At 73.2% G+C, this 54,990-nt stretch carries 54 protein-coding genes and 1 tRNA gene (1 of these 55 running past the window's edge); 26 read left to right on the top strand and 29 right to left on the bottom strand.

The window, feature by feature from the left end; translation table 11 throughout:
• The 7 genes from AC07VC_RS02220 to AC07VC_RS02190 all read left to right on the top strand — a co-directional run.
• Positions 1-850, top strand: the 3' portion of a protein-coding gene (locus AC07VC_RS02220; RefSeq protein ID WP_494676533.1) for a DMT family transporter. 119 nt of this gene lie to the left of the window's left edge; the window shows 850 of its 969 coding nt (coding positions 120-969); the start codon falls outside the window, past its left edge; the stop codon is at positions 848-850.
• Positions 851-859: 9 nt separating this feature from the next.
• The gene (gene nucS / locus AC07VC_RS02215) at positions 860-1,555 is read left to right on the top strand and encodes an endonuclease NucS (protein ID WP_317230282.1); all 696 of its coding nucleotides are present in this window, start codon (positions 860-862) and stop codon (positions 1,553-1,555) included.
• Positions 1,556-1,628: 73 nt separating this feature from the next.
• The gene (locus tag AC07VC_RS02210; protein WP_494674586.1) at positions 1,629-2,345 is read left to right on the top strand and encodes an HAD family hydrolase; all 717 of its coding nucleotides are present in this window, start codon (positions 1,629-1,631) and stop codon (positions 2,343-2,345) included.
• 113 nt (positions 2,346-2,458) lie between these two features.
• Positions 2,459-2,920 (top strand): MarR family winged helix-turn-helix transcriptional regulator, encoded by a 462-nt coding sequence (locus AC07VC_RS02205; protein ID WP_094116756.1) that lies wholly within the window; start codon positions 2,459-2,461, stop codon positions 2,918-2,920.
• A gap of 78 nt (positions 2,921-2,998) precedes the next feature.
• A complete protein-coding gene (locus AC07VC_RS02200; protein WP_494674587.1) occupies positions 2,999-3,907 on the top strand; it encodes a M56 family metallopeptidase in 909 nt (302 codons plus the stop codon).
• Positions 3,908-4,187: 280 nt separating this feature from the next.
• A complete protein-coding gene (locus AC07VC_RS02195) occupies positions 4,188-5,294 on the top strand; it encodes a VIT1/CCC1 transporter family protein (protein WP_494674588.1) in 1,107 nt (368 codons plus the stop codon).
• 52 nt (positions 5,295-5,346) lie between these two features.
• Complete coding sequence (locus AC07VC_RS02190; RefSeq protein ID WP_494674589.1) at positions 5,347-6,000, top strand: HEAT repeat domain-containing protein; 654 nt, start codon at positions 5,347-5,349, stop codon at positions 5,998-6,000.
• 27 nt (positions 6,001-6,027) lie between these two features.
• Here the strand turns inward: AC07VC_RS02190 and AC07VC_RS02185 are convergent, their stop codons facing one another.
• The gene (locus AC07VC_RS02185) at positions 6,028-7,554 is read right to left on the bottom strand and encodes a glycoside hydrolase family 28 protein (RefSeq protein ID WP_494674590.1); all 1,527 of its coding nucleotides are present in this window, start codon (positions 7,552-7,554) and stop codon (positions 6,028-6,030) included.
• A 98-nt stretch (positions 7,555-7,652) separates the two neighbouring features.
• Positions 7,653-8,540 carry an alpha/beta fold hydrolase gene (locus AC07VC_RS02180; RefSeq protein WP_317230886.1) on the bottom strand — a complete coding sequence of 296 codons (888 nt, stop codon included), beginning with the start codon at positions 8,538-8,540 and terminating at the stop codon, positions 7,653-7,655.
• A gap of 162 nt (positions 8,541-8,702) precedes the next feature.
• On the opposite strand from AC07VC_RS02180, the gene ectB reads away from it, so the two are divergent.
• Positions 8,703-10,037, top strand: a complete 1,335-nt coding sequence (ectB, locus tag AC07VC_RS02175; protein ID WP_494674591.1) for a diaminobutyrate--2-oxoglutarate transaminase — start codon at positions 8,703-8,705, stop codon at positions 10,035-10,037.
• 112 nt (positions 10,038-10,149) lie between these two features.
• On the opposite strand, the gene AC07VC_RS02170 is transcribed toward ectB, so the two are convergent.
• Positions 10,150-10,812 carry a response regulator gene (locus tag AC07VC_RS02170; RefSeq protein ID WP_317230884.1) on the bottom strand — a complete coding sequence of 221 codons (663 nt, stop codon included), beginning with the start codon at positions 10,810-10,812 and terminating at the stop codon, positions 10,150-10,152.
• Complete coding sequence (locus tag AC07VC_RS02165) at positions 10,809-12,716, bottom strand: sensor histidine kinase (protein WP_494674592.1); 1,908 nt, start codon at positions 12,714-12,716, stop codon at positions 10,809-10,811. The genes AC07VC_RS02170 and AC07VC_RS02165 overlap by 4 nt, the downstream gene beginning before the upstream one ends.
• Before the next feature lie 159 nt (positions 12,717-12,875).
• Between AC07VC_RS02165 and AC07VC_RS02160 the strand changes: the two genes are divergently transcribed.
• Entirely contained in the window at positions 12,876-14,291 is a 1,416-nt protein-coding gene (locus tag AC07VC_RS02160; RefSeq protein WP_317230898.1) for a CitMHS family transporter, read from the top strand.
• Positions 14,292-14,433: 142 nt separating this feature from the next.
• On the opposite strand, the gene AC07VC_RS02155 is transcribed toward AC07VC_RS02160, so the two are convergent.
• Positions 14,434-15,894 (bottom strand): DUF2079 domain-containing protein, encoded by a 1,461-nt coding sequence (locus AC07VC_RS02155; protein ID WP_494674593.1) that lies wholly within the window; start codon positions 15,892-15,894, stop codon positions 14,434-14,436.
• 151 nt (positions 15,895-16,045) lie between these two features.
• Between AC07VC_RS02155 and AC07VC_RS02150 the strand changes: the two genes are divergently transcribed.
• Positions 16,046-17,269 carry a glycosyltransferase gene (locus AC07VC_RS02150; RefSeq protein WP_494674594.1) on the top strand — a complete coding sequence of 408 codons (1,224 nt, stop codon included), beginning with the start codon at positions 16,046-16,048 and terminating at the stop codon, positions 17,267-17,269.
• 50 nt (positions 17,270-17,319) lie between these two features.
• Here the strand turns inward: AC07VC_RS02150 and AC07VC_RS02145 are convergent, their stop codons facing one another.
• Positions 17,320-17,730, bottom strand: a complete 411-nt coding sequence (locus AC07VC_RS02145; protein WP_494674595.1) for a DUF5997 family protein — start codon at positions 17,728-17,730, stop codon at positions 17,320-17,322.
• A gap of 101 nt (positions 17,731-17,831) precedes the next feature.
• On the opposite strand from AC07VC_RS02145, the gene AC07VC_RS02140 reads away from it, so the two are divergent.
• A complete protein-coding gene (locus AC07VC_RS02140) occupies positions 17,832-18,866 on the top strand; it encodes a LysR family transcriptional regulator (protein ID WP_494674596.1) in 1,035 nt (344 codons plus the stop codon).
• A 36-nt stretch (positions 18,867-18,902) separates the two neighbouring features.
• On the opposite strand, the gene AC07VC_RS02135 is transcribed toward AC07VC_RS02140, so the two are convergent.
• Positions 18,903-19,634, bottom strand: a complete 732-nt coding sequence (locus AC07VC_RS02135) for an SGNH/GDSL hydrolase family protein (RefSeq protein WP_494674597.1) — start codon at positions 19,632-19,634, stop codon at positions 18,903-18,905.
• A gap of 127 nt (positions 19,635-19,761) precedes the next feature.
• Between AC07VC_RS02135 and AC07VC_RS02130 the strand changes: the two genes are divergently transcribed.
• Positions 19,762-20,082, top strand: a complete 321-nt coding sequence (locus AC07VC_RS02130; RefSeq protein WP_317230825.1) for a hypothetical protein — start codon at positions 19,762-19,764, stop codon at positions 20,080-20,082.
• A gap of 12 nt (positions 20,083-20,094) precedes the next feature.
• On the opposite strand, the gene AC07VC_RS02125 is transcribed toward AC07VC_RS02130, so the two are convergent.
• Genes AC07VC_RS02125 through AC07VC_RS02105 form a run of 5 tightly spaced genes read right to left on the bottom strand, consistent with a single transcriptional unit; the run spans position 20,095 to position 25,357 of the window.
• On the bottom strand, positions 20,095-20,991 hold the full coding sequence (locus AC07VC_RS02125; RefSeq protein WP_317230826.1) for a prenyltransferase: 897 nt from the start codon (positions 20,989-20,991) through the stop codon (positions 20,095-20,097).
• Positions 20,984-21,352 carry a lycopene cyclase domain-containing protein gene (locus tag AC07VC_RS02120; RefSeq protein WP_317230827.1) on the bottom strand — a complete coding sequence of 123 codons (369 nt, stop codon included), beginning with the start codon at positions 21,350-21,352 and terminating at the stop codon, positions 20,984-20,986. The genes AC07VC_RS02125 and AC07VC_RS02120 overlap by 8 nt, the downstream gene beginning before the upstream one ends.
• Positions 21,349-21,693: a lycopene cyclase domain-containing protein gene (locus AC07VC_RS02115; RefSeq protein WP_094116772.1), complete on the bottom strand. Its 345-nt coding sequence runs from the start codon at positions 21,691-21,693 to the stop codon at positions 21,349-21,351. The genes AC07VC_RS02120 and AC07VC_RS02115 overlap by 4 nt, the downstream gene beginning before the upstream one ends.
• Positions 21,693-24,290, bottom strand: coding sequence for a phytoene desaturase family protein (gene crtI, locus AC07VC_RS02110; RefSeq protein WP_494674598.1), 2,598 nt, complete (start codon positions 24,288-24,290; stop codon positions 21,693-21,695). The genes AC07VC_RS02115 and crtI overlap by 1 nt, the downstream gene beginning before the upstream one ends.
• Positions 24,287-25,357, bottom strand: a complete 1,071-nt coding sequence (locus tag AC07VC_RS02105) for a polyprenyl synthetase family protein (RefSeq protein WP_258070248.1) — start codon at positions 25,355-25,357, stop codon at positions 24,287-24,289. Before AC07VC_RS02105 ends, crtI begins: the two co-directional genes overlap by 4 nt.
• Before the next feature lie 44 nt (positions 25,358-25,401).
• Here AC07VC_RS02105 and idi point away from each other — a divergent pair, with 44 nt between their 5' ends.
• Positions 25,402-25,971: an isopentenyl-diphosphate Delta-isomerase gene (gene idi / locus AC07VC_RS02100; RefSeq protein WP_317230574.1), complete on the top strand. Its 570-nt coding sequence runs from the start codon at positions 25,402-25,404 to the stop codon at positions 25,969-25,971.
• An 84-nt stretch (positions 25,972-26,055) separates the two neighbouring features.
• Here the strand turns inward: idi and AC07VC_RS02095 are convergent, their stop codons facing one another.
• On the bottom strand, positions 26,056-26,934 hold the full coding sequence (locus AC07VC_RS02095) for a patatin-like phospholipase family protein (RefSeq protein WP_494674599.1): 879 nt from the start codon (positions 26,932-26,934) through the stop codon (positions 26,056-26,058).
• 134 nt (positions 26,935-27,068) lie between these two features.
• A complete protein-coding gene (locus tag AC07VC_RS02090) occupies positions 27,069-27,590 on the bottom strand; it encodes a MarR family transcriptional regulator (protein WP_494674600.1) in 522 nt (173 codons plus the stop codon).
• 78 nt (positions 27,591-27,668) lie between these two features.
• On the opposite strand from AC07VC_RS02090, the gene AC07VC_RS02085 reads away from it, so the two are divergent.
• Both AC07VC_RS02085 and AC07VC_RS02080 read left to right on the top strand, forming a co-directional pair.
• Positions 27,669-29,771, top strand: coding sequence for an MMPL family transporter (locus tag AC07VC_RS02085; RefSeq protein ID WP_494674601.1), 2,103 nt, complete (start codon positions 27,669-27,671; stop codon positions 29,769-29,771).
• Between the two features lie 91 nt (positions 29,772-29,862).
• Positions 29,863-30,615: an SDR family NAD(P)-dependent oxidoreductase gene (locus tag AC07VC_RS02080; RefSeq protein WP_494674602.1), complete on the top strand. Its 753-nt coding sequence runs from the start codon at positions 29,863-29,865 to the stop codon at positions 30,613-30,615.
• A 77-nt stretch (positions 30,616-30,692) separates the two neighbouring features.
• On the opposite strand, the gene AC07VC_RS02075 is transcribed toward AC07VC_RS02080, so the two are convergent.
• A complete protein-coding gene (locus AC07VC_RS02075) occupies positions 30,693-31,316 on the bottom strand; it encodes a TetR family transcriptional regulator (protein ID WP_494674603.1) in 624 nt (207 codons plus the stop codon).
• A gap of 38 nt (positions 31,317-31,354) precedes the next feature.
• On the bottom strand, positions 31,355-32,203 hold the full coding sequence (locus AC07VC_RS02070) for an NmrA family NAD(P)-binding protein (RefSeq protein ID WP_494674604.1): 849 nt from the start codon (positions 32,201-32,203) through the stop codon (positions 31,355-31,357).
• A gap of 65 nt (positions 32,204-32,268) precedes the next feature.
• Between AC07VC_RS02070 and AC07VC_RS02065 the strand changes: the two genes are divergently transcribed.
• From AC07VC_RS02065 to AC07VC_RS02055, 3 genes are all read left to right on the top strand, one after another.
• On the top strand, positions 32,269-32,742 hold the full coding sequence (locus tag AC07VC_RS02065) for a winged helix-turn-helix transcriptional regulator (RefSeq protein ID WP_494674605.1): 474 nt from the start codon (positions 32,269-32,271) through the stop codon (positions 32,740-32,742).
• Between the two features lie 35 nt (positions 32,743-32,777).
• A complete protein-coding gene (locus AC07VC_RS02060; RefSeq protein WP_317231125.1) occupies positions 32,778-33,263 on the top strand; it encodes a GNAT family N-acetyltransferase in 486 nt (161 codons plus the stop codon).
• A gap of 161 nt (positions 33,264-33,424) precedes the next feature.
• Positions 33,425-33,829 carry a hypothetical protein gene (locus tag AC07VC_RS02055; RefSeq protein ID WP_317229408.1) on the top strand — a complete coding sequence of 135 codons (405 nt, stop codon included), beginning with the start codon at positions 33,425-33,427 and terminating at the stop codon, positions 33,827-33,829.
• Positions 33,830-33,975: 146 nt separating this feature from the next.
• Here the strand turns inward: AC07VC_RS02055 and AC07VC_RS02050 are convergent, their stop codons facing one another.
• On the bottom strand, positions 33,976-34,944 hold the full coding sequence (locus AC07VC_RS02050; RefSeq protein ID WP_494674606.1) for a GlxA family transcriptional regulator: 969 nt from the start codon (positions 34,942-34,944) through the stop codon (positions 33,976-33,978).
• Positions 34,945-35,056: 112 nt separating this feature from the next.
• On the opposite strand from AC07VC_RS02050, the gene AC07VC_RS02045 reads away from it, so the two are divergent.
• Positions 35,057-35,692 (top strand): isochorismatase family protein, encoded by a 636-nt coding sequence (locus AC07VC_RS02045; RefSeq protein WP_494674607.1) that lies wholly within the window; start codon positions 35,057-35,059, stop codon positions 35,690-35,692.
• A 30-nt stretch (positions 35,693-35,722) separates the two neighbouring features.
• On the opposite strand, the gene AC07VC_RS02040 is transcribed toward AC07VC_RS02045, so the two are convergent.
• The 3 genes from AC07VC_RS02040 to ald form a co-directional block, all read right to left on the bottom strand.
• A complete protein-coding gene (locus AC07VC_RS02040) occupies positions 35,723-36,385 on the bottom strand; it encodes a DUF4190 domain-containing protein (protein ID WP_494674608.1) in 663 nt (220 codons plus the stop codon).
• A gap of 110 nt (positions 36,386-36,495) precedes the next feature.
• On the bottom strand, positions 36,496-37,191 hold the full coding sequence (locus AC07VC_RS02035) for a DUF4190 domain-containing protein (RefSeq protein ID WP_494674609.1): 696 nt from the start codon (positions 37,189-37,191) through the stop codon (positions 36,496-36,498).
• A gap of 99 nt (positions 37,192-37,290) precedes the next feature.
• Positions 37,291-38,409, bottom strand: coding sequence for an alanine dehydrogenase (ald, locus tag AC07VC_RS02030; protein ID WP_494674610.1), 1,119 nt, complete (start codon positions 38,407-38,409; stop codon positions 37,291-37,293).
• 165 nt (positions 38,410-38,574) lie between these two features.
• On the opposite strand from ald, the gene AC07VC_RS02025 reads away from it, so the two are divergent.
• Positions 38,575-39,069, top strand: coding sequence for an Lrp/AsnC family transcriptional regulator (locus AC07VC_RS02025; RefSeq protein ID WP_317229402.1), 495 nt, complete (start codon positions 38,575-38,577; stop codon positions 39,067-39,069).
• Positions 39,070-39,203: 134 nt separating this feature from the next.
• Complete coding sequence (locus AC07VC_RS02020) at positions 39,204-39,905, top strand: hypothetical protein (RefSeq protein WP_494674611.1); 702 nt, start codon at positions 39,204-39,206, stop codon at positions 39,903-39,905.
• A gap of 100 nt (positions 39,906-40,005) precedes the next feature.
• Here AC07VC_RS02020 and dcd read toward each other — a convergent pair whose 3' ends face one another.
• The gene (dcd, locus tag AC07VC_RS02015) at positions 40,006-40,611 is read right to left on the bottom strand and encodes a dCTP deaminase (protein WP_494674612.1); all 606 of its coding nucleotides are present in this window, start codon (positions 40,609-40,611) and stop codon (positions 40,006-40,008) included.
• A gap of 82 nt (positions 40,612-40,693) precedes the next feature.
• On the opposite strand from dcd, the gene AC07VC_RS02010 reads away from it, so the two are divergent.
• Positions 40,694-40,767 (top strand) — tRNA-Gly (locus tag AC07VC_RS02010).
• Positions 40,768-40,872: 105 nt separating this feature from the next.
• Here the strand turns inward: AC07VC_RS02010 and AC07VC_RS02005 are convergent.
• Both AC07VC_RS02005 and AC07VC_RS02000 read right to left on the bottom strand, forming a co-directional pair.
• A complete protein-coding gene (locus AC07VC_RS02005) occupies positions 40,873-43,830 on the bottom strand; it encodes an NACHT domain-containing protein (protein ID WP_494674613.1) in 2,958 nt (985 codons plus the stop codon).
• 603 nt (positions 43,831-44,433) lie between these two features.
• The gene (locus AC07VC_RS02000) at positions 44,434-45,216 is read right to left on the bottom strand and encodes a FadR/GntR family transcriptional regulator (RefSeq protein WP_494674614.1); all 783 of its coding nucleotides are present in this window, start codon (positions 45,214-45,216) and stop codon (positions 44,434-44,436) included.
• A 162-nt stretch (positions 45,217-45,378) separates the two neighbouring features.
• Between AC07VC_RS02000 and AC07VC_RS01995 the strand changes: the two genes are divergently transcribed.
• The 3 genes from AC07VC_RS01995 (at position 45,379) to AC07VC_RS01985 (ending at position 47,992) form a co-directional block, all read left to right on the top strand.
• A complete protein-coding gene (locus AC07VC_RS01995; protein ID WP_494674615.1) occupies positions 45,379-45,903 on the top strand; it encodes a gluconokinase in 525 nt (174 codons plus the stop codon).
• Positions 45,904-46,029: 126 nt separating this feature from the next.
• Positions 46,030-47,430: a GntP family permease gene (locus tag AC07VC_RS01990; protein ID WP_494674616.1), complete on the top strand. Its 1,401-nt coding sequence runs from the start codon at positions 46,030-46,032 to the stop codon at positions 47,428-47,430.
• Between the two features lie 190 nt (positions 47,431-47,620).
• A complete protein-coding gene (locus AC07VC_RS01985; protein ID WP_494674617.1) occupies positions 47,621-47,992 on the top strand; it encodes a hypothetical protein in 372 nt (123 codons plus the stop codon).
• Between the two features lie 75 nt (positions 47,993-48,067).
• Here the strand turns inward: AC07VC_RS01985 and AC07VC_RS01980 are convergent, their stop codons facing one another.
• The 3 genes from AC07VC_RS01980 to AC07VC_RS01970 all read right to left on the bottom strand — a co-directional run bounded on the left by AC07VC_RS01980 (position 48,068) and on the right by AC07VC_RS01970 (position 50,851).
• Positions 48,068-48,817 (bottom strand): hypothetical protein, encoded by a 750-nt coding sequence (locus tag AC07VC_RS01980; RefSeq protein WP_494674618.1) that lies wholly within the window; start codon positions 48,815-48,817, stop codon positions 48,068-48,070.
• A gap of 102 nt (positions 48,818-48,919) precedes the next feature.
• The gene (locus AC07VC_RS01975) at positions 48,920-49,720 is read right to left on the bottom strand and encodes a DNA-formamidopyrimidine glycosylase family protein (RefSeq protein WP_494674619.1); all 801 of its coding nucleotides are present in this window, start codon (positions 49,718-49,720) and stop codon (positions 48,920-48,922) included.
• Between the two features lie 9 nt (positions 49,721-49,729).
• Positions 49,730-50,851, bottom strand: coding sequence for a hypothetical protein (locus tag AC07VC_RS01970; RefSeq protein ID WP_494674620.1), 1,122 nt, complete (start codon positions 50,849-50,851; stop codon positions 49,730-49,732).
• Between the two features lie 152 nt (positions 50,852-51,003).
• On the opposite strand from AC07VC_RS01970, the gene AC07VC_RS01965 reads away from it, so the two are divergent.
• Positions 51,004-51,750 carry an SDR family oxidoreductase gene (locus tag AC07VC_RS01965; protein ID WP_317229393.1) on the top strand — a complete coding sequence of 249 codons (747 nt, stop codon included), beginning with the start codon at positions 51,004-51,006 and terminating at the stop codon, positions 51,748-51,750.
• A 31-nt stretch (positions 51,751-51,781) separates the two neighbouring features.
• Here the strand turns inward: AC07VC_RS01965 and AC07VC_RS01960 are convergent, their stop codons facing one another.
• The 3 genes from AC07VC_RS01960 to AC07VC_RS01950 all read right to left on the bottom strand — a co-directional run bounded on the left by AC07VC_RS01960 (position 51,782) and on the right by AC07VC_RS01950 (position 54,921).
• Positions 51,782-52,759 carry a LacI family DNA-binding transcriptional regulator gene (locus AC07VC_RS01960; protein WP_317229409.1) on the bottom strand — a complete coding sequence of 326 codons (978 nt, stop codon included), beginning with the start codon at positions 52,757-52,759 and terminating at the stop codon, positions 51,782-51,784.
• 105 nt (positions 52,760-52,864) lie between these two features.
• Positions 52,865-53,794, bottom strand: coding sequence for a carbohydrate ABC transporter permease (locus AC07VC_RS01955; protein WP_317229392.1), 930 nt, complete (start codon positions 53,792-53,794; stop codon positions 52,865-52,867).
• The gene (locus AC07VC_RS01950; protein WP_494674621.1) at positions 53,791-54,921 is read right to left on the bottom strand and encodes a carbohydrate ABC transporter permease; all 1,131 of its coding nucleotides are present in this window, start codon (positions 54,919-54,921) and stop codon (positions 53,791-53,793) included. Before AC07VC_RS01950 ends, AC07VC_RS01955 begins: the two co-directional genes overlap by 4 nt.
• Between the last annotated feature and the right edge of the window lie 69 nt (positions 54,922-54,990).

Here is a 54,990-nt window from a genome sequence, read left to right as displayed (position 1 = left end):
CGCCGGGCGCCGCCTGCCGCTGCCGCGGGAGCGCGTCGTCTGGCTGCACTTCGCGGTCGTCGGCGTCGTCGGGTCGGCCATCCCGTTCTCGCTGTTCGCCTGGGCCGAGCAGCACGTCACCTCGGGGGTCGCGAGCATCTACAACGCGACCACGCCGATCATGACGGCGCTCCTCGCGACCCTGGCCTTCCGCGTCGAGCGGCTCGGCCGTCGGCAGCTCGCGGGCATCGCCCTCGGCATCGCGGGCGTCGTCGTGATCATCGGGCCGTGGCGGCTGACCCCGTCGGCGGAGGCCGCCGCGTCCGGTCAGCCGCTGCTCGAGCTCGCGGGCCAGCTCGCGTGCCTGGGCGCGGCCCTCTGCTACGGGATCACGTTCGGCTACCTCCGCCGCTTCCTCACGCACCGCGGCATCCCCGGCGTGGTCACGGCCTTCATGCAGATCGGCATGGGAGCCGCCGCCATGGTCGTCGCCACCCCGTTCCTCGCCACCGGGCCCGTGTCGCTCGACGTGCCGGTCGTCCTCAGCCTGCTGGTGCTCGGCGTGGTGGGCACGGGCCTCGCGTACCTCTGGAACATGAACGTGCTGCTCGCCTGGGGGCCCACCGCCACCTCCACCGTCACGTACATCACGCCGGTCGTCGGCGTCGCGCTCGGGATCCTCGTGCTCGGCGAGACCCTGCACTGGAACGAGCCCGCCGGTGCCGCCCTCGTGCTCCTCGGCGTGCTCCTGTCGCAGGGCCGCCGCCGTGCGGCCCCACGATCGAGGCCCGCCCCGGCGACGTCCGCCGGAGACCCCGCGGCGCCTCCCGCCCCCGCGGCCGCGACGCGCACCCCTCCGACGCCCGGCTAGGCTCGCCGGGTGCGTCTCGTCATCGCCCGCTGCTCCGTCGACTACGCCGGCCGCCTCAGCGCGCATCTCCCCCTCGCCACCCGGCTCCTCATGGTCAAGGCCGACGGGAGCCTCCTCGTCCACTCGGACGGCGGCTCCTACAAGCCCCTCAACTGGATGAGCCCGCCCTGCACGATCGTCGAGGTCGAGCCCGACGACGACCAGGCGCTCGCGGGGGTCCGCGAGATCTGGCGCGTGGTGCAGCCGAAGACGGCCGACATGCTCGTCGTTTCCATCCACGAGGTGCTGCACGACTCCGCCCACGACCTCGGCGTCGACCCGGGCCTCGTCAAGGACGGCGTGGAGGCGCACCTGCAGAAGCTGCTCGCCGAGCAGATCCACCTGCTGGGCGACGGCCACGAGCTGGTGCGCCGCGAGTACATGACCGCGATCGGGCCGGTCGACATCCTGGCGCGGGACGCTGCCGGCCGGTCGGTCGCGGTGGAGCTGAAGCGCCGCGGCGACATCGACGGCGTCGAGCAGCTCACGCGCTACCTGGAGCTCATGAACCGGGATCCGCACCTCGCGCCGGTCACGGGCGTGTACGCCGCGCAGGAGATCAGGCCGCAGGCCCGCACGCTCGCCGAGGACCGCGGGATCCGCTGCCTCCTCCTCGACTACGACGCCATGCGCGGCCTCGACGACGGGCACTCGCGCCTGTTCTGACGCGGGCCGCGTCCGGGACGCGCTCCGGGTGCGCTCCCGGCGGGCACCCGCACGACCCTCGTAGGGTGTCAGCGTGACCGCACCCGACACGACCACGCCGTCCTCCGTCGCCGGCTCCGCGCCCTGGAGCTGCATCCTCTTCGACCTCGACGGCACCATCACCGACTCGGCCCCCGGCATCACGGCGCAGCTCGCGAAGACGCTCGTCTTCATGGGCCTGCCGGTGCCGGGCCCCGCCCAGCTGCTCGAGTACGTGGGCCCGCCCATCCTCGACTCCTTCCGCGACCTCGCCGGCATGGACGACGAGGCCCAGCAGCGTGCGCTCGCCCACTACCGCGCGGGCTACGCGGCCGGCGGCGTCTTCGACAGCGCGGTCTACGACGGCGTCCCCGACGTGCTGCGCGCGATCCGCGCCGCCGGCATCCCGCTGTCCCTCGCCACCAGCAAGCCCGAGTCGCAGGCGCGCCGCGTGCTCGACCACTACGGCCTCACCGACCTGTTCACGGAGATCTGCGGCGCCAGCGAGGACGAGGTGCGCTCCGCCAAGGCCGACGTCATCGAGGAGGCGCTGCGGCGGCTCCGCGCGGCCGGCGTCGACGTCGCGAACGCGGTGATGGTGGGCGACCGCGAGCACGACGTGCTCGGGGCCGCCGCGCACGGCATCCCGACCGTCATGGTCGGCTGGGGCTACGGGAGCCCGGCCGAGGCGGCGGGCACGATCGCGGTCGTCGAGTCGGCCGCCGAGCTCGCCTCGCGCCTGGTCCCGGAGGTGCGGGCACCCGCCGCCTGAGCGGCCCGCTCCGAATCCCTCACAAGCAGGAGCGTTTCCACAGATCCGGCTGCCGACCCCCGCCCGCCCCGGGGTTAGCAACACGGAGTGACAGAATGACCCGCGGAGGAACCATGTCATCACCGCAGGACCTGCAGGACCCGCTCGCGCTCGACAGGCAGGTCAGCTACTCGCTCGTCGTCGCCGCACGCAGCGTGACCGCCCTCTACCGCCCCATCCTCGACCCCCTCGGGCTCACCCACCCGCAGTACCTCGTCCTCCTCGCCCTCTGGGCGCGCGGACCCCGCTCGGTGAAGGACCTCAGCCACGAGCTCCAGCTCGACAGCGCCACGCTCTCCCCCCTCCTCAAGCGCCTGGAGGCCATGGGCCACGTGTGGCGCGTGCGCCGCGCCACCGACGAGCGGGTGCTCGAGATCGGCCTCACCGACCAGGGCCGCGAGCTGCGCGAGCGGGCAGTCACCATCCCGCAGCAGATCCGCGACCGCCTGTCCATGTCGGAGGAGCAGCTCCAGGGGCTGAAGTCGGTGCTCAGCCAGGTCATCGACAACGCGAAGGCGCTCCCCGAGACCATCTGACCGGGCGGCGCCGCGCCGGGCGGCGCACCCGCACCCGCACCACCCGCATCCCCGCACCACCCGAACGGAGCGCGACCAGTGAGCGACACGGTCCGCGCGGTGCTCCTCCTGGAGTGCTACGTCACCGTCACGCTCCTGGCGCCGCTCCTCCTCGGCCGGCTGCCGCTCGTCGCCCAGCGTCCCGTCGCCATGCTCGCCGCGTGGCACGGGTTCCTCGCCACGGCGGTGCTGAGCCTCGGCTCGGGGCTCGGCCTCCTCATCCACCAGGGCATGTCGCTGCAGGCGGGCGCGCATCCGGCGGCGGATGCGGGCGCGCCCGGCGCCGCGCCCCTCGCGGCCGTCCCCGTCGCCGCCGTCCCCCTCGCGGCCGTCCCCCTGGCATACGTCGCGGCGGGGGTGCTCGGGGTGCTGCTGTTCCGCATCGTGGAGGAGGGCGGACGTGTGGTGCGCGAGGCGCGGCGGCGGGCCGGCGAGGTCGCGACCCTGCTGCTCGCCTCCCGGCCGTACCGGGTCGCCGGCCGCGACGCGCGCCTCGTCGAGTCCGACGTGCCGCTCGCCGCGCTCTCGCCCTCGACCGGCGTGATCCTCCTCACCACGGAGGCGCGCGCCCGCCTCGACGACGACGAGCTCGCCGCCGTCATCGAGCACGAGACCGCGCACCTCGAGCAGCGGCACGCGCTGGCGGTGCGTCTCGCCCAGGTCTCCCGCGCGATCCTGCCGGCGCTGCCCGCCAGCCAGCGCCTCGCCCTGTCAACGACCATCGCGATCGAGTTCATCGCCGACGACCACGCCGCCCGGGTCGCCGGTCCCGCGACCGTGGCGTCCGCGCTCCGGAAGCTCGATCCCGGGGGCGGCCTCTCCGCGCTCCGCGCCGACCGCATGGACCAGCCCCGCGGCGGGCACCCGGTCGCCCTGCGGCTGCTGTGCGCCGTCGCGTGCGCGCTCCCCGCGCTGCCGCTCGTCATCGTGCTGCTGCCGCCCTCCTGACCTCCGCGCGGCGCGATCCCGCCACCGCGTCGCCAGCCCGCGCCGCCGGCCCGCCGGGACCCGTGCGGTAGGGTCGCTCCCGAAGGGGAGTAGTCCCCCCGGCCCTCGGGCCGGACGGCGATGCGTCGACATGCTGGCCCCCGGGCCCGGTGCATCACCCGCCCCGGAGCACGCGGACGGCGGGCGGACGAGACCTTCGGCCAGACGAACGACAGGCGCACGCGCGCCGTCGCGTCGGCCGGAGACCCCGCGTCCCGGTCGTCGCCCGACCGGAGGACCCATGACCGCCATCCCCCCTGCCCGCACGCCCGATCCCACCCCCGCCCAGGTGCGCCGCTGGCGGCAGTACCTCGCCGACGAGCGCGCCGAGGCGGCCGTCTACCGCGACCTCGCCGGCCGGCGCACGGGCGAGGAGCGCGAGATCCTGCTCGCCCTGGCCGAGGCGGAGGGCCGCCACGCCGACCACTGGATCGAGCTGCTCGGCGACCGCGTCGGCCGGCCCGTGCGCGGCGACGTCCGCACCCGCATCCTCGGCGTCCTCGCCCGCCGCTTCGGATCCGTGTTCGTGCTGGCCCTCGCCCAGCGCGCCGAGAGCCGGTCGCCGTACGCCGACGACGCGGATGCCACCGACGCCATGGCCGCCGACGAGCGCGTGCACGAGGAGGTCGTCCGCGGCCTCGCCACCCGCGGGCGGATGCGCCTGTCCGGCACCTTCCGCGCCGCCGTGTTCGGAGCCAACGACGGGCTCGTCAGCAACCTCGCGCTCGTGATCGGCATCACGGCCACGGGAGTCCCCACCGCGGTGATCCTCGCCACGGGCCTCGCCGGCCTCCTCGCGGGCGCGCTCTCGATGGGCGCGGGCGAGTTCGTGTCCGTGCGGTCCCAGCGCGAGCTGCTCGAGGCCTCGGCCCCGGGCGCGGGCACCCGCGACGCCCTGCCCCACCTCGACGTGGACGCCAACGAGCTCGCGCTCGTCTACCGCGCCCGCGGCATGACCGAGGAGGAGGCGCTCGCGCACGCCGACGAGGTGCTGCGCGACCTCGCGGCCGAGACCCGTCCCATCCCGGTGACCATCGCGGGCGTCGGTCCCGACGACGAGCACGAGAGCGTCGGCACGGCGTGGGGCGCCGCCCTGTCGAGCTTCTGCTTCTTCGCCTCGGGCGCCGTGATCCCGGTGCTGCCCTACCTGCTCGGCCTGCAGGGCGTCGCCGCGCTGGTCCTCGCGTCGGTCCTCGTCGCGATCGCGCTGTCGATCACGGGCGCGGTCACGGGCCTCCTCTCGGGTGGCCCGCCGCTGCGGCGCGCGGCGCGCCAGCTGCTCATCGGGTTCGGGGCCGCCGGGGCCACCTACCTGCTGGGGCTCCTCTTCGGCACGCAGGTCGGCTGATCCGTCCGGGGCCCGGGCGGGCCGGTCCCGCCGCAGCCGATACGGTGGGCGCATGGCTGACGGAGATGACCCCCGCCGTCGCGAGGACTCCCTCGCGACGCGCATGAGCGACGCGGTGGCGCGCACGAGCGAGCGGGAGGTCGCCCTGCGGGCGATGGGCCTGCTGGACGGCCTGTACGAGGGCGACGACTTCCTGCTGCTGGTCGGCGGACGCCACGCCCGCGGGATCCTCAACGGCGCGCCTCCCCTCTACTGGCCCGAGGCCTGGGGCGCCCGCGCGCTCCTCTACGCGTGGACGCCGGAGGCCGCGAAGGTCGTCGAGAAGAACCTGACGAACCGCGCCTGGCGCGTGCGCGAGGCGTGCGCGAAGGTCGTCGCGACCCGGCAGCTGCCGCTGGTCCGCGCCCTCACGGTCCTCGTCACGGACGAGAACGCCCGCGTCCGCGGCGCCGCCCTGCGCGCGCTCGGCGCGGTCGGCTCCCCGGCCGACGAGGAGGTCGTCCGCCGCGCCCTCACCGACCCGGACACGTCCGTCCGCGTCGCGGCGCACGACGGGCTCGAGGCCCTCGCGGCCCGCCACCCGTCGGTGCTCTCCGCCTCCGGCCGTCACGCGGCCGCCGCGGCGGAGGCATCCGGATCCGCCGTGGCCGACGACGCGGCCCGCACCGACTCCGACGGCACCGACGCGGACGCCGACCGCCCCTAGCGCGGCGACCCCGCGGGCCGCACGCGCTCACCGGCCCGGGAAGGCGGGGAACGCGCACTCGGGCGGGCTGCCCGCCGCGGGCCCGGCGGCGATCCGCACGTCGGGACGCGTCGACGTCAGCGGCACGCCGCCGAACGTCGCGCCCGCCGTCGTGATGTCGGCGTACGCGGCGCCGACCGGGGCGGCGTCCACCGACGTGCGCCGGAGCGCGAGGCCGAGCGCGTGGGCCGCGTCGTAGCCCTCGAGCGACGACGACGCGAGGTGCAGCGACCGGGTCGCGCGGAAGCCGTCCACGGTGATCCCCTGGAAGACGGGCAGCGCGTCGCCCGCCGCCGTGCCGTAGCTGGAGTCGACGACGATCGGGTACTTCGCCTCGTCGACGCACACGTCGCGGTACTCGACGTCGCGCACCGGGCCTCCGACGCCCGCCGCGCTCTTGATGCGGATGCCGCCCGCCGCGACGCTCAGGGCGCCGAACGCGTCCCGGCCGCTGACCGTGTCGTCCGCCACGAGCACGTCGCTGACCCCGGCCGTCGTCTCGCTGCCGATCGAGATGCCGTGGGTGCCGAAGAGGTGGTCGCCGACGATGCTGATGTGGGCGGACGGCGCGCTGCCCGCCTTGATCGCGATGCCGTCGTCGCCGGCGCTGATCCACGAGCGCGCGATGGTCACGTCGGTCGCGCCCGCCGGGTCGATCCCGTCGGTGTTGCGGGCGGAGGAGGGGGTGCGGATCACCACGCCCCACACCGTGAGGCCGACGCCGTGGTCGAACGACACGTGGATGCCGGGCGACGAGACCAGGTCGACGTCGTGGAGGGTGACGTCGTCCGCGCGCGTCGCGACGACGAGCCGCGGCACGTTCTGCCGGCCGCCCTGCTTGGCGGCCGCCGCGAGCTGCCACCAGGTGGTGGTCCCGCCGAGGATCTGCGCGTCGCCACGGCCGTCGATGCGACCCCGGACGGCGCCCGGCTCCCCGCTCGAGGCGATGCCCGAGTGCGAGGACAGGGAGATGAACGGCCGGCAGCCGTCGCCGCCCCCGCCGATGGTGCCGCATCGGGGCCGACCGGCCACCTGGTAGTCCGTCGCGTCGCGGGACGCGGAGAGCACGGCTCCCGGATCCACGAGCAGCACCTCGCCCGCCCGCACGGTGAGGGGTCCGCTGAGGAAGCTCGCGGAGGTGCCGGACGCCGCGAGCCGGACGGCGCCGCCCCTGCCCGCGCAGGCGTCGAGGGCCGCCTGGATCCGCGGCCCGTCCGGGGCCTGCGCCTCGTCCGCGGCCGACGCCTGGCGTCCGCTCATGTGGACCTCGGCGGGGACCGTGGTGCAGACGGCCGGGGCGTGGGGCTCCGTCACCGCGCGGCGGTCGCCGTGGACGGCGCCGCCGAGGAGCGAGGCGGCGGGGAGCGAGGTGCCGGGGAGCGACGCGCCGGGCGGGGTCGCGGGTGCGGGCGTCGACGCCGCGAGCGCCGGGGAGCCGGCCCCGAGGCAGAGGAGCACGCAGGCGGCGACGGTCGCGGGGACGCGGCGGGAGGACAGGGCGGGACGTGGGCGCACGGAGGTGTCCGTTCTGCAGGAGGGGGCGATCGGCTGGTACCGGATCGATGAGGACGCTCACGATAGGGACCGCCCTCCCGCCCGCGCGCGGCCCGTCCTCAGGGCGCCGCGGGTTCCGGGGGCAGGGATGCCGCGAAGCGGCGGACGAGGCCGGCGAAGACGTCGGGGCGCTCGATCTGGGGCATGTGGCCGCAGCGGGAGATCAGCTCCAGGCGCGCGTCGGGGAGCTCGCGCGCGACGCCGCGGAGGTGGGTGGCGGGGAGGATCCGGTCGCGGTCGCCCCACACGGCGAGCACGGGCAGGCCCGACGCGCGCACCGCCTCCACCAGGGGGCGGCGCCACCCGGAGCTGACGCCGCGGACGGTCCCGAGGTCGCGGGCCACCTCGAGCATGGTGGCCGCATGGGCCGGACGGGCCGAGAGCGCCTGGGCGTGGCGCACGCGCTCGGCGGTGGTCAGGGCGGGGTCGTGGAAGACGCTGCGGGTGGAGCGCCGCGAGTTGCCGGGCGTGGGGCGGAGCACGAGGGTCGCGAGCGGATCGAAGGCCAGGAGCCGGAGCCCCACCGTGACCTCCCGGCCGAAGCCCGCGCTGTCGGCGAGGACGAGCGCCCGCACGCGCTCCGGGTGGCGGGTCGCGAGCGTCATCGCCACGGCGCCGCCGAGCGAGTTGCCGACCACGGTCACCCGGCCGCGCACGCCCGCGGCGTCGAGGTACGCGGGCAGGGCGTCCGCGAGGGCGACGAGCGTGGAGGGCCCGTCGACGGGATCCGACCAGCCGAAGCCGGGCAGGTCCAGGCTGTGCAGCTCGTGCGCGTCGGAGAGGCGCGCGTGCTGCTCGTCCCAGTCCTCGAGGCTGCGGCCGATGCCGTGCAGGAGGAGGAGCGGATCCCCGGCGCCCGTCACGCGGTGCCGCACCAGCCGGTCGCCCACCCGCAGCATCGCGGTCCCCGGGGCTCCGAGCGGATCGAGGTCGTCGGGATCGGCCATGCCGCGACCCTATCCGTCTCCTCACGTGGGGCTCCCCACGTGGGGGATTCCCGCGATGACGGAGGGAGGTGCGACGATGGAGGGGCTGCGCATCGCAGCGCCTTCCCCGTCGCCCGGAGCCACGAGCCCCGCCCGACGTGCGGCGATCCCCGCGGGTCGCCGATGAGAACCAAGGAGCGACACGGCATGACGATCTTCGAGCAGATGGAGTCCGAGGTCCGGAGCTACAGCCGCGGCTGGCCGGTCGTGTTCGACCGCGCCGTGGGCAGCGAGATGTTCACGGCCGACGGCGATCGCTACCTCGACTTCTTCGCGGGCGCCGGAGCCCTCAACTACGGGCACAACGACCCGGCGCTCAAGCAGAAGCTGGTCGACTACATCCTGCGCGACGGCGTCACGCACTCCCTCGACATGTTCACGGAGGCCCGCCGCGACTTCCTGCAGACGTTCCAGGACGTCATCCTCCAGCCGCGCGGTCTCGACTACCGCATCATGTTCCCCGGCCCGGGCGGCGCGAACGCCGTCGAGGCCGCGCTGAAGCTCGCCCGCAAGGTCACCGGCCGCACCACGATCGTGCACTTCACCAACTCGTTCCACGGCATGACCGAGGGCGCCCTCGCGGTCACCGGCAACGCGCTGAAGCGCGGCGGCGCCGGGCACCCGCTGCACCACGCGGTCGCCGTCCCGTTCGACGGCTACCTCGGCGGCGAGACCGACAGCCTCGCGTACTTCGCGAAGCTCCTCGACGACTCGGGCTCGGGCTTCGACCGGCCGGCCGGCGTCATCGTCGAGACCGTGCAGGGCGAGGGCGGCATCAACGTCGCGAGCGCCGAGTGGCTGCGCGCGCTCCGCGACCTCTGCACGCGCCACGGCATCGTGCTCATCGTCGACGACGTGCAGATGGGCTGCGGCCGCACGGGCGGGTTCTTCAGCTTCGAGGAGTCCGGCATCGTCCCCGACATCGTCACGCTCTCCAAGTCCATCGGCGGCTACGGCCTCCCCATGGCCCTCACGCTGCTGAAGCCGGAGCTCGACCAGTGGAAGCCGGGCGAGCACAACGGCACCTTCCGCGGCATCGCGCCCGCGTTCCTCACCGGCGCCGAGGCGCTGCGGCGGTACTGGACCGACGGCGAGCTGGAGGCGTCCACGCTCCGCAAGGGCGCGCGGATCCACGAGGTCTTCACCGAGATCGCCGCGGAGGCCGCCCCCGGCACGACGCTGAAGGTGCGCGGCCGCGGCCTCGCGCGCGGCATCGAGTTCCCCACGGGCGACCTCGCCGGGGCCGTCTGCCGGGCGGCGTTCGAGCGCGGCATGCTCATGGAGACCAGCGGCGCCGGCGGCACCGTCATGAAGGTGCTGCCCGCCCTCACCATCAGCGACGAGCAGATCGAGGAGGGCCTCGCCATCATCCGCGCGTCCGTCCGCGAGGTCCTCGGTGCCACGAGCGAGGAGCTCGCCGCCGACGAGGTGCCGCTGCCGGTGGCCGTCGGGAGCTGACCCGCTCCTATTGCCCTCCTCGACGGCCCGGTCCTGCACGCGCGGGACCGGGCCGTCGTCCGCCGTCCGGCGGTCCGGCCGCTCGCGTCGGATCGGGCATCCGCCCCCGGCCCTAGCGGGGTCGGAGGATCCGGTACCGGTGCTCGGGGCGGCCGGTGGATCCGTAGTTGAGCTGCACGTCCACGACGCGGTCGCGGGCGAGCGCGCCGAGGTAGCGCTGCGCGGTGGCGCGGGAGACGCCCACCCGCTCCGCGATCTCGGGGGCGCTCAGCTCCTCGTCCGCGGCCGAGAGGGCGTCGAGCACGGCCTGCTCGGTCGCCGGGCGCGCCTGGGCGGAGGCCCGGCCGGGCCGCAGCGCCTGGATGGCGCGGTCGATGCCCGCCTGGTCGAGCGGCCGGTCGGTCGCGAGCCCGGCCCGGAAGGCCGCGTAGGCCGCGAGGCGCGCAGTGAGCAGCTCCGGCGCGAAGGGCTTCACGAGGTACGAGACGGCCCCGCCGCGGAGGGCGCGGCGGACGGTCGCGGCGTCGTCGGCGGCGGTCACGAGGATCACGTCGGGCTCGATGCGCCGCACGAGGTCGACGCCGCTGCCGTCGGGCAGGTAGGCGTCGAGGAGCACCAGGTCGGGGCGCTCGGAGTCGAGCACGGCGAGCGCCGCGCGCACGCTGCTCGCGGTGCCGACGGGACGGAACCCGGGCGCCTGGGCGACGATCCCCTCGTGCAGGCGGGCGATCCGGAAGTCGTCGTCGACGATGAGGACGGTGAGGTCGTCGGTCACGCGGGGGCTCCGTTCGGGTCGGCACGGTCATCGGTGTCGGTGTCGGTGTCGGTGTCGGTGTCGGGCGGCTCGACCACGCCCTGCAGCCGGGCGCAGAAGACGGCACCGGCGTCGGCACGGTGCGGCGGTCCGCCCGGGTCCGCGACCCAGACGTCCCCGCCGTCGCGCCGGGCGATGTCGCGCACGAGCGGCAGGCCGAAGCCGAGTCCGTGCGCGGGATCCGCGCCCCCGCGGCCGTCCGCCCCGCCGCCTCCCGGCGCGCCGCCCGCCGCCACGGCCTCGGCGGCCGCGCCCACGTCGTCGGCCCGTCGCTGGAAGACGCGGCCCACGTCAGATCCCGCGAGCCCGTCGCCGGAGTCGGAGACCGCGAGGTGCAGGTCGGCCCCGTCGTCGAGCGCCTCGACCTCCACCCAGAGGTCCGTCCGGGATCCGCGCACGGCCGCGTGCACGGCGTTGTCGACGAGGTTGCCGAGGACCGTGGTGACCTCCTCGGGCCGCACGAGGAACCCGCGGACGAGCGTCCCGGGCCCGACGCGCAGGCTCACGCCCCGCTCCTCCGCCTCCATGGCCTTCGCCCCGAGGAACGCCTGCAGGTACGGCTCGTCGACGAGCCCCGCGTCCACCGTGGGGAACGCCACGGGGCCCTGCTCGAGCACGCCCGCGAGGTAGCTGTCGGCCTCGTCGACGCGGCCCGTGGCGACGAGGCCGCGGACGACGTGCAGGCGGTTCGCGAACTCGTGCCGCTGCACGCGGAGCGCGGTGGACATCGCCGTGACGGCCGTGAGGCGACGGCTCATCGCCTCGATGTCGGTCTCGTCGCGCAGCACGACGACGGTGCCGAGGTCACGGCCGTCCCGGTCCACGCGGGCGACGTCCACGAAGAGCAGGCGGTCGCCGACGACGGCGCGGAGGGACGAGGATCCGGCGGGCACCGGCACGGCGCCGGCTGCGGCGGTCGCCGTCGCGGGTCGGCTCCCGGCACCCGGCGCCGCCGTGCCGGCCCGGGCCCGCGCGACCGCCTCCCGCAGCACCGGCGCGACGCCGAGGTCGTCGAGCGTGCGGCCGACCGGGTCCACGAGGCCGAGCAGAGCGGCCGCCCGGGGGTTGCAGACGGTGACGCGGCCGTCGGGCCCGAGGCCGAGGACCCCCTCGCCCACGCCGGAGAGGACGGCCGCCTGGTCCTGCACGAGGCCCGCCAGCTCGGACGGCTGCAGGCCGAGGGTGAGGCGCGCGAGGCGCCGCGAGAGGATCCCGCTGGCGACCGCCCCGACGCCGAGCGCGAGGAGCGCGACCACCGCGATGGCGGCGACGTCGACGCCGATGGAGTCGCGGACGGTCGCCGCGGCGAAGCCCACGCTGACCTCCCCGACCACGCGGCCGCCGGCATCGCCCGCAGCGCCCGCGGCGCCCGCCTCGTCGAGCGCCCGCACCGGCACCTTCGCCCGCGCGGACTCCCCGAGCGTCCCCGTGGCCCACGTCACCTCCTCGCGCCCGGCGAGCGCGACCGTCGGATCCGTGCTCACGAGCTGCCCGAGCTCGGCCGGGTCGGGGTGGGCGAGCCGCAGCCCCCGGTCGTCGGTCACCACCACGAAGAGGGCGCCGGTCCGGGCGCGCACCGCCTCGGCCGTCCGCTGCACGGGCCCGTCGGCGAGGTCGGCGGCGGCCGCGGTCGCGGGATCCGCGGTCTCGGCGGTCACGGCGGCCCGCAGCGCGGGGTCCTCGGCGGCGGTCCGGGCGATGGCCAGGGCCGTCGCCTGCGCCTCCTGCCGGTTCTCGGAGGAGCTGAGCAGGCCGTACGCGACGGTCGCGATGCCCACGACGACCAGCACGACGAGCAGCTGCAGGACGAGCGTGCGGCGGGCGAAGTCGAGCCCCGCCCGTCGTCGCCCCGTCGCCCGATCCACCTGGTGAGCATAATGCGCAGAACCACGTTTTCGTGCACTATCGCGATGAAGCGGCACAAGCGCGACGAGACGCGGACACCGACCTAGCGTGTGGTGTTCAGCCGGGCGTCCCGCCCACCGACGAAGGAGTCACACGTGCTGGTATTCCTGGGCTTCGCCATGGTCCTCACCTTCATGGCCCTCATCATGACCAAGCGGCTGACGCCCATGGTCGCCCTCATCCTCGTGCCGACGATCTTCGGCCTCTTCGCGGGCGCCGGCCTCGGCATCGGAGACATGGTCGTCGAGGCGCTCGGCGACCTGGCCCCCACGGCCGCCCTGCTGATGTTCGCCATCATCTACTTCGGCATCATGATCGACGTCGGCCTCTTCGACCCGCTGGTGCGCCTCATCCTCCGCGTCGCGGGCGGCGACCCCGCGAAGATCGTGCTCGGCACGGCCATCCTCGCGGCGGCGGTCTCGCTCGACGGCGACGGGTCGACCACCTTCATCGTCACCACGGCGGCCATGCTGCCCATCTACCGCAAGCTCGGCATGAGCCCCGTGGTGCTCACCTGCACGGCGGGCCTCGCGAACGGCACGCTCAACATCGTCCCGTGGGGCGGCCCGACCGTCCGCGCGGCGGCGGCGCTCAAGGTCTCGCCGACGGACATCTTCGTGCCCATGATCCCGTCGCTCCTGGTGGGCCTCGCGCTCGTCTTCATCTTCGCCTGGACCATGGGCCTCCGCGAGCGCAGCCGCCTGGCGGCGCTCGGCGAGGCGCGGGCCGAGGGCGGGCTCGACGCGGCCGGCGGCTCGGGCGGATCCACGGGCGGCTCCGGCTGGTGGCGCGCCGGTCGCGGCGCCCCCGCGACCCCGCGCGGCGGCCTCATCACCCTGGCCCCGTCGCTCGTCCGCGCCGAGACGGCCGCCGTCTCCACCGTCGGCTCGACCATGCTCGACCCCGACCGCGAGACGCTCCGCCCGCGCCTCATCTGGTTCAACCTCGGCCTCACGGTCGCGGTGCTCGTGCTGCTGATCATGGACCAGCTGCCCCTCGCCTACGTCTTCATGGTCGGCGCGGCCATCGCCCTCATCGTCAACTTCCGCGACCTCAAGGACCAGGGCCTGCGCATCGCGGCGCACGCGCCCAGCGTGGTCGGCGTGGTCTCGATGGTGCTCGCGGCGGGCGTCCTCATCGGCGTGCTGAACGGCACCGGCATGGTCTCGGCGATGTCGGCCTGGCTCGTCACGATCATCCCCGACGCGCTCGGCCCGGGGCTCGCGGTCATCACGGGCGTGCTCAGCATCCCGATGACCTTCTTCATGAGCAACGACGCCTTCTACTACGGCATGCTCCCCGTGCTCGCCGAGAGCGCCGCGAACTACGGCATCGACCCGGTGGAGATGGCGCGCGCCTCCATCACCGGCCAGCCGGTCCACCTGCAGAGCCCGCTCGTCCCGGCGATCCTGCTGCTCGTGTCGCTCGCCGACGTGAACCTCGGCGACCACCACCGCAAGGTGCTGTGGCGCGCGGTGCTCGTCTCGCTGGTGATGCTCGCGGTGGGCGTGCTCACGGCGGCGATCCCCATCTGATCGCCGTCGCTCCTCGGGAGCGCGCACGCACGGAGGCCGGGCGGCTCGGGGGAGCGCCCGGCCTCCGTGCGTGCGGGCGCGGGACCCCTCCGCCGCGTGGCGACCGCGGATCCAGGCCGCGGGGCTCGGATCCGGGCGGCGCCTAGGAGACCCGGCGCGCGACCTGGTAGCCGGCGTCGGCGTACACGATCTCGTAGACCGTGCCCGCCTGCGTCGCCTCGCCGTACTGGTCGGCGTCCAGGGCGCCCTGGCCGAGGCCCCCGCCCACGGTGTCGATCACGACGTACTGCGGCGCCGGGTTGCCCGGGTTGCCGAGCCAGAACACCTCGTGGTCGTCGACGAGGTACGACATGAGCCCGATGTCGCTCAGCACGGTGGCGCCGGCGGGCACCTGGTCGAGCGCCGCCTGCGCCTGGGCGGCTCGCGGAGCCGGCTCCCAGATGCCGGGCCGCGCGAGCTCGGCGACGGGCGACCGGACGAGGAGCACCACCGCCGCCACGGCCATCACGGGCACGGCCGCCCGCGACGCGGTCCGCAGCCAGCTCTGGCGCCCCGCCCGCGCGCGGGCGACCCCGTCGATCGCGGCGGCGAAGACGATCGGCATCAGCACGGCGTCGTAGTGGTACCCCGGCGCCCAGTACGACTCCGTCGGCGACAGGAAGCGCCAGGCGAGCGTCGGCACGACGAGGAGCAGCAGGGGCGAGCGCAGCGCGATGAGCGCGCCGGCGATGAGGAGGAGGGCGACGGTCTCGGCCTTCGGCGCGACGAAGAGGCCCGCGACCGTGCCGAGCGGATCCGCCAGGACGCTGCCCGCGTCGAGCTTGGCCGCGTAGTCCCAGCGCGCCTCGCGGTTGAACGCCGGCAGGATCACGGTCGTCGCGAGCCCGAACCAGAGGACGCCCCAGCCGGCCAGCGCGATGCCGACGCGGCGGTCGAGGGTGAGCGCGAGGACCGCGCCGAGGACCGCGACCGTGAGGCCGAGGTCCTCCTTCACGAACACGAGCGGCGCCGCCCACAGCGCGGCGGCGAGGGCGCGCCGGGCCACGACCGCGTCGAGCGCGAAGGCCAGCAGGGGCAGGGCGAACGCGATCTCGTGGAACTGGAACGCGACCGCGCCCTGGATCCCCCAGCTCAGCCCGTACGCGGTGGCGACCGTGATCGCGCCCCACCGCCCGACGACGCGGCCGGCCAGCCGGCCGACGCCCACGACCGAGATCCCGATGAGGACCGCCTGCACCACGAGCAGCGCGAACGCGTGCGGCCAGATGGCGTGGACGGGGCCGAGCAGCACGAGGATCGGGTGGAAGTGGTCGCCCATGAGGTTGAAGCCGTCCCCCTTGATGGAGACGATCGGCGCCTGCAGGCGCGCGTAGTCCTGCGCGAGCTGGGTGAAGATGCCGAGGTCCCACGACTTCACGGTGAAGCGGCGCCACTCGAGCGCGGAGTACAGGACGTAGACGGCGGTGACCAGCGCGGCGACGACCACGGAGCCGACGGTGCCGGGCACGCGCGCCCCGGTGATGGTCGCGGGGACGCCGGCCGCGCGCTCCGGCTCGGGGCCGGTCGCGGCGTGGCGGCGGGTCGGGGCGTTCGCGCGGGTCACGGACGCAAGGGTCTCACGGGGACCGGGGATCCGGGCGGGCGGCGGGGTGGCAGGCGCGCGGCCGGCCCGCCGGTGGACACCCGCCGACGCCCCTCCCGCGTGCCGGGTAGCTTCGGGGCGCCCGATCGACCCGACGTCTGGGAGCCTCCCCGTGCCCGCACCCGCCCGCCCGCTCCACCTGCTGTTCTCGTTCGCCCGCGGTCGCGGCCACCTCGGCCCCCTGCTGCCCCTCGCCCGCGCGGCGACCGCGGCGGGGCACACGACCGCGCTCGTCGGCGTGCGCGACGTCGTCCTCGAGCAGACCGCGTTCACCCGCCTGCATCCGCGCGACCTGCCCGCCTTCGCCGACTCCCTCGCGGGCCGACCCGGCAGCGGAGCGGGCACGCGCACGGGCAGCGGCCAGCGCGCCGGCGGCACCGGCACGCTGCTCCCGGTGGATCCCGCGAAGGTGCTCCAGCGGGTCGCCGCGATCTTCCTCGGCGAGCCGGCCGAGGTCGCGCGCGACCACGTCGCGGAGCTGCTGCGGCAGGACCGGGTCGACGCGCTCGTGTGCGACGGCCAGGACTTCGGCGCGATGGTCGCCGCCGAGCGCGCGGGCGTGCCGGTCGTCGTCGTCGACGTCCTCGCGACGGCCTCGGACGAGTGGGTCGGGTCCATCCGCGAGCCGCTGGGCCGCCTCCGCGCCGACTCGGGCCTGCCCCCGGGGTCGGGGCTCCGGCGCATCCGCGGCGACCTCGCGGTCGTGCCGTTCCCGCCGTGCCTCCGCGCGACGGAGGACGGCGACGGGCCGGTGGTGCGGATGCGGCCGGAACCGCCCGAGCCGGGACGCCACCACCCCGCCCTCGCCTGGCTGGCCGCGGGCAGCGAGGAGCGCCGCGTCTACGTGACGCTCGGCACGGCGTTCGCGACGGCGTCCGGCGACCTGCTCCCGCGCATCCTCGCGGGGCTGACCGCCCTGCCGTGCCGCGTGCTGGTCACCACGGGGCCGGGTCTCGACCCGGCGGCGGTGGCCGTCGCCTCGGAGCGCGTCCGCGTCGAGCGCCACGTGCCGCAGGACGGGGTCCTCGAGCTCGTCGACCTGGCCGTCACGCACGGGGGCTCCGGATCCGTGATGGGCGCGCTCGCCCGCGCCGTGCCCGTGCTGGTGCTCCCCCTGGGCGCCGACCAGCTCCCCAACGGACGCCGCATCGCCGAGCTCGGGTGCGGGGCGCTGCTGGACGCGGCGACGGCGACGCCCGCCGACATCGGCCGGGAGGCGTCCCGGCTGCTCGCGTCCGAGGCGGTGCGGCGCTCCGCGGAGCGCGTGCGGCGCGAGTGCGAGTCGCTGCCGCCCGTCGACGAGGTGCTCCGCCGCATCGAGGCGCTCGCGCGCTGATGCACGCGGCCGGCGCGGCGAGCGCGGCCAGCGCGAGGGGGGCTGGGCCCCTAGCCGCGCGCGTCGCGCTCGGCGGCCATGGCGGCCCGGCCGGCGTCGCGGTTCTTCACGCGGATCTGCTCCTCGCGGACCTCGGCCTGCGTGGCCCGCTCCTGCACGAGCCACTGCGGCGGCGCCTCGAGGAGCGCCTTGATCTGCGCGGTGGTGAGCGCCTCCGTCACGCCGCCGCGGGCGAGGCCGGCGATGGAGACGCCGAGCTTGCCGGCGATGACCTGGCGCGGGTGCGGGCCGTCGCGCAGCAGCGTGGCCAGCCACTCGGGCGGGTTCTCGTTCATCTCGGCGAGGTCGGCGCGCGACGGGGTCGACTCCTGGAACTCGACCGGGGTGGCCGGGAGGTGCACGCCCAGCTTCTTCGCCGCGGTCGCGGCCTTCATCGTCTGGCTGGATCCGTCGCTCGTCATGCACCCAGGGTACCGTCGGGGCTCGCGCGGCCTGCACTAGCCTAGATCGACCCGCCGCCGCTTGCGCGCCACCCACCGTGCGGGCCATCGAGGGGACTCCCGTGGACGCCGACCCGACCGCCCTCCGGCACTTCGCCGCCGTGGCCGACGAGCTGCACTTCGCCCGCGCCGCGAAGGCACTGAACGTGTCGCGGATCGCCGTGAGCCGGTCGATCCTCGACCTCGAGGCGCTGTGGGGCGTCGAGCTGTTCGTGCGCGACGACGGGCCCACGCGCCTCAGCCCCGCCGGCGAGGAGCGGCTCGTCACGGCCCGAGCCGCGATCGCCGCCGACGACGCGCGCCTCGCCGAGGAGGCCGCCGCGCCGCCGCGGGGGCTCGTGGTCGCCATCGTGCCCGGGGTCACCGTCGCGAAGTGGACCCGCGCCTGGGACGAGCGCGTCGCGGACGTCCCGCTGCGCGTCGTGCCGCTCGCGGAGCCGGACGCGGCACCGGCGCTCGTGGACGGATCCGTCGACGTCGCCTTCCTCCGCCTCCCGGTCGACGGGCGCGGCCTCACGATCGTCCCGCTCTACGGCGAGGTGCAGGTCGCGCTCCTGCCGAAGGACCACGCGCACGCGCGGGCCGACGCCGTCGCCCTCACGGACCTGGCCGAGGACCTCCTGCTGCAGCCCGCCGCGACCGTGCCCGGATGGCCGGGGCGCACGGCGGGCGCGGATCCCGTCCCGCTGCCCGAGGACACCGCCGCGGCCGTCGAGCTGGTCGCCGCGGGCGTCGGGCTCGCGGTCGTGCCGCACGCGCTCGGCCGGCTGCACGCGCGGAAGGACGTCGTCGCGGTGCCGGTCCACGACCTGCCGGAGACGCGGATCGCCGTCGCCTGGCGCGAGGGCGACGCCTCCCCCGACATCGAGGAGCTCGTGGGCATCGTCCGCGGGCGCACGGCGGCGAGCTCCCGGTCGTCCCGCGACGACGACGAGCGCGACCGCCGGAAGCCCACCGCGGCGCAGAAGACCGCGCGCAAGGCGGCGGGGAAGCCGGGCGCCGAAGGCGGCGGGAAGTCCGGCGCGAAGCCCGGCACGAAGGGCGGCGCGGGCGGCCGGCGCACTCCCCCGCCGCGCGGCGGGCGGCGCGGGCGCTAGGCGCCCGACCGGCCGGGACCTCGCGCCGGGGCCGGCTCAGGACGGGCCGCGCTCCGCCTGCAGGTCGGCGACCACGCGGGCGACGTACGCGCCCCAGCGCCGGTACATGGACGAGTAGCAGAACTCGCCGCCCTCGAAGTCGACGGGCCCCGCGTCCGGCAGCTTCACCGACACCGCCTGCGGGAACCGGCCGCAGACCTCGGCCTTCCGCTCGGAGAGGTGCATCGCGTGGTCGCGGAAGAGGCCGCGCACGAACGCGCCGGCCTCCACGTACTGCGACACCTGGGGCACGTCCGACACGAGCACGAGCGAGTTGTCGGCGGTCTGCTCCACGAGGTGGTCGAGGAGGTCCTCCAGCCGGTGCACCCACGGCGTGGTGCGCGCGAGCTCGAGCGCGTCCGCGACGCCGGGCATGACGACCACGACGTCGTAGCGGTGCAGCTCGGTGACCTGCCGCACGGCGTCCTGCGTGGCCGCGAGGTGCTGGTCGGCGAGCGGGACCGTGCGCCACTCGACGCCGCGCCCGGTGAGCTCGGCGAGGGACGTCGCCGTCCGGGCCGCGACGCCGTCCGCGTGCGTGCGCAGCCCGACGCCGGATCCGCCGATGCCGCCGAGCGCCAGGATGCGGTCGGGGTCGGGGCCCGGGACCACGCCGACGGGCGCGTCCGTCGGGACGGTCGCGGTCAGCGGAGTGGGGATGCCCCCGCGGAGGCCGGCGGCCACGAACGGGCGCACGGCCTGGTGCAGGATGCGGATCGGCGGGGTCATGGGCTCCTGGGGATCGAGGGGCGTGGATCCATCATGCGCCCGAGCACCCCCGTTGTCGGACGCCGAGCCTATCGTCGTCCCCGAGCGCGGCCGGGCGCTCGCCCCCGTCCCGACACCAGGAGCACCGATGTCCCGCGAGCCCGAGCCCCTCATCCACCACCCGCACGCCCGCTTCCACCAGGGCGCCTGGCGCGTGCAGGTCGCATCCCAGCCCGTGCTCGGGTACGTCGTGCCCACCGTGCGCGCGGCCGGGGCCGAGCCCGTCTTCGAGGTCTACGCCGACGCGGTCGACGCGTCGGGCCGCCGGGTCTGGGTGTCCACCGCCGTCACGCTGGAGGACGCCGTCGCGTGGATGCGCGAGCACGACATGGAGCTGCTGTCCTTCGCGGGCGAGCACGCGCGTCGCCGCCGCGAGCTCATCGCGGGCATGATGCCGACGCACTACTGACGGCACCGCGCGTCAGGGGTTCGTGAGCCAGTACGCGATGAGGAGCATGGTCACCACGAAGCCGGAGAGGAAGTTGAGGCCGAGGAAGCGGCGCCAGCCGCGGTTGGCGGCCTCCGCGTCCTCGTCGCGGATCGACCAGAAGGGCGCCGTGCTGAGGATGTACGGGATGACGAGGACGGCCGCGATGATGCCCGGCAGACCCGTGAAGAGCATCGCCACCCCGGCTGCCGCGTACGCGAGCACGGCGATCCGCACGGTCGCGGCGCCGCCGAGCACGGTCGCGATGGACGAGATGCCGCCCTCGCGGTCGGCCACGATGTCCTGCACTGCGCCGAACGCGTGCGAGGCGACGCCCCACAGGAAGAACGCCGCGAGGATCGCCCACAGCGCGGGCGTGAACGCGCCGCCCGCGAGGACGATGCCGTATACGGCGGGCGAGGTGAAGTGCGTGCTCGACGTGAGCGAGTCGAGCACGGGCCGCTCCTTGAAGCGGAGGCCCTTCAGCGAGTACGCGACGACCGCGAGGACGCTCACCGCGAGCACCGCGATGCTCGCCGCGGAGCCCACCGCCACCAGGTAGGCGAGGAACGGCACGTTGGTGACGAGCACCGCGATGAGGACGGGCCGGTGCATCGCCCGCGCCAGGACCGCGCCCTCGACGCCGCCCTTCCGCGGGTTCCGCATGTCGGACTCGTAGTCGAAGACGTCGTTTATGCCGTACATCGCGAGGTTGTACGGGATGAGGAAGTAGAGCGTGCCGAGCACGGCCGTGAGGTCGAGCTCGCGCGTGACCGTGAGGTACGCGGCCGCGAAGGGGAACGCCGTGTTCACCCAGGAGAGCGGGCGCGACGACAGCGCGATGGTGCGGAGCGCCCGGGCCGCACCCGGGCGCACGCGCACGTCACCCATGGGCTTCGATCCCCGACACGCGGCGCCGCCGGCGCAGCAGGTACCAGACGGCCGGCAGCAGCACGAGGGCGGCGATCGCGTACGCGAAGTCCTCGATGGGCGCGTTGAGGAGGATGAGGCCGACGAGCTTGTCGGGGTCGTAGCCGACGAGGCCGACCTCGATCATGATGTTGTCGAAGACCAGCGTCATCGCGAGCAGGATCACGACCGGCATCCGGCGGTACCAGTAGTACTCGGGGTAGTCGAAGCGGCTCGACCCGTACGGCACGGCGGCGGCCTCGCGCAGGAGCAGGCGGCGGAACAGGAACCCGACGACCGCGACGGGCAGCAGGAACAGCAGGTCGAGCACGAGGTAGCTCATCGGTTCGCCCGCTCCCGGGCCCGGGCGACGTGGTGGTCGGCGAGTCGGCTGAACCCGTTGACGAGGTTCATCGTGAGGTAGCAGAGCAGCGTGAGGAAGAAGACCTCCTCGAGCGGCAGCTCCGGGCCGACGAGGATCCCGGTCATGAACGAGGTCTCCCCCCGGAAGAAGATGCCCTGCGAGATGCCGGCGATGTCCCACAGCAGGAAGAACGCCACGCCGATGGCCGTCGTGAGCGCCGCGGCCATCGGGTCCCGCCAGAAGAACAGGCGCCAGCGACGGTCGATGAGCATCATGCAGCCGATGGTGAGGAGCAGTGCCGCGAGGTAGAGGAGGCCCATCACACCACCGGGCGGCCGACCGTGGGCACGAGCGGCTCGGCGCCCGGGCCGGTGGACGTGTCGCCGCGGAGGCGCTTCACGAGGATCTCGGCGCTGATGAGGCACATGGGCAGGCCGATGCCGGGGATGGTGGATCCGCCCGCGTAGTGCAGACCGTCGACGCGCTTGCTCGTGTTGCCGGCACGGAACATGGCCGACTGGGTGAGCGTGTGGGCGGGCCCGAGGATGGTGCCCTTCCACGAGTGCAGGTCGGCGGCGAAGTCGCCGGGGCCCGATGTGCGGCGGAGGACGATGCGCTCGGCGAGGTCGGGGATGCCGGCCCAGTCGGAGATCTGCTGGATGGCGCGGTCGGCGATCTCCTCGACGCGCGCGTCGCCGGCGCCGTCGATGCCGCCGCGGCCGATGGTCGGGTCGGCGGGGATCGGCACGAGGATGAAGACGTTCTCGTGGCCCTCCGGCGCGACCGAGCCGTCGGTGGCGCTGGGCTTGCAGACGTAGATGCTCGCGGGATCCGGCACCGAGGTCGTGCCGCCCTTCGGCGGGAAGATGCGGGAGAAGTTCTCGTCCCAGTCCTCCGTGAACAGCAGCGTGTGGTGGTGCAGCTCGGGCAGCTCGCCGCGGACGCCGAGGTACACGAGCACGGCGCCGGGCCCGGCGGTGCCCTTGTCCCAGTACGACTGCGGGTACGTGCGGAACGCCTCGGGGACGAGCTCGGTCTCGGTGTGGTGCAGGTCGGCGGTGGAGACGACCACGTCGGCCTCGAGCGTCTCGGTGCCGGCGTCGGTCGTGATCTGCACGCCGCGCGCCCGCGCCCGCCCGGCCGTCGTCGGCTCGGTGACGATGCGCGAGACGGGCGACGAGGTGCGGATCTCCACGCCCTCCGCGCGGGCCAGCCGCTCGATGGCCTCGATGACCGTGATGAGGCCGCCCTGCGGGTAGAGCACGCCGTCCTCGAGGTCGAGGTGGCTCATCAGGTGGTACATGCTCGGCGCGAGCTTCGGCGAGGAGCCGAGGAAGACGGCCGGGTAGCCGAGGATCTGGCGGAGGCGGCGGTCCTGCACGTAGCGGGCCACGTGCGTCTCGAGCGGGGTGAGCAGCAGCTTCGCGAGCGTGCCCGTGCGGGTGACGACGTCGCGCCTCAGCAGCGGCCGGTAGTCGGCGAAGGTCGTGTAGAGGAAGCGCTTCTTGGCGACCTCGTAGACGTCCTTCGCGGAGTCGAGGTAGCGGGCCATGGCGGGGCGGGATCCGGGCTCGACGCTCTCGAACAGGTCGAGGTTCGCCTCGCGGGAGTCGCGGATGTCGATGGGGTCCGGGTCGCCCTCGAAGAGCACCCGGTAGCCGGGGAGGCGCACCAGGTCGAGCTGCTCGGCGGCGCTCGATCCCATGAGCCGGAAGAAGTGGTCGAACACCTCGGGCATGAGGTACCAGCTGGGGCCGAGGTCGAAGCGGAAGCCGTCCCTCTCCCACGACCCGGCGCGGCCGCCGACGTCGTCGCGGCCCTCGACGAGGGTGACGCGGTACCCGTCGCGGGCGAGGAGCGCGGCGGAGGCGAGGCCGGCGATCCCGCCGCCGATCACGATGGCGGTCGGTGCGGTCATGGCGCTCTCCTGCTGCTCGGGGTCGGACGGGGCGGGGACGGGGCGCGCGGCGCGGGGTCCGCGGGCACGGCGGACGAGGCGGCCGTCGAGGCCGGAGGGCTCGGCGCCCGTGGCGGCGGCGAGCGCGATGCGGGCCTTCACGGGATCCGGCACCCGCACGCGCGTGCGCGCCAGCTCGGCCGCGGGGGTGGCGCGGAGCCGCACGGCGAGCTCCGCGAAGAGGCCCTGCGCGAGCGCGACCGCGCGCCGGCTGGAGGCGGGCAGGTCGGGGATGACGGCGCCGGACATGCGGAGGTCCTGGTCGATGTCGTCGAGGATTCGCTCCTTGTCGGCCTCGGAGAAGGTCGCGACGTCGACGCCGGGGAAGTAGCTGCGGCCGAGCGCACCGTGGTCGGCGGCGAGGTCCCGGAGGAAGTTGACCTTCTGGAAGGCGGCGCCGAGCCGCTTGGCGCCCTCCTCGAACCGGATGCGCTCGGGGCGCGTGGTGGCGTGGCCGACGAGGAACGCCCGCAGGCACATGAGGCCGACGACCTCGGCGGATCCGTAGACGTACTCCACGAAGGAGGCGGGCGTGTGCTCCATGCGCCGCAGGTCCATGCGCATGGACGCGAAGAACGGCGCGGTCAGCTCGGCGCCGAAGCCGGACCGGCGGGCGGTGATCGCGAACGCGTGCACGACGAGGTTGGCGCTGTAGCCGCGCAGCATCGCGTCCTCGGTCTCCTGCTCGAGGGCGTCGAGCAGGGACTCGACGTGCGCGGGGTCGACGCCCGCGCCGGCCGCCGCGCCGTCGACGATCTCGTCGGCGACGCGCACGAGCGCGTAGACGTTCTCGATGTGCTGGCGCACGTCGGCGCCGAGGAGGCGCGACGCGAGCCCGAAGGAGGTCGAGTAGCGGCGGATGACGACCGAGGCCGTCTCCTGCGCGACGCGGTCGTACTTCTCGAGGCCGGTGGGCGCCTCGGGGGCGGGGCCGCGACGGCCTGGGCGGCGAGCCGTCATCGGATGCGCCCGAGCACGGACTCCGCGACGGGCGCGAGCTCCCGGCGGAGGGCCTCCGGCACGACCGGGTCCTCGAGGCGCGCGCAGGCGGCGACGGCGAGGTCGCGCGCGACGCCCTCGGCGTAGGCACGGGCGCCGGAGCTCTCCAGCACGGAGCGGACGAGCGCCGCCTCCCCGCGGGAGAGGTCGTCCTTGCCGACGAGCGAGCTGATCTCCTTCCACTCCGAGGAGCGGACGGCGTGGGCGATGAGGACGGTGCGCTTGCCCTCGCGGAGGTCGCCGAGGTTCGTCTTGCCGGTCTCCTCCTCGTCGCCGAAGACGCCGAGGACGTCGTCGACCACCTGGTAGGCGATGCCGATGTCGCGACCGAAGTCGCCGAGCGCGGTCACGACCTCGGGGCGCGCGCCCGCGAGCACGGCGCCGGCCTGCAGCGGCGCCTCGAAGGAGTAGACCGCGGTCTTCAGGCGCTCCATGCGGAGGATCTCCTCGACGCTCGGCACCTCCGCGGTGAGCGAGAACTCGACGTCGATGAGCTCCCCCGCGGCCGACGCGAACACGGCGTCGTCGAGGATCTCGAGCAGGTGCGAGCGGGTGAGGTCCCGCACGCCGCTCGCGTCGATCAGGCGGTAGGCGTTCACGAGGGCGAGGTCGCCGGCGATGACGGCGGCCGACATGCCGCGGTGCTCGGCGAGCGGCTGCGGCAGGCCCTGCGTGGTCGCGATGTCGCGGTAGGAGCCGGAGACGTTGGGGCCGCCGCGGCGGGTGAAGTCGCGGTCGATGACGTCGTCGTGCACGATGAGCGCGGTGTGCAGCATCTCGAACGCGGCGCCGACGTGGGCCGCGGCCTGCACGTCCTGGCCGCCGAGGCCGTCGTACGCGGCCATCACCATGCGCGGGCGGAAGCGCTTGCCGCCGGCCGTGTTGGACTCGAGCGTGCGCCACAGCTTCACGTACTCGTCGCCCATGACCTCGGCGCGGACGAGCGACCGGGCGAAGAACGCGTCGAGGACGCCGTTCACGTGGGCCTGCCTCGATGTGGAGACGGCAGCGAGGTTGGTGGCGTCCACGGATGAAACCTAACATCGAGGGGGTAACGGAAAGCAGGGAGCGCATGTCACAGCACACCGAGCTCGTCGTCCTCCTGGACGACGACGGCGAGAAGATCGGCACGGCGCCCAAGGCGACGGTCCACACCCGCGACACCGCGCTGCACCTCGCGTTCTCGTGCCACGTGTTCGACGCGGAGGGCCGGATCCTCGTCACGCGCCGCGCGATCGGCAAGCTCACCTGGCCCGGCGTCTGGACCAACTCGTTCTGCGGCCACCCCGCGCCCGACGAGGACATGCTCGAGGCCGTGCACCGCCGTGCCGAGCAGGAGCTGGGCCTCGCGCTCGCCTCGGTCGAGCTGGTGCTGCCCGACTTCCGCTACCGCGCGACCGACGCCGCGGGCGTGGTGGAGAACGAGATCTGCCCGGTGTTCCGCGCGGTGGCGGCCACCCCGGTCGACCCGCGGCCCGAGGAGGTGGGCGAGTTCCAGTGGGTGGATCCCGAGCAGCTGACCGCCGCCGTCGCCCTCACGCCGTGGGCGTTCAGCCCGTGGCTCACGCTCCAGCTGCCGCTGCTCTACCCGGAGCACGCGGCGCACGCCGGGCGCGCGGAGGCCGCGGTGCCGGCCGCCTGATCCGACGCTCCACCGACGAGGGGCCCGGCCGCATCACGCGGCCGGGCCCCTCGTCGTGCGCCCGTCGGGCGGGCGCGGGTGGGATCAGGCCCAGAAGGCGCGGACCTCGTCGGCGACGCGCTCGGCCTGGGCACGGCCCGCCTCGGCGGACGCCTTCCGGGTCGAGAGCAGGAGCGAGTTCTCGCCGAAGGCGCGCGTGCTCTCCGCGTCGGCCTGGATCACGAGCACGTCCGCGCGGCCGCGGAGCTGCTGCACCACGCCGGGGAGGGTCGGGCCCATGCCGGAGGTCGGGGCCTCGGGGCCGCACGCGATGACGAGGATCCGCTCGTGGTCGGCGACGACGTCGGCGTTCGTGCCGGAGCGCATGCCGCCGTCCATGTAGGGGCGGCCGTCGATGGTGACGGGCGGGAAGACGCCCGGCACGGCGCAGCTCGCAGCGGACGCGCGCACGAGGTCGGCGCCGGACTCCTTGTCGAAGACGGTGAAGCGGCCGGTGCCCGCGTCGACCGCGGTGATGCGGAGGTCCTGCTCGGGCCAGTCGCGGACGGGCAGCAGCTGGCCGATGCGCTCGACGCTCGCGGCGTCGTCCACCTCGGGGTCGTACTCCTCGAGGGCCAGCTCGCCGATCCTCTGGCGCGTGGGGATCTCGCCCGCCGTGCTCGCGACGCCCTCGCCGATGACCTCGACGGTGCGCGCGAGGTCGCGGCTGCCCATCGGCTCGGCCATGCCCGCCACGTCGACGAAGTGCTCGTCGTAGGCCGCGTCGATGGCGCCCGCCCGCAGGTTGATCGCGACGACGGATCCGGCCGAGGTGCCGACGACCGTGTCGGCGCCCCCGAGGTCGACGCCCGCCGCGATGAGGCCGGAGACGAGGCCCGTCTCCCAGGCGATCCCGGCGACGCCGCCGCCGCCCAGGACCAGTCCGCGCGTCGCCGTGGGGGTCTCTCGTCCGCTGCCGGTCATGGCTCTCCTCTTCGTGTGCACGTCGGTGGTGGTGGTCGTCGTGGTGGTCGACGCGCGTCCATCATCCCCGAGCCCGGTGGACGCCCGCCGCACGCCGGCCGAGCGCCGGGTGCACGCGCGGTGGATCCGCCGGATCAGGCCACGGGTCCGTCGGACGCCTCCCGGTAGACCTCGCGCACCTGGCCGAGGAAGCGCAGCACGGTCGCGCGCTCGCGCGGCGTCAGCGCGTCGGCGACGCGGGCGACGCCGCCGATCATGGGCATCAGCTCGTCCATGGCGCGGCCGACGGACGCGGGCCGCGGGACGACGACGACGCGGCGGCGGTCGTGCGGGTGCGGACGGCGGTCGACGTGGCCGACCTCCACCAGCCGGTCGACCACGAGCGTCGCCGCGGCGGTCGTGACCCCGAGGCGGCCCGCGAGCTCGGTGGGCGACAGCGAGCCCGCCTGGATGAGGTGCTCCATGGCCTTCATGTCGGTGGGGTTCACCGCGAGCACGGTCCCGAGGCGGCGCTCGAACCCGGCCGCGAGGCCCAGCACGTCGCGGAGCGCGCGGCCGATCTCGCCCGCGTCGCCGGCGGCGGCCGGCACCCCGGCGCCGGGCTCCGGGAGGGCGTCGGACGCCTCCGCTCCGGGGCGGCTCTCGGGGCGGGACATGCCCCCATCGTACGACCGTGTTCGCTAAGGAGCTTGACAGTCAGTAGGCTGACGATCACTGCACCCCTGGAGGAACCCGTGAGATCGATCGCCCGCTTCGTCAGCGCCCGGCGCACCGCCTGGATCGCGCTGGTGGTGGCCGCCGCCGCCGTGGCCGCCCTGTTCGCCTTCCTGCCGAAGGGCGAGGCCGACGCGTTCCCGCCGTCCGGGCTGCCCGAGTCCAGCCAGGCCCGGCAGGTGAGCGAGCTCCTCGAGCGCTTCCCGAGCGCCGACACGACCGTGGGGATCCTCGTCTTCAGCCGGGACGGCGCCGCCCTCACCGACGCCGACACGGCCGCGATCGCCGAGCGCGCGCAGGCGCTGGCCGCCGACTCCCTCGCACCGCAGGCGGTCGTCCCGCAGGTCAGCGACGACGGGCGGGCGGCGCTCGTCGCGGTGCCGCTCGACGCCTCCGAGGCCACGGACGACATCGCCGCCACCGCCGACGCCCTCCGCACGACGGCGGGCGCGGACCTGCCCGACGGGCTCACCGCCCAGCTCACCGGCCCCGTCGGCTTCCAGGCGGACATCTCGAACGCCTTCGCGGGCGCCGACTTCCGGCTCCTGCTCGTCACGGTGCTCGTGGTCGCCGTGCTGCTCATCGTCACCTATCGCAGCCCCGTGCTCTGGATCGTGCCGCTCGCCGTGGTGGGCGCGGCCGACGGCCTGGCGCGCGTGGTCGTCACGGCCGTCGCCGAGCCGCTCGGCATCACCATCGACGCCTCCATCGGCGGGATCCTGTCGGTGCTCGTCTTCGGCGCCGGCACCAACTACGCGCTGCTGCTCGTCGCCCGCTACCGGGAGGAGCTGACGCGTCAGGAGGACCGCCACCGGGCGATGCTCACGGCCGTCACGAGCGCGGGTCCCGCCATCGCGGCGAGCGGCGGCACCGTCGCGCTCAGCCTCATCACGCTGCTGGCCGCCGAGCTGTCCGGCAACCGCGCCCTCGGGTTCGCGTGCGCGATCGGCGTCGTCATCGCCATCGCCGCAGCGCTCCTCGTGCTGCCCGCGGCCCTCGTGGTGTGCGGTCGGGGCCTGTTCTGGCCGTTCATCCCGCGCGTCGGATCCGACGTCGACCACGGCGGGAAGCCGGGCGTCTGGCGGCGCCTCGGGCTCGGCGTGCAGCGGCGGCCCGTGGTCGTGGCGGTCGTCGCCCTCGCCGGGGTCGGCGTCCTCGCGCTCGGCCTCGTCGGCGCGCGCGTCGGGCTCTCGCAGACCGACCAGCTGCTGGGCGACCCGGAGTCGGTCGCCGCCCAGGAGGTCGTCGACGCGTCGTTCTCCGCGGGCCTGACGGCCCAGACCGTGGTGCTCGCCCCGGACGCGGTCGCGGCGGACGCCGTCGCCACCGCCGAGTCGGTGCCCGGCGTCGAGGGCGCCCGGGCGGGCGAGTCGGCGGAGGGCCGCACGCGCATCGACGTGCAGCTCGACGCGGAGCCCGAGAGCGCGGGCGCGTTCGCCGCCGTGCGGGACCTCCGCGCCGCCTACGCCGACGCCCCGGGCGAGGAGTCCGCGTCGCTCGTCGGCGGCAGCGACGCCACGGCCGCCGACACCGCGGCATCCTCGGAGCGCGACCAGGGGCTCATCATCCCGATCATCCTGGCCATCGTCTTCGTGATCCTCGGCCTGCTGCTGCGCTCGCTGGTGGCACCGGTGCTCCTCATCGCGAGCGTGCTGGCGACCTTCTTCGCGAGCCTGGGAGCGGCCAACCTGCTGTTCCAGCAGGTCCTCGGGTTCCCGGCCTTCGACGCGAACGTGGTGCTGTTCGCGTTCCTGTTCCTGGTGGCGCTGGGCGTCGACTACAACATCTTCCTCGTCACGCGGGCGCGGGAGGAGCGGCGCCTGCACGGCACCCGCGAGGGCATGGTGCGGGCGCTGGCCTCGACGGGCGGCGTGATCACGAGCGCGGGCATCCTGCTCGCCGCGGTCTTCGCGGTGCTCGGGGTGCTGCCCGTGGTGGCGCTCACGCAGATCGGCGTCATCGTGTGCATCGGCGTGCTGCTCGACACGCTCGTGGTGCGGACGCTCCTCGTGCCGGCGCTCGTGTTCATCCTGGGCGACCACTTCTGGTGGCCGTCGCACCGGCCGGGGCGGCACGAGGGCGCTCGAGTCGACGAGCCCGTCGCGGCGACGACCGCCGGGTAGCGCGGGCGGATCCTCCGCGACCCGGGCCCTTTATGGCACCCTGTGCCATAATCGCGGCACCGGCACCCGCCGGACCCATCGAGGAGGATCCATGACCCACGAGCCGCGCTTCGCCGGACGCACCGCCATCGTCACCGGAGCGGGGAGCGGCATCGGCCGCGCCACCGCCCTGCGACTCGCGCAAGACGGCGCCCGCGTCATCGCCGCCGACGTCGTCGCCGAGCGGCTCGACGCATTCGTCGCCGAGCACCCCGACCTCGACATCGTCCCCGTCGTCGGCGACATCACCGCCGAGGACGGCGTGCGGGCGATCGTCGAAGCCGCCGACGGCCGGGTCGACGTGCTCGCGAACGTCGCCGGGATCATGGACGGCTTCCTCCCCGCGGGCGAGGTCGACGACCGCACCTGGGACCTCGTGTTCGCCGTGAACGTGACGGCCGTGCTGCGCCTCACCCGCGCGGTGCTGCCGCTCATGCAGGCGGCCGGCTCCGGCGCGATCGTCAACGTCGCCTCGGAGGCGGCGCTCCGGGGGTCCGCCGCGGGCGTCGCGTACACCGCGTCGAAGCACGCGGTCGCGGGCATCACGAAGAACACGGCCGTCATCTACGGGAAGCAGGGCATCCGCGTGAACGCGGTCGCGCCCGGCCCCACGAAGACCGCGATCGAGGCGCCCATGCGCTCCGCCCTCGCCGGGCAGGTGCTCGGCCCGCTGATGCAGACCATGATCCCCACCCCCGTCGAGGCCGAGGAGCTGGCGAACGCCATCACCTGGCTCGCGAGCGACGAGAGCCGCAACATCAACGGCGTGATCCTCGCGTCCGACGGCGGCTGGTCCGCGATCTAGGCGGCCGCGGGCGCCCGCCGCGGGCCCTTGCCGCGGGCGCGTGCGGCGGGCTACCGCGGCGGGCGGGTCGCCAGGGGCTATCGGGCGTCGGGCGGGCCGGCGGGTCCGCCCGCCAGTGCGAGGGCGTCCACGGCGCGGCGGATGGCGGCGTCCGGGCGCGGATCGTCCGAGCTCGTCGCCCACCACCGGAGCGCCGCGTAGGTGGACGCGCCGAGGGCGTCGGCGAGCACCGCGGCCTCGACCGTGCCGCGCAGCTCGGGGCGACCGGACGCGACGAAGCCCGCGAGCACGTGCGACCCCGCGCCCAGGCGCGGCGACGCGAGGCCGCGGAGCTCCGGGTGCGCGTCGATGATGCGGAGGCGCACCCGGGTCATGCCGAGGTCGATGCCCGAGGCCTCGAGGGCGCGGACGAACGCGTCCGCGTAGGCCGCGCCGAGGGGCCGCCCGCCCGTGCCCGCGGCGAGCAGGCCGTCGAGCACCTCGACGACCGCCTCGGCCCCGCCCCAGACGAGGTCGGCCTTGGACGGGAAGTAGCGGAAGAGGCTGCGCCGGCCGACGCCCGCGGCCTCCGCGACGTCGGCCATGCTGACCGCGTCGTAGCCCCGCTCCGCGAACAGGGCGATGGCGACGCGCGCGAGCTCGGCGGCGTCGATCGCGACGGGACGGCCGGCGGCGCGCTCGGGGGACGCGGACGGGGGCATGCGGGGAAGCGTAGCGGCCGGCCGCCGGGACCCCGGCGTCAGACGCCGATGTCGCGGAGCCACTCCCGCGGGGTCCGCGGCGTCAGCCCCAGGCGCGCCTGCGCGCTGGTCGCCTCGTCGACGGCCTCCGACGCCTGGGTCGCGCGCCAGCGGTACGACTCGATGACCGGCCGTGCGCCCTCCTCGCCGAACAGCGGGATGATGTCCGCGCCGAACTCGTCCGGCGTCCGCGCCGCGAAGCGCACGTCGCGCCCGAGGTGCTCGGCGAAGGCCGCGGCCAGGTCCGGTCCGGTGAGCGCGGGGAGCGCGCCGACGCCGACGACGCCCGTGACGGACGGATCCCGCAGGAGCCGCGCCACCACGTCGGCGACGTCCAGGTGCGAGCTCCAGGAGACGCGGTAGTCGTCGCGGATCGGGTACCGCAGCACGCCCTCCGCCCGCACGGGTCCGACGACGACCGGGAGGAGCAGGTTCTCGAGGTAGAGCCGCGGCTCCACCACGGCGAGCGGGACGTCGGCGTCGCGGATGCCCCGCACGAGCACGTCGAGCGGGGATCCCGCGGCCTCCGGGACGCCGACGCGCCCGCCGCTGGTCGACACGACCACGCGCGCGGGCCGGGCCCGGCGCACGGCCGCGACGATCGCCGCGGCGTGCTCGGCCTGCTGCGCCGGGGATCCGATGGGCAGGTGCACGAAGACGCCGTCGACCCCGGCGTACGCGGCGGCCAGGGAGTCGACGGAGGAGAGGTCGACGGACACGGGGACGCCGCCGCCGCGGTAGGCGGCGGCGTCCCGCACGGCTGCGTGGACATCGGGGACGGTGGGGAGGAGGGCGGCCACCACGGGAGCGCCCTGGGCGCCCGTGGCGCCGTGGATGAGGAAGGTCATGCGCCCATTGATGCATGCGATGCACCGGTTACGTCAACTGCACCCATGTGGATACCCTCGGACCCATGGCGTTCTCCCCGGATGTGTGGCCCGAATGCGGCGTGGCGCGGTTCCTCGGCCTGATCGACGGACCGTGGGCGACGCTCATCGTCCGCGAGCTGCTCGGCGGCCCCCTGCGCTTCACCGAGCTGCGCGGCGCCCTGCCCGGCATCAGCGCGCACACGCTGTCCGACCGGCTGCGGCGCTTCGAGGAGCACGGGCTGGTCACGCGCACGGCGTACGCCGAGATCCCGCCGCGCGTGGTCTACGAGCTCACGGACGTCGGCCGCAGCCTCCGGCCCGTGCTCGACGCGATGAACGCGTGGGCGAGCACGGTGCCGCGTCAGCCGGAGGAGCGGACGGGCGACGACGACATGCCGGTGCCGGTGCTCGTCCCCGACCGCGACGGATCCCGACCCACGTGCGAGGTGCCGGCCGCCGCCGCGCCCTCCCGGCCCACCGCATCCCCGCGATCCGCCGCCCGCACGGCAGCCCGGTGAGCGCCGCACCGCTGCCGGCGCCCGCGGTCCGCGCCATGCGCCCCGACGACGGGGATCACGTCTCGCGCATCCACCTGCACGGCATCGAGGCCGGCGACGCCACGTTCGAGTCGGCGCCGCCGACGTGGGAGCGCTTCGACGCGCACCGGCTGCCGGACCACCGCCTGGTCGCGGTCGACGCGGACGACGCCGTCCTCGGCTGGGCCGCCGTCTCCGCGGTGTCGTCCCGCGCCGTCTACGCCGGGGTCGTCGAGCACTCGATCTACGTCGACGCGGCCGCCCGCGGGCGCGGCGTCGGGAAGGCGCTCCTCCAGGAGCTCATCGCCTCGACCGAGCGCGCGGGCATCTGGACCCTGCAGGGCGTCGTCTTCCCGGAGAACGGCGCCAGCATCGCCCTGCACGAGCGCTTCGGGTTCCGGGTGGTGGGGCGGCGCGAGCGCATCGCGGCCGCGGAGGCCGGGCCGCGCGCCGGGATCTGGCGCGACACCCTCCTCATGGAGCGGCGGTCGGCGGCGGTCTAGGGACGCACTCGGCTCCGGGACCCGGGACGCCGACCGGCCGGACGGCCCGTCGTTGTGGACGCGCCGCACCCGGGCGGCGACGGGAGCCCTAGGTTCACGTGTCGCCGCGTCACGCCCGGTGCGCGCACGACCCCCCCCCCGCAACTCCATGAGAGGCCGTGATGACCCGTCCCGCACGCCCCGCAGCCCGAGGTCGGCGCCGCGCCGCCATCGCCCTGGGAGCCGCCGCCCTCGCCGTGGCCTCCATCGCCATCGCCACGCCCGCGAACGCCAAGCCCGAGAGCACGTTCCACGAGACGTACTGGAACGGGATCGACGTCTACGTCTCCTCGACCTCCTCCGCGCGGGGCTTCGGGCTCTTCACCCCGGACTGGAAGTACACGCAGTGCGCGGAGCTGCACCCGGGCTGGAACGCGATCTCCCTCCCCGCGAACGTCCTCGCGTTCCACATGAGCGCCCTTCCCGCGTGCAACGGATCCACCGCCTACGACGTGCCGTGGAAGTTCGGCAAGGCCGGACAGACGTGGGCGCTCGTCGACAACCACGCCTACGTCCTGCGCAAGTAGGACACGCGGGACGCCGACGGCCCTCGCCTAGCGATCCCCCGGGATCCCCCGGGATCGTCGGGCGAGGGCCGTCGGCGTCCAGCGGCCGGACGCAGCCGCCACCGCCCGCACCCCGACCTCAGCCGTGGGGCATCAGCCGCGGGGCATCACCCGCGGGCGTCGAAGCGGCGCCGGTAGCTCGAGGGGGTGCTCCCGAAGGCGGCCGCGAACGCCTGCCGGAACGTCACCGGGGTCCCGAAGCCGCAGTCGGCGGAGATCCGCTCGACGGGCAGGCCGGTGGTCTCCAGCAGCCGCCGGGCCTCGTCGAGCCGGCGGGAGCGCACCCAGGCCGCGGGCGTGGATCCGGTCGCGCGGCGGAACGCGCGGAGGAACGACCGGCGGCTCATGTGGGCGACGGCCGCGAGCCGGTCGACGCCCAGCTCCTCGCCGAGGTGCGCGAGGGCCCACGCGGTCGTGGCGGCCACCGGATCCCCCGCGTCGTCGGCCGCGACCGGCCGCTCGATGTACTGCGCCTGCCCGCCCTCGCGATGCGGCGCGACGACGAGGCTGCGCGCCACGCGATTGGCGGCCTCGGCGCCGAGCCGGGTGCGCACCATGTGCAGGCAGGCGTCGAGGCCGGAGGCCGTGCCCGCGGAGGTGAGCACGTCGCCGTGGTCGAGGTAGAGCGCGGATCCGTCGACCACGACCCCCGGGTGCCGGGCCGACAGGCTCTCCACGGCACCCCAGTGCGTGGCCGCCCCGCGCCCGTCGAGGAGCCCGAGGTCGGCGACCGCGATGGCCCCCAGGCAGAGGCCCGCCACCACGGCGCCGCGGTCGTGGGCCGCCCGCACCGTGCGGCGGAACGCGGGCCGCGGGTCCCGCCCGTCGTCGACCCACGACGGGATCACGACCACGTCGGCGCCCTCGGCCGCCGCGAGGCCCCGCACGCCGCCCAGCCGGTGGCCCTCCGCGGTGACGATCGAGCCCGCGCGGTCGGAGAACAGCACCGTCTCCCAGTCGCCGAGGCCCTGCCGCCGCACCTCGTCGAAGACCATCTGCGGCACCGAGAGGTGGAACATCGTCACGCCGTCGAACGCGTAGACCGCGATGCGCATCCGCTCTCCCCCGTGTGGCACGGATCCATCGTAAGCGTGCCGTCGGGCCACGCGCGTCCGGGGAGGATCCCGGCGATGATCGAGGGACGGCGCCGCATCCGGCGCCGCCCACGAGCCGATCCAGGAGATCCCCATGACCGCACCCCGCCGCGCCCTCGTCCTCGTCGACGTCCAGCAGGAGTACTTCGCCGGGCCGCTCGAGATCCGCCACCCCGACCGCGACGACTCGGTGCGCGCCATCGGCCGCGCCATCGACGCGGCGACGGGGGCGGGCATCCCCGTCGTCGTGGTGCAGCACACCGCCGGCGAGGGCGCGCCCGTGTTCGACCCGACGAGCGACGCCTACCGCCTGCACCCGGAGATCGAGTCGCGCCGGACGGACGCCTGGAAGGGCCTCGTGAAGTCGAAGGGCTCGGTCTTCGCCGGCACCGACCTCGTCGACTGGCTGCGGGCCGAGGGCCTCGACACCATCACCCTGGTCGGCTACATGACCAACAACTGCATCCTCGCATCGTCGGTGGAGGCGGAGGGGCTCGACATCGCGGCCGAGGTGCTCTCCGACGCGACGGGCGCCATCGCGCTCGCGAACGCCGCCGGATCCGCCGACGCGGCCACCGTGCACGGCACGCTCATGACGCTGCTGCACTCCAACTTCGCCGCCGTCGCCACGACCGACGCGTGGATCGCCGCGGTCACCGCCGGCGAGGCGCTCCCGAAGGACGACCTCGGCAGCTCGGCCGTCGCGGGCGCGGCGCGCTCCGCGGGTTGATCCCCGGGGCCGGCGGCCCCGCGGGCCGGCTCAGTCCGCGGTCTCCCGGTAGTCGAGCATGTCGAAGGCCGTGACCTTGCAGGACGCCGCCTCGTCGCGTCCCGTCGCGGTGTCCTCCGCCAGGATCCGGTCCCCCGCCCGCACCCGGCAGGTGACGGTGCCGTCCGCCGCGTCGAGCACGGCGGTGACGCTGAAGTAGTCGCCGGCGGAGAAGGCCGCGTCGGTGAGGTAGACGTCGTGCTCCTGGGTAATGGGCAGCGCCTCCGCCGGGACGTCGCGGTACCCGTCGTTGAGGCCGCCCAGCCAGACCGCGCGCACCTGCGGCACGGTGCCGGTCAGCTCGACGGTGAGGGTGACGGGGTGGACGATCTCGGGGGTCGTGGGCGCGCTCGGCTCCGGGCTCGCGGCGCCCTCCGGCGGCGACGTCGGCGGGTACGTGTCGAGCACCAGCCCGACCATGGTCGTGATGGCGATCACCCACGCCGTCAGCGCGACGACGTTGAGCGCGAGACCCGTGATCGCGAGGGGGCGGGAGTTGCGCCGCCGCTTCCGGGTGAGCGCGAGGATCCCGAACAGCGCGCCCACCACGGCCAGGAGCCCGGTGACGAGGTCGAGCACCGGCACGAGCGCGCCGAGGAGCGCGAGGACCGCGAGCACGACGGCGGTCCCGGCGGCCTCGTTCCGTCCGCGCACGCGGGCGGGCCTCGAGGAGGGCGGGGCCTCGGCATCGGACGACGGGTGCGCCGGCCCGTACGGCGTGGGCCCCGGCGGAGGTCCTGTGGGCCCGTCCGGACCCGGATCCGTCACTCGGCGGCGTCCCGCAGGTCCTCGGCCGTGGCGCTGCAGGTGACCGTGGCGCCGTCGCCCTCGGCCCGCTGCTCGGTGACGATGTAGTCGCCCACGAGGATCCGGCACGTGATGTCACCCTCGGCGGAGACCGTCGGGTCGATGCTCGCGACCGCGCTCACGGAGAACATCGCCATGTCGAACGCCGTCGTGTCGGGCACGACGACCTCGCGGCTGAACGGGAGCGGCTGGTCGGACGCCTGCTCGGTGCCCGCGGATCCGCCGACGGACGTGGTCCAGAGGACGCCCGCCGTGGCGGTGCCGCCCGTGCCGGTCACCTCGTAGGTGACGCGCACGTCGTCGGCCGCCTCCGCCGACGACCGCGCCTCGGACTCCTGCACCGCGCCCGTGATGGCCGTGACGATGCCGGCCGTGTAGACGATGGCGAGGACGATCGAGAGGATCAGCGCGACGATGCTCACGACGAGCCCGCCGAGCGCCATGCCCTTGGGCCGGTCGCGGAGCACCAGCCCGATGATGCCGAGCACGATGCCGACGGCCGCGAGGAACCCCGACACGTAGTTGAGGATCGGGATGACCGCGCCGATGAGCGACAGCACGCCCACGATGAGCGCGGCCAGCCCGACGCCGTTGAACGACTTCCGCTCGCGGGGGGCGGAGGTGTCGGGTTCGGGCGCGTAGCTGAAGGTCATGCCTCGACCCTGCCAGGGATCGGGCCGGATCCGGCCACCCCGGGGTCACGATCCCGCGACACCGCGATCCCGCGACGGCGCGCTCTCACCCGCCGCGCCTCAGCCCGCGAGCACCTCCGCCACCGGCGTCAGGGGCAGGCCGAGCGCCGCGGCGACGTGCGGCTCGGTCACGTGGCCGTCGTGCACGTTGAGGCCGAGCGCGAGCGCCGGGTCCTCCGCGAGGGCCCGCTTCCAGCCCTTCTCGGCCAGCGCGATCACGTACGGCAGCGTCGCGTTGGTGAGCGCGCGCGTCGAGGTCTCGGGCACCGCGCCCGGCATGTTGGCGACGCAGTAGTAGACGCTGTCGTGCACGGCGAAGGTGGGGTCGTCGTGGGTGGTGGGGCGGGATCCCTCGAAGCAGCCGCCCTGGTCGATGGCGATGTCGACGAGCACGGATCCCTTCTTCATGGTGGCGACCATCGCGTCGGTGACGAGCTTCGGAGCCTGCGCCCCGGGGATCAGCACGGAGCCGATGACGAGGTCGGCGTCGGCCAGCTGGGCCGCGATCTCGTACGCGGAGGACACGCGGGTCTGCACCTGCCCGCCGAACCGCACCTCGAGCTCGCGGAGCCGCGGGATGGAGAGGTCGATGACGGTGACGTCGGCGCCCATGCCGAGCGCGTTGGCGGCCGCGTGCTCGCCCGCGACGCCGCCGCCGATCACGACGACGCGCGCCTTCGGGGTGCCGGGGACGCCGCCGAGGAGGATCCCGCGGCCGCCCGCCGCGCGCATCAGGTGGTACGCGCCGACCTGGGTGGAGAGCCGTCCGGCGACCTCGCTCATCGGCTGCAGGAGCGGGAGCTGGCGGTTGGGCAGCTGCACCGTCTCGTAGGCGATCGCGGTGGTGCCGGAGGCGAGGAGCGCGTCGGTGCAGGGGCGCGACGCGGCGAGGTGCAGGTAGGTGAAGAGGGTCTGGCCGGCGCGCATGCGCGGGTACTCCTCGAGGATCGGCTCCTTGACCTTGAGCAGCAGATCCGCCTGGCCCCACACCTCGTCGGCGGTGGCGACGAGGGTCGCGCCGGCGGCCGTGTAGTCGTCATCGGTGATGCTGGATCCGAGCCCCGCCCCCGCCTGCACGAGCACCTCGTGGCCGCGGCGGACGAGCTCGTGCACGCCGGCGGGCGTCGCGGCGACCCGGTTCTCGTTGTTCTTGACCTCGGTGGGGATCCCGACCTTCATGCGCGCTCCGTCTCGTCTCCCCGCGAGGGTGCGACCGGCGGCGGCGATGCGGGAGGGCGAGTCCCAATATGGCCATCGTGCGCCGTCGGTGGGCGCACTCCGTAGGATCTGCGACGAAGGCCGCTCTTCCTGCGCGATCCTTCGCCCCGAGAGGACGGACGGCCCATGCCGACGAAGGAACTGCGGGCCCGCGAGCCGCTGGACGAGGTCGACCGGAGGCTCGTCGCCCTCCTCCGGGCGGATGCGCGCACCCCGAACAGCCGCCTCGCCGAGCAGGCGGGCATCGCCCCGTCGACGTGCGTGACCCGGGTGCGCGGCCTCGTGGAGCGCGGCGTGATCACGGGCTTCACGGCCACCATCGACGCGGATGCGGTGGGCGTGGGCCTGCAGGCGCTCATCAGCATCGCGATCCGCGCGGGCGCCCGCCACGAGATGGCCCGCTTCGCCGACGAGATGCGCGAGCTCGCCGACGTGGTGCAGCTGTTCTTCCTCGGCGGGTCCGAGGACTTCATCGTGCACATCGCCGTCCGCGACAGCGATCACCTCCGCGACTTCGTGCTGGACCACCTCTCGGCGCACCCGGCCGTGGCGTCGACCCGCACGAGCGTGGTGTTCGACCACCACTACTCGGGGCCGGCGGTCGGCGACCCGGCGGTCTAGCCGGCGGTCGCGCGGCATGTGCACCGGCAGCACGGCGGACCGCCCGTCGCCTCTACCGTGTCGCGGATCCCCATCCCCCACCGCCGTGCGCATCACGCCGCACGGCGGTGTCCGACATGTCCGAAAGGCTCCCCATGCCCCTCCTCCCGCCCCTCCACCGCGCCGCGCAACCCCTCCGCCGGCGGACCCGCATCGGCACGGTGATCCCGAGGATCGCCGGCGTCGCGATCCTCGCGGTCGCCGCGTCCTTCCTCGCTGCCCCGTCGCCCTCGTTCGCGGACACGGCACCGCCCGTCGACGCGATCCGGGCCTCCCTCGACAGCCACACCTACCTGCAGGACGTCGAGTCCGGGAGGATCACCGTCGACCAGATCGTCGCGGTGACCCTCGCGGCCCGGACCGCCGAGGCGCGGGCGGGCGGCAGCTCCGTCCCGAGCGTCGCGGCGCTCCGGGAGCAGACCGCTCGGGAGGTCGCCGACCTCCGCGCGGGCTCGGACCCCGTCGACGCCCTCGACGCGGAGCAGCCGGCGGAGTCTCCGGCGGTCGCCGGTCCCGTCGCCGCTGACAAGCACTGGTGGAACAAGCTGATCCACTGGAAGACGTTCCGGGTGCCCGCGTTCAACCTGGCCGTCGTCGGCGCGACCGCCGGGGCGACGTTCGCCACGATGCTGGGCGGGTGCGCCCTGATGCCGTCGGTCGTCTGCGCGGTCGTGGTCAGCATCTCCGCCACGTCGTCGCTGGCCCTCTCGGGCCTCGCCGCCACGTGCCTCGAGCACGAGCAGCACTACGTGTACGTGAAGGTCCCGGACTTCTGGAAGTCCCACTGCGGCGACTGACCGCCGGTCGGGCGCCCCTGCGGCGGCCCGTGCGCGACGAGGCCTCCTGGCCGGGCGGATCCCGCCCTGCCAGGAGGCCTTCGCGCGCGTGGCGCGGGGACTACTCGCCCGGCTGGCCCGCGTCGGTGACCGTCACGTCGCTGTGCACGAAGTTGAGGTACGAGCGGGAGGCGGTGGGGCCGCGCTGGCCCTGGTAGCGGGAGGCGTACTCGCCGGAGCCGTAGGGCTTCTCGGCGGGCGACGACAGGCGGAAGAAGCAGAGCTGGCCGATCTTCATCCCGGGCCAGAGCTTGATGGGGAGCGTCGCGACGTTCGAGAGCTCCAGGGTGACGTGGCCGGAGAACCCGGGGTCGATGAAGCCGGCGGTGGAGTGCGTGAGGAGGCCGAGGCGCCCGAGCGAGCTCTTGCCCTCGAGGCGCGCGGCGACGTCGTCGGGCAGGGTGACCAGCTCGAACGTGGATCCGAGGACGAACTCGCCCGGGTGCAGGATGAACGGCTCCCCCGGCTTCGCCTCGATGAGGCGGGTCAGCTCGGGCTGGTCCTCGGCCGGGTCGATGTAGGGGTACTTGTGGTTGTCGAACAGCCGGAAGAAGCGGTCGATGCGCACGTCGATGCTCGCGGGCTGCAGCATCCCGGGGTCGTACGGATCGAGGGCCACTCGTCCGGCGTCGAGCTCGGCGGTGATGTCACGGTCGGAGAGGAGCACGGCAGGAGCCTACCGGGGGCTTGCGGACCTGAGGCCCGGAGTCTTGGTAGGGTGGTGTCAGACCCGGCCGGTGGCCGGTCGCGCGAGTGTAGTTCAATGGTAGAACTTCAGCTTCCCAAGCTGATAGCGCGGGTTCGATTCCCGTCACTCGCTCCATACAACGACAAGCCAGATCTGGTAAATGCGTGACTAACCCGACGTCTCCTTCAAAGTATGCCGTCGACGGGACCCCGCGGGCGGTGCTCACACTATAGGCAACTATCACTTGGGCGACCGCGTTGTAACAAACGTAAGTTCATTACTTGCCCATTCAGTCAGCCACCCCGTGAAACGTGCCGCGAGTGCAGGCCCGTCCTCACTGAAGGACCAAGCCCCATGCTCCTTAGCCGCCATTGCCTGAGATAGCACTCCGGGTAGAGGCCTCTCGTCATTCACAAATTGAGTCATGAGAGCCTTTGCGGACTCTGATTCAGTAATAGCCGCTGCAACTGCGTAAGCGCACGTCAATTGATTTACAGAAACCTGATCTCCAGGTGCTCGGCGCCGCCGCGAAACGAGATCAAATACAGTCAGTTGCTTCAGGTCAGTTGTAAGTAGGACCGGCACAACCTCTTCTGCGTTAATATAAGCGCCAATATCTTCAATCAAGGTCCCGTACCATCGCTCGTGATTCGAGTCGTTTCTCGCACGCTCTTCCGCAGATGGAAATGAGTACTGAAACTGCATAAAACCAAAACCTAGGCGGTGGTGGGTGCCACTTCTAAACGCATTGTTTCGATCCCAAACCAACCAAGGGTCAAGAAGGCCCATGCCGTGCTCTGACAGCAACCCGGCAATAGTCGGAATTGTCATGTCGAGGTGATAGTAAGCTATTTCGAGGGAATGAAGAGAGAGAAGCTGACCAGGCCCCCAATCTTGAATATAGCGAGTGTAGAACAATGCCTTCATACGCTCCGTGGGCGCATTCCGTAAGCACGAGACGATTACGAAATGTGCCGTGCGCGCATCGCTATCCGACCCGTCCGACTGCGAAGCAAGCTCATCCAGAACATCGTCAAGACGCCCTTCGGAAGCTGTATTAATCCGATACAGGCTCGCGATGGCATTCTCGAGTATTTGCGGCGGGAGGTTCAGAGAATCGCGCCTATGGGCAGTCGCCTTCACTAGGTTGTACATTCCCACAAATGTATTGCGCAGAACCACAGGCGACGCGGGAAGGTCCCGCAAGCAGCGGCCCACGAATAGTAGAACATTTGCTCGATACTCAGAAGTTCTATTAGCTCCGTTGGCTGAAGTAATCATGCGCGTAATTGTCTTCTCGGCACCTCGTTCCACCGATTTATTAATGAGATTGACTGCCAGTTGCCCGACATTGTCCCACTCGTTTTTAGACACGTGCTTCACGAGCATCAGCGCCAACTTATCTGGGTCCGGAAACTTTCGCGTTAATTGAGAAGCGGCGTAGAATTCAAGAAATGTACGATGTGCGAATGTGAAGACTCGCTCGCCCTGGTTGTCGACGCCCGCATCCGCGAGCACCCACGCTCGCCCCTTACAGAATCCGATAAATTGCGTGGCCGCGGAACGCGCTTTTCCTTCTTCCTCGTAGGCCTGAGCCGTGAAGAAAGTAGTAATTTCCTCAATCAGCATGCTTTCGCTGACAGCACTCGCCTCGCCATCACGAGTGAAAATCCAATAAGCAAGATGCTTGAGAGCTCCGTCTATGTGGCCGTCGAACGAAAAATTGAAGGACAAGCCGCGGCTCTTATCCCACGTTTCGAACAACATCTTAGCGCATTGTTCGTAAATACCTATTCGGTTGCGCGGAAGGTAATTCTGAGATCTGTAAATAATACACAAAAGCGCGAGGAGTAGAGGGTTGCTGCGCAAATCACGAATGCTCTCGCTCTCACTGAGGAATGCGTTGGCGAGCAATTCGGGGTCATGTGCTTCGCCCGGCGACGCGGCAGTATTAAGCGCGAACCACTTCCTGACATACTGCTCGACGTCTTTGTCAGAATGTTCACTAAGAAAATAGGTCACGAATACTTGTTCGTCGACTCGCGCCTCGTCATAGCCGACCCGTCTTGAAGTTACGAGCATAGGCGCTGTCGGGTAGGCACTTGACAGCAGCTCAATGCGCTCGGCCATTTCTCGACGCCGGGAAGAATCAAGGAGCTCATCAAGCCCATCAAGCAACAAAAGCGCGCGCCCGTCATGAAGCAATGACTCAATTAGCCCCTCCGGGGGCGCAGGCGTTTGATACTTGGCGGGTATAGTGCGTTCCAGAAACGCCACCATAGATTCATCCGCCATTACTCCGCCGTAGTTTCGAAGAACAACAACGAGCGGAAATACTTGGGAGGTATTCTGACTCAGACTATGCGCAATGGCATTTGTGGCTGTCGACTTTCCTCCGCCCGGATCGCCCAGGATGATGCTGCGGTCGATCTTTGGCAGTAGCTCGTATACTGTTTCTGGCTCGTCGTCCACGCTCCTAACCTCGGGTACTATCCGGCCCGGCACGTAGATATCATTTATGGGAATGTTGCGCCGCCTGTCGTTGTCAGGAGGCATGATGAAGCCGTGAGCGCGCTGACACTGAGCACGATAGCGCGACAGCCACTCGTCGTCGACGGCTTGATCTCTGACGCTTGAAGCCGCGCCCTTTGCGTCTTCAACAAGCTGGTTTACCGTGGCCTGCAGTAGCACCGCCCGAGCGAGTTGTTCAACAATGATCTTATCGCGTTGTTCTGTTTTAATCCCGGAGAAGCGGGCTTCGGTCCCCTCAACTACTACATCAAAGAGAACCTGCAGGGCGCTGTCATTGATTTCCGCACCGGCGAGGAGCCGACGAACTACGATCGAAAATCGAAGTGAAATACTGTCTTTATGGTCGCCTAGCTCGTCGAGAAGAGAGGCAGCACTAATCTGCTTTAATATCGAGGCAATCGAAGGATTAGCAAGAACATCCCTAATTTGGGCTACGGTAATAGCGCCAAACTCCTCGCTCGCTAGACGCGCCAGACTTGGGGTAGCCTCTGCTTCTCCGAAGCTGAGAAGCGACTCTGCAGCCGACGGGCGCCGACGCCCGCCGTGCTGCTTACTTACAACCACTCGTGTCACACGTGTAAGAGTGTGGGTGCAGGCTTCGGTGATCAGGCCGTTCAAGACGTCTCCGATATCGAGGTCAATCATGGCGACAGCAGTATCGAGCACTTGATATCCTCTAATTTAGGACACGGATCCCGCCTCGCCGCCGCCGTTAATAGGAGCGAGAGGCGTAATGAGCACCGTGAAGAGCGCGAAAGCGGAGCAGACGCCTTTGCGCAGCGGAGATGTAGTTAGACCTTAGAGGGATTACTTGGGTACGATGACCCCCCATTCAAGGGCCACGGCCCCACTACCCCCTTGAGCCTAAGCAAAGCGGCTAGAAGGGCCGGAGCTGTGAAGAGCGGGTCCAGTTGGAGCCGGGGATCGGTGACCGCCAGTAGATTTGACCATGGACTGAGGCCACTTCGACTTGAGTCCGTCGCCATCGTGAATGATCGCTTTTCATATTCCCGACCCGCTCTCGTGGCAAACCTGGCGATATTCGGTGAATACGTAATGGCCGCTGCTGGACATAACAAAACCGAGAACTAGACGGCCCGCCTTAGACAGGGTTGGGCAGAGCCAAGCACAGCGAGGCCATGATTCTTTCTAGCTTTGAATTTTAGTTGGATACAAGAACTTGCAAATCGATCCTAGTGTTTCGTTTTTGCGCCCGCGGATCATGTAGAACAGGACGCTAATTGGGCACATATTGGGACTTCACCACTTCTAGCCGACCGCACTGCTGACCTCAGCCAGCAACGACGCCATGCACCCCTCCGCCGTCGCCGCATCGCCGTCGCGGATCGCGAAGGCGGCCTGCTCGTGCGTGTCCAGCGCATGCGGCCGCGGCGTCCGCGGCATCAGCCCCTGATGCGTCCGCCCGCTGAGCACCTCCGTGATCACCTCGCGGAGCGCGCAGAACATGTCGTTGCCGCTGGCCTCGAGGATCAGGTGGTGGAACTCGATGTCGGCCGCGAGGAACTCGACCAGCTCGCCTGCCTCGCCGAGGCGGCGGAGATCCACCGCGAGCTCGGCGATGCGCGTGCGCTGCGTCGGGGTCGCGTGGGACGCGGCGAGCGCCGCGGCGACCGGCTCCACCGCCCGGCGCAGCTGCGTCAGCGAGCGGAACTGGTCCGCACGGCCGGGGCCGGTGAGCCGCCAGCGGATGATGCGCGGGTCGTAGACGTTCCAGCGGTCCGGGCCCTGCACCACGAGGCCCACGCGGCGCTTCGGCACGATGAGGGCCATCGCCTCGAGCACGCGCACGCCGTCGCGCACCACCGTGCGGGAGACGCCGAAGCGCTGCTGGAGGTCCTCGATGGTGAGGCGGCTGCCCTCGGCGAGGGCGCCGTCGACGATGTCGCGGCCGATCGCGTCGATGATCCGCGTGGGGATGACCGCCGCCGCCGGAGTGGCCGAGGTCGCCGGAGCCGCGGACGTCGCCGCCGGACCGGAAACGGGAGCCGCGGCGGGCGTCGATGCCGGGGTAGCAGCTGACCGCGTCGTCATGGTCCTCTCCGGGTGAGCGCCGGTCGACCGTCCGACCGTCTCGACGAGCATAGGTCGGCCGATGCTGCGCACAGCGCACCCTTCCGCCCGGCCCCGCAAAGGTGTTACCTTTTTCGGCGCGGCGGCTGTTCGCCACGCGCATCGACCGACAAGGGAGTCAGCATGCCCGCACGTCCGCGCCACATCGTGGTGATGGGGATCTCCGGATCCGGCAAGACCACGATCGCCACCCACCTCACCGAGGTGCTCGGCTGGACCTTCGCCGAGGCGGACGAGTTCCACCCCGCGGCCAACATCGACAAGATGACCGCCGGCACCCCCCTCACCGACGACGACCGCTGGCCGTGGCTCGAGGCCATGCGCGACTGGATGACCGGCGAGGCCGGCGCCGGCCGCAGCACCGTCGTCACCTGCTCCGCCCTCAAGCGCTCCTACCGGGACCTCCTCCGCGGGGCCGACGGCGACGTGTCCTTCGTGCACCTCTCCGGCGACCCCGACCTCATCGGCGAGCGCATGAAGAGCCGCAGCGGCCACTTCATGCCGGCGTCGCTGCTGCCCACGCAGATCAGCACGCTCGAGCCGCTCCAGGACGACGAGCCCGGCCTCGCCCTCGAGAACGTCGGCACGCCCGACGAGGTCACGGCCCGCATCACGCGCGAGCTCGGCCTCGACGGCGACGCCCGCTAGACCCGCCCGCCCCGCGCGCCGCCGCGGCGCCGTCCTCGGACCGGACCTCGGCGCTCCCCCGCACCACCACCCCGCGTGCTGCACGGCACCACCACCGCACACCGCACGTTCGTCAACGGAGAGAACATGACCATCGAAGACTGGACGCAGACCCTCACCGCGGGTCCGCTCCTCCTGATCGCGGCCGGCGCCATCGCCGTGCTGCTGATCCTCATCATCACGCTGCGCGTCCACGCGTTCGTGGCCCTGATCCTCGTGAGCCTCCTCACGGCGTTCGCCACCGGCATCCCGACCTCGCAGATCGTGACCGTGCTCGTCGGCAGCTTCGGCTCCACGCTCGGCACGGTCGCGCTGCTCGTGGGGCTCGGCGCGATGCTCGGCCGCCTGGTGGAGACCAGCGGCGGGGCGAAGGCGCTGGCCGACACCCTCATCCGCGCGTTCGGCGAGAAGCGGGCGCCCTTCGCGCTCGGCGTCGCGTCGCTCATCTTCGGATTCCCGATCTTCTTCGACGCCGGGCTCGTCGTGATGCTGCCCATCGTGTTCTCGGTGGCCCGTCGCCTCGGCGGCGGCGTGCTCCGCTACGGCCTCCCCGCCGCGGGCGCCTTCTCGGTGATGCACATCTTCGTGCCGCCGCACCCCGGCCCGGTCGCGGCCAGCGAGTTCTTCGGCGCGAACGTCGGCATCGTGATCATCGTCGGCCTCGTCGCGGCGATCCCCACCTGGTACGTCACCGCGTACCTCTACGGACTGTGGGCGGGCAAGAAGTTCGTGCTGCCGGTCCCCTCCATCCTCGGCGAGGCCGACGCGAACGCCGAGTCGAACCCGCCCCGGTTCGGCACCGTCGTCGCCGTGCTGCTGCTGCCTCTCCTCCTCATCTTCATGAACACGGGCCTCAACGCCGCCGCCACCGGCGGGATCCTCCCCGAGGGCACCAGCGACCAGGCCTGGTACCAGGTGCTCCGCACCATCGGCGAGACGCCCGTCGCGCTCCTCATCTCCCTGCTCGTCGCCGCGTTCGTGCTCGGCCGTCGCCGCGGGATCGACAAGACCGCCCTCGAGAAGACCCTCGAGTCGGCGCTCGGCCCGGTCTGCTCCGTCATCCTCATCACCGGCGCGGGCGGCATGTTCGGCGGTGTGCTGCGCACCAGCGGCATCGGCGGCGCCCTCGCCGACGTGCTCGGCGACCTCGGCATCCCGATCATCCTCGCGGGCTTCCTCATCGCCGCGATCCTCCGCATCGCGCAGGGATCCGCCACCGTCGCGCTCACCACCGCCGCGGGCCTCATCTCCCCGGCGATCCTCGCGGGCGACTACAACGCCTTCCAGGTCGCGGCGCTCGTCGTGGCCGTCGCCGGTGGATCCGTGGTCGCCAGCCACGTGAACGACTCCGGCTTCTGGCTGGTCGGCCGCTTCTTCGAGATGGACGTGAAGACGACCCTGAAGACCTGGACCGTGATGGAGACCACCATCGGCGTGATGGGCTTCGGCATCGCCGCGGCCGTGTTCGGGGTGGCGTCGCTGGCATAGCGCACCTTCGTCGACGACGATCCGAGGCCCGTCCCGCGCTGCGCGGGGCGGGCCTCCGTCCGTTCCCCGGCGCCTCCCTGATGCGCGCGTGTGCATGACGGGGTTGCGCCCGGAGGCGGACCGGTCGAGGCTCGAGGTCGCCTGCTGAGCCGATCAGCTCGCGGCACCGGACCTGGAGCGGAGGTGAGCGATGGATGGTGACCACCGAGACCGGTTACACCCGCTGACTCCCGGCCGCGCCGGGCTGGCGGCGGCGCTGGTCGCCGACTGGGAGGGCCGAGCTCTACAGTCCCGACACCGCGGCTCGTACGAGGGCGTACCCGACGGGTGGCGGCCCTACGGGCAGGAGGCGCCCGAGGTGGCGCGGGCCGACGACCCGCGCCTCGTGAGCGCCGCCGATGCCGACGGACTGCTGATCGTCGAGCTCGCGGGCGTGCACGCACTCGACGAGCGCCTCCTCCACTCCGCGCTGTGGGGGCGCCTGTCGCGCATCATCGGCGACGGGTGGCAGGAGACCCGGACCGTGCAGGTGTCGCGCGGGATCCGGGTGATGGTCGAGTGATCGGCCGCGGGCCCGCTCGACCGCTCGACGCCGGCCCGTCCCAGGCGGTGCGAAGCGGGCCAGCGAGAGGCGCGTTCAGCCGCCGACCCGGCTGATCCGGACGGCTTCGCCCTCGAGCGCGAAGAGGAGCGTGGTGCCCGTGGGGAAGGCCTCGCGGAGCAGCGGAGGCAGGTCGGGCGTCACGTTCATGGGGACGGTGGCCGGCACGGAACCGGCGCCGCAGCCGAAGACGCCCACGACGGCGGACGGATCCACGTCGGCCGGCAGCACGGAGATGCAGTCGTCGCTGAGCTCCAGCGAGGTCGGATCCCGGGGCATCCGCGACACGGTCAGGCCGAGGAACTCGACCCTCTGGATCGCGCCGTCGGACGCGCTGTCGAACGCGCCGTCCGACTCCTCGGCCTCGTCGGCGAAGGAGATGACCGCGACGGTGTCGACCCGCTCGCGCGTGAGCCACAGGGTCGCGCCCGCCGTGGCGACGACCGTCACGACCAGCGACGCGGCCGCGACGGCGCGGAACGCGCGCGGGGAGAGGCGTCGCCTCCGGGGGTCGCGGGATCCGGCCGGCGGCGCGGGGTCCTCCAGGTCGCGTACCGGGTCGACGGGCGCTTCGCGGGCGTCGTCGCGGGCGGGATCGGGGATCGGATGAGCGGGTGGCGTCGGCCCGGCCTCGGGCGCCGCCCCCCGGACGACCGCCGGTGCGGAGCCGAGGGCGGCGAGGCGCGCGTGCGCCTCGGGGTCGTGCGCCAGGTCGGGGTGCGGACCATAGACCCGGCGGCGCAGCTCGCGGAGCTCGTCGCGGGCGGCATCGGCCTCGTGATCCATCCCCGCATCGTGTCACGCCGCCTCCACCACGGGACAGGGGCGGAGCGCCCCCGCATCGCGGGTCACGCCACCTCCGGTCCCTTCGCTGGCTGGCACCTCGGGTCACGCCGCCGGCTGGCACCTCGGGCACCACCACGCGCGGCGGGCCCGCTCGCTCGTGCTGCCGGGATCGTCGAGGCCGATCACCGTCGTGCCGCAGCGGAGGCACGGCCGACCCGCGCGGCCGACCACCCAGTGCGTGCGGCCACGGCGGGGGTCTCCGGTGGTGATCTGGTACGCGCCGGGCACCGTCGCGGAGTGCCGCAGCGAGCGGGCGGCGAGGTCGACGAGCGGCGGCAGGTCGACGTCGGCGACGCGCGTGGCGGGATGCACGCCGCGGAGGAACCCGACCTCGTTGACCCACAGGTTGCCGAGGCCCGCCATCGGGCGCTGGTCGAAGAGTGCGGCGCGGATCGTGTCGCCGGGACGGGCCGCGAGGCGGGAGACGGCGAGCGCCGGATCCCAGTCGTCGCGCAGCGGATCCGGCCCGAGGTGCCCGACGACCGTGCGCTCGTCCCGGGTGGGGATCAGCTCGACCACGGGCAGGTCGATGCCCCACAGGGTGCGACCGTCGTCGAGGCGGAGACGCACGCGCACCTGGTGCTGGATCCGTGCGGGCACCCGCTTGCCGACGCCCGTGACCGTCCACGAGCCCTGCATGCGGAGGTGCGTGTGGAGGGTGGTCGCGTCGTCGAGGCGCATGAGCAGGTGCTTGCCGTGGGTGTCGAACGCGGTCATGCGCCGACCGCCGAGCCGGACGCCCGCTCGCGCGCCGGACCGCAGCTCCCCGTCGGCGATGAGGGCGCCACCCACCTGCGCGCGGAGGCGTGCCGCGAGGACGAAGACGGAGTCACCCTCGGGCATGCTCCGACGCTAGCCGCGGCCGCCGACAGCCCGTCCGGCGGGGTCGGGGACGTGGGACCGGGCGAGGTGGCGCGTCTGCGCCGCGTACCGGCCCATGCGGCGGTGCTGCACGATCCCCCACGGCACGGCCACCGCCAGGCAGGCGATGGCGATGATCCAGACGGGGACGAGCCACCCGGTGAGGTCGCCGCGCAGGAGCGTGGGGACGAAGATCGCGACGACCAGCATCACCGACTGGCCGAGCTGGAAGGGCTGCAGCGTCCGGGTGTAGACGGCGAGGCGGGCGGCCCGCCACTCGAGCTCCGGTTCGAGCTCATCGCGCTTGCCGGCGGCGCGGCGCACGACGGCCGCGCGGTCCTCCTTCGCCAGGCCCTGGGTGATGGTGGACCCCGAGAGCTGCGCCCCGATGGACACGAAGATGCAGGTGAGCGCCGGCGCGAGCAGCGAGAACTGGAGCGCGAACGCCAGGACCTCCGCCGGCTCCTGCGGCTCGAACCGGTCGAGCAGGAGGGTGCCGGCGACCGTGACGACGAGGGCGATCACGAACACCAGCCCGACCAGGCGCCACTTCCGGCGGGGCGTGCCCTCGGACCAGTCGAGGTCGATGGAGATGGCGGGCCCGTCGTCCCGCGGCGCTCCCCGGCGGGCCACGGCGGCGGCCTGGGCGCGGAGCACGAGGATCCAGCTGGTCGCCGCCGTGCCGACCGCGGCGGCCACGACGCCCGCCACGACCAGGACGGACACCCCGGCGAGCAGCGACGCGACGGCGTGCACGACCACGGCGAGAGCCGTGACCCCCAGCCACACGAACAGGCGCACCGGCCGCCGGGGCGTGCCGTCGGGTCCGGTGGCGGCCCTCGCCCCGCGCAGCTCCAGCAGGCCGAGGGACGGCGTGAACCCGAGCGCGAGCATCCCGGCGATGACCTGCGGGAGGACCGCCGCGGCGATCGCGCTCCCGTCGGCGTCGGGCCCGGCGCCGGTCGCCGCCTGGAGCAGGCCGTACCCGTACAGCGTCGCCTGCCCGACGAGCAGCGCGACGAGCAGCACGACGAGCGCGATGCGCGCGCCGACCCCGCCACCCGCCCCCGGGGTCGACGGGGATGCTGCCTGCCCGGTGCCGCGCGCGCTCATCCCACGACCGTATCGGGCGTCGCCGTCGTCCCCGGACGTCCGCCGCGACCTCGCCGCTCCCCCGCGCGCCCCCACCACCGGCCTCCGCGAGGGTCCACACTCGACCCACGACCCGAACCGCACGCCGCGCCCCCGCGCAGCGAAGGAGCCCCATGAGAATCACCGGCCGCACCGTCCTCATCACCGGAAGCACCTCGGGCATCGGCCGCGGCCTCGCCGAGCGGTTCCACGCGGCGGGCAACCGCGTCGTCATCGCGGGGCGCCGCGCCGACCTGCTCGCGGAGATCACCGCGCAGCACGACGGCATGGCCGCGGTGGTGCTCGACGTCGCCGACCCCGCGTCGATCCTCGCCGCCCGCGACGAGCTCGCGGTGACCCACCCCGACCTGGACGTCGTCATCACCATGGCCGGCATCATGCAGGCCGAGGACCTCCGCGACCCCGCGCACCAGGCGACCGCGGAGGCGATCATCGCGACGAACCTCCTCGGCACCATCCGCACGGTCGACGCGTTCCTGCCGGTCCTCCTCGCGGGCGACGAGGCGACCCTCATGACCGTCTCGTCGGGCCTCGCGTTCGTGCCGCTGCCGGTGACCCCCACGTACAACGCGACGAAGGCGGCCGTGCACTCGTACACGCAGAGCCTCCGCGCGCAGCTCGCCGGCTCGTCGGTCGAGGTGATCGAGCTGGTGCCGCCCAAGGTGCAGACCGCGCTCATGCCCGGGCAGGCGGAGGCGGGCGACGCGCTGCCGCTCGAGGACTTCCTCGACGAGGTGATGGGCATCCTGCAGGCGCGCCCCGAGGACGAGGAGATCCTCGTGCAGGACGTGCACGGCCTCCGCTTCGCCGAGCGCGACAGCCGCCACGACGAGATGCTGGCGCTCCTCAGCGGGCGCTAGCGGGCAGCCCGCGCCGAGCGGCGGTCCGCCGCTAGCTGCTCTGCCGCACCACCAGCGTGGTCGGCATCAGCGTGAGCGGATCCACCTGCTCGCCGGCCACCAGCCGCACCAGCACCTCGGCCATCTTCTGCCCGAACTCCTGGTTCGGCTGGCGCACGGTGGTGAGCGCGGGAACGGCCGACTTCGCGAAGTAGTCGTCGTCGAAGCCGACCACCGCCACGTCCTCGGGGACGCGCAGGCCGTGCTCGCGCAGCTCCGCGTAGACGCCGGCGGCCATCTGGTCGCTCGCCGCGAACACGCCGTCGATGGGCTCGCCGCGCGCGAGCAGCGTGCGCATGGCGTCCGCGCCGGAGGCGGGCGAGAAGTCGCCGAACGCGACGAGGGTGGGATCCAGGCCCGCCGCCGCCATCGCCTCGCGGAACCCGCGCAGCCGGTCGATGCCCGCGGGCATGTCCTGCCGGCCGGCGACCGCGGCGATGCGGGTGCGCCCGCGCTGGATGAGGTGCTCGGTCGCGGCGCGCGCGGCCCCCACGTTGTCGACGTCGACCGTGGGCGCCTCCCGGTCGTCCTGCCGCAGCGGCCGGCCCGCGAACACGACCGGCAGCCGGTCGCGGAGCCCGCTGAAGGTGGCGTCGCCCGAGTGGTGCGACACGACGAGCACCCCGTCGACGTTGCCGCCGAGGAGGAACCGCCGCGTCTTCTCCGCCTGGGCAGGCGAGGAGATGAGGAGCGTGAGCGTGTACTCGGTGGCCGCGAGGTACGTCATGGCGCCCTGGATGAGCGCGGAGAAGAACGGGTCCGCGAACACCCGCGCGGTCTGCTCCGGCATGACGAGCGCCAGCGCGTTCGTGCGGCGCCCCGCGAGCGAGCGCGCCGCGCGGTTGGGCACGTAGTTGAGCTGCGCGATGGCCGCGTTGACCGCGGTGACCACCTCGGGCGCGACCCGGTCGGATCCGTTCACCACACGCGACACCGTGGCCCGGCTCACGCCGGCGAGCGCGCCGACCATCTCGAGGGTGGGCGGGCCCTGCTCGGCGTTGACGGCCACGGTCCCCCTCGGGTGGATGCCGCCCGGTCGGGTGCGGCGCGGATCAGGTCGAGTGTACGGCCGCGCCTACCCCTTCACCGCTCCCGCCATGATCCCGGAGATGAGCTGGCGCCCGGCGAGCACGAACAGCGCCAGCAGCGGCAGGGTCGCGAGCACCGCGCCGGCGAGCACGATCGAGTAGTCGACGTACCGGGCGGACTGCAGCTGGCTGAGCGCGACCTGCAGCGTCGGGTTCTGCGGCACGACGAGCAGCGGCCACAGGTAGTCGGTCCACGCGGTCATGAAGGTGAAGAGCCCGAGGATCGCCATCGCCGGTCGCGCCGCCGGCACGCCCACGTGCCAGAAGGTGCTGATCATGGAGGCGCCATCCATGCGCGCCGCCTCGATGAGCTCGGTCGGGATCACGTCCACGAGGTACTGCCGCATGAAGAACACGCCGAACGCGGTCACGAGCGTCGGCACCACGACGGCGCCGAGCGTGCCGGTCCAGCCGAGCTGCTTCATCATCATGAACAGCGGGATGATGCCCAGCTGCGTCGGCACCGCGAGCGTCGCGATGACGAAGACCATGAGCCCCTCGCGGCCGCGGAACCGGAGCTTCGCGAAGGCGTACCCGGCGAGCGTCGAGAACGTGATGACGGAGACGCTGATGACCACGGACACGATGACGCTGTTCATGAGCGCGAGCCAGAACGGCACCGTGCCCACGACCTCGGCGACGTTGATCCAGAACCGGCCGCCCGGGAGTAGCGACGGCCAGGTGTCGGTGAGGGCCGACTTGTCGCTCGACCCCATCACGACCGACCACCACAGCGGGTAGGCACCGCCGAGGAATACGGCGAGGATCAGGCCGTAGGCGAGGAACCCGGGGCGGCGGTCGATGCCGGTGCCGCCGCGCGGACGACGCCGGGGCCCCCGGCCGGACGCGGCGGGCGACGGCCCGTCGGAGGTGCGCGGGCGCACGGCGGCGGGACGGTCGGTGGCGGTCGCGGTCATGATCGGGGCTCCTCATCGCGGACGGCGGTCCGCTCCTCGGGAAGGACGGTGTCGGGCACGCGCGGCACCGCGGTGGCGCCGGGCGCGGGAGCGGCGGGCTGCGCGCGGAAGCGGGTGATGGCCCGTCGGGTGCGGCGCGCGGATCCCCGCGCCTCCACCCCCGCGATGCGCCGGGAGAGCCAGAAGTTGAGCAGGCCGATGAGCACGATGAGGAGGAAGAGGATCCACGCCACGGCGCTGGCCTTGCCGAAGTCCTGCCGGTTGAAGGCGAGGTCCCACAGGTACAGCACGGTCGTCTGGTACTGCCGCTGCGGCCCGCCCGGCGTCGAGCTCGCCGCGTTGAACAGCTTCGGCTCGGTGAAGATCTGGAGCCCGCCGATGGTCGCCGTGATGATCACGAACACGAGGGTCGGGCGGATGCTCGGCACGGTGATGGAGAAGAAGCGCCGCACGGATCCGGCGCCGTCGAGCGCGGCGGACTCGTGCACGTCCCGCGGCACCGCCTGCATGGCGGCGAGGAGGATGAGCGCGTTGTAGCCGGTCCAGCGCCAGTTCACCATCGTCGCGATGGCGAGGTGCGAGGGCAGCGTCTCGGTCTTCCACATGACCGGGTCGAGCCCGATCTCGGTGAGCAGGTTGTTCACCAGGCCGTACTTCTCGCCGAACATGCTGCTGAAGATGATCGCCACGGCGACCGGCGTGACGATGTACGGGAGGATCACGCTCATCCGCCAGAACGTCTTCGCGCGGAGGTTCTGGTCGAGGATGGCCGCGATGGCGGCCGCGACCGCGAGCTGCGGCACCGTGGACAGCAGGAAGATGCTGAAGGTGTTGTAGACGGAGTTCCAGAACAGCGGGTCCGCGAGCTCGACCGCGTAGTTCTCGAAGCCGATCCAGTCGCCGGCGCCCGTGAGCAGGTTCCAGTCGTTGAGCGACACGACGAACGTGTACACGAGCGGGAAGAGGCCCACCAGGGCGAAGAGCACGAAGAACGGCGCGACGTAGAGGTACGGCGAGTAGCGGAAGTCCCAGGTGCTGAGGCGCTGGCGCCAGGTGGGGGCGTCGGGTTCCCGCGGCGGCTGCACGCGGGATCGGGGTGGCGCCGGCGGGCGCAGGGTGGTCGTCATCGGTCCTTCTCTCGCGCGTGTGGGAGGGGTGGGGGGGGGGGGGGGGGAAAAAAAAAGAAAGGGGGGGGG

This window comes from Clavibacter sp. GW821-FHT01D01, from assembly GCF_059422605.1.
This window is presented reverse-complemented; position numbering and strand designations above follow the sequence as displayed.

Bases quoted from the DNA above. Each gene is read 5' to 3' on its own strand.
- AC07VC_RS02205 (WP_094116756.1), top strand. From the start codon at position 2,459: ATGTCATCACCGCAGGACCTGCAGGACCCGCTCGCGCTCGACAGGCAG.
- AC07VC_RS02195 (WP_494674588.1), top strand. From the start codon at position 4,188: ATGACCGCCATCCCCCCTGCCCGCACGCCCGATCCCACCCCCGCCCAG.
- AC07VC_RS02190 (WP_494674589.1), top strand. From the start codon at position 5,347: ATGGCTGACGGAGATGACCCCCGCCGTCGCGAGGACTCCCTCGCGACG.
- AC07VC_RS02180 (WP_317230886.1), bottom strand. From the start codon at position 8,540: ATGGCCGATCCCGACGACCTCGATCCGCTCGGAGCCCCGGGGACCGCG.
- ectB (WP_494674591.1), top strand. From the start codon at position 8,703: ATGAGAACCAAGGAGCGACACGGCATGACGATCTTCGAGCAGATGGAG.
- AC07VC_RS02160 (WP_317230898.1), top strand. From the start codon at position 12,876: ATGGTCCTCACCTTCATGGCCCTCATCATGACCAAGCGGCTGACGCCC.
- AC07VC_RS02145 (WP_494674595.1), bottom strand. From the start codon at position 17,730: ATGACGAGCGACGGATCCAGCCAGACGATGAAGGCCGCGACCGCGGCG.
- AC07VC_RS02135 (WP_494674597.1), bottom strand. From the start codon at position 19,634: ATGACCCCGCCGATCCGCATCCTGCACCAGGCCGTGCGCCCGTTCGTG.
- AC07VC_RS02130 (WP_317230825.1), top strand. From the start codon at position 19,762: ATGTCCCGCGAGCCCGAGCCCCTCATCCACCACCCGCACGCCCGCTTC.
- AC07VC_RS02125 (WP_317230826.1), bottom strand. From the start codon at position 20,991: ATGGGTGACGTGCGCGTGCGCCCGGGTGCGGCCCGGGCGCTCCGCACC.
- AC07VC_RS02120 (WP_317230827.1), bottom strand. From the start codon at position 21,352: ATGAGCTACCTCGTGCTCGACCTGCTGTTCCTGCTGCCCGTCGCGGTC.
- AC07VC_RS02115 (WP_094116772.1), bottom strand. From the start codon at position 21,693: ATGGGCCTCCTCTACCTCGCGGCACTGCTCCTCACCATCGGCTGCATG.
- crtI (WP_494674598.1), bottom strand. From the start codon at position 24,290: ATGACGGCTCGCCGCCCAGGCCGTCGCGGCCCCGCCCCCGAGGCGCCC.
- idi (WP_317230574.1), top strand. From the start codon at position 25,402: ATGTCACAGCACACCGAGCTCGTCGTCCTCCTGGACGACGACGGCGAG.
- AC07VC_RS02095 (WP_494674599.1), bottom strand. From the start codon at position 26,934: ATGACCGGCAGCGGACGAGAGACCCCCACGGCGACGCGCGGACTGGTC.
- AC07VC_RS02090 (WP_494674600.1), bottom strand. From the start codon at position 27,590: ATGTCCCGCCCCGAGAGCCGCCCCGGAGCGGAGGCGTCCGACGCCCTC.
- AC07VC_RS02080 (WP_494674602.1), top strand. From the start codon at position 29,863: ATGACCCACGAGCCGCGCTTCGCCGGACGCACCGCCATCGTCACCGGA.
- AC07VC_RS02075 (WP_494674603.1), bottom strand. From the start codon at position 31,316: ATGCCCCCGTCCGCGTCCCCCGAGCGCGCCGCCGGCCGTCCCGTCGCG.
- AC07VC_RS02070 (WP_494674604.1), bottom strand. From the start codon at position 32,203: ATGACCTTCCTCATCCACGGCGCCACGGGCGCCCAGGGCGCTCCCGTG.
- AC07VC_RS02065 (WP_494674605.1), top strand. From the start codon at position 32,269: ATGGCGTTCTCCCCGGATGTGTGGCCCGAATGCGGCGTGGCGCGGTTC.
- AC07VC_RS02060 (WP_317231125.1), top strand. From the start codon at position 32,778: ATGCGCCCCGACGACGGGGATCACGTCTCGCGCATCCACCTGCACGGC.
- AC07VC_RS02055 (WP_317229408.1), top strand. From the start codon at position 33,425: ATGACCCGTCCCGCACGCCCCGCAGCCCGAGGTCGGCGCCGCGCCGCC.
- AC07VC_RS02045 (WP_494674607.1), top strand. From the start codon at position 35,057: ATGACCGCACCCCGCCGCGCCCTCGTCCTCGTCGACGTCCAGCAGGAG.
- AC07VC_RS02035 (WP_494674609.1), bottom strand. From the start codon at position 37,191: ATGACCTTCAGCTACGCGCCCGAACCCGACACCTCCGCCCCCCGCGAG.
- ald (WP_494674610.1), bottom strand. From the start codon at position 38,409: ATGAAGGTCGGGATCCCCACCGAGGTCAAGAACAACGAGAACCGGGTC.
- AC07VC_RS02025 (WP_317229402.1), top strand. From the start codon at position 38,575: ATGCCGACGAAGGAACTGCGGGCCCGCGAGCCGCTGGACGAGGTCGAC.
- AC07VC_RS02020 (WP_494674611.1), top strand. From the start codon at position 39,204: ATGCCCCTCCTCCCGCCCCTCCACCGCGCCGCGCAACCCCTCCGCCGG.
- AC07VC_RS02000 (WP_494674614.1), bottom strand. From the start codon at position 45,216: ATGACGACGCGGTCAGCTGCTACCCCGGCATCGACGCCCGCCGCGGCT.
- AC07VC_RS01995 (WP_494674615.1), top strand. From the start codon at position 45,379: ATGCCCGCACGTCCGCGCCACATCGTGGTGATGGGGATCTCCGGATCC.
- AC07VC_RS01990 (WP_494674616.1), top strand. From the start codon at position 46,030: ATGACCATCGAAGACTGGACGCAGACCCTCACCGCGGGTCCGCTCCTC.
- AC07VC_RS01985 (WP_494674617.1), top strand. From the start codon at position 47,621: ATGGATGGTGACCACCGAGACCGGTTACACCCGCTGACTCCCGGCCGC.
- AC07VC_RS01980 (WP_494674618.1), bottom strand. From the start codon at position 48,817: ATGGATCACGAGGCCGATGCCGCCCGCGACGAGCTCCGCGAGCTGCGC.
- AC07VC_RS01975 (WP_494674619.1), bottom strand. From the start codon at position 49,720: ATGCCCGAGGGTGACTCCGTCTTCGTCCTCGCGGCACGCCTCCGCGCG.
- AC07VC_RS01970 (WP_494674620.1), bottom strand. From the start codon at position 50,851: ATGAGCGCGCGCGGCACCGGGCAGGCAGCATCCCCGTCGACCCCGGGG.
- AC07VC_RS01965 (WP_317229393.1), top strand. From the start codon at position 51,004: ATGAGAATCACCGGCCGCACCGTCCTCATCACCGGAAGCACCTCGGGC.
- AC07VC_RS01960 (WP_317229409.1), bottom strand. From the start codon at position 52,759: ATGGTCGGCGCGCTCGCCGGCGTGAGCCGGGCCACGGTGTCGCGTGTG.
- AC07VC_RS01955 (WP_317229392.1), bottom strand. From the start codon at position 53,794: ATGACCGCGACCGCCACCGACCGTCCCGCCGCCGTGCGCCCGCGCACC.
- AC07VC_RS01950 (WP_494674621.1), bottom strand. From the start codon at position 54,921: ATGACGACCACCCTGCGCCCGCCGGCGCCACCCCGATCCCGCGTGCAG.